The organism is Bradyrhizobium sp. 41S5 (assembly GCF_011516665.3).
Taxonomy (GTDB): Bacteria; Pseudomonadota; Alphaproteobacteria; order Rhizobiales; family Xanthobacteraceae; genus Bradyrhizobium; species Bradyrhizobium quebecense.
Map to the genome: position 1 here is coordinate 732,003 of NZ_CP083721.1, position 57,671 is coordinate 789,673.

The following is a 57,671-nucleotide window of genomic DNA, read 5'->3' on the forward strand; positions in this document are numbered from 1 at the left end:
GTCGATGTTGGTGAACAGGTTCTCGCCGGCGCTGAGATTGCCGAGGCAATTTGGGCCGGTGACCGCAAGTCCGGTCTCCTTGATCGCCTGCTTCAGCTCGGCCGCAAGCCGCTGGCTCTCCTCGTCCTGCAACTCGCTGAAGCCGGAGGTGACGATGGTCGCCGAGCGCGCGCCGGCAGCGGCCGCGTCGCGGATCACCTGCACGGCAAAGCGGGCCGGTACCAGCACCAGCACATGGTCGGGCCTTTCGGGAAGACTGGCGAAATCCTTGTAGCAGGTGACGCCCCAGATGGTTTCGCGCTTGGTGTTGATCGGAAACAGCCCGCCGGCATATTCGTATTTGATCAGGTTGTTCCAGATCCGTTCGGCGTAGTTGCCGGGCTTGTCGGTGGCGCCGACCAGCACGATGTTGCGCGGGTGCAGCATCGCGTGGATGCTCTTGACGATGTCGCTGGCGTCAGCGGGCGGCTCCCATTTGCGGGACGGATGTGACGCGGTGCCTGCGAAAGCTTCCATGGAGCCTGCCCTTATCCTTGTTCTGCTTGTTTCCTCTGGCCCACGGCGGATCACCGCAGAACGCTACTTTTCATTGTTTTTATGGCCGATGGAAGGGGGTAGCAACTCCCGCTGCTGCAAGTCAGGGCATCGCTTGCAATATCCCGGCAGGCGCAAAATCGAAGCGGATCATGAGCCTGATTCGGGTCGGCTCGAATCCGTTTCGAACGGGTTCGAATCCGGGTCGATCATGGTCGCGTGCAGCAGATAGCGCTCGGGGCCGGACGTCAGCGCGTCAAACGGCCAGCAGGTCGACAGCACCAGCTCATACCGCTTGGTGAGCGGATCGATGCCGGACTGGTCGAAGCGGACGACCGCGCTGCGATCGGCCCGGTAGCGAAAAATCCTGCCGTCGCTTCTCGTGACGTCGATCTCGTCACCGATTGTGACATCCTTCAGAAAGCGGAAATGGGTGTCGCGATGCGCGGAATAGACAGCGACGCCCGGCTCGCCGGCATCGACGGTCTCTTCGACATGGCCGGGGCCGAACGCCAGCGCCTGGCCGCTGCTGCCGGCCAGCGCAATTGTGGACGCGTGCAGGCGCTTCACCTCGATCCGGGCGACCGGCCAGGTATCGGCCCAGCGCCACGGCTTCACGGGGTGGCCGGTCGCGATGCTCTGTGCGAAGGCGCGCTCCAGCAGCACCTGCGCAAGCAGTGCCTTGGCGTGGATATAGGCGCCCTCGCCGAACAGGATCAGGCCGATGATGGCGACGGCGAGGGGGAGGATGAAGCGGCGCATATTCTTACTCCCGTCATTGCGAGCGAAAGCGAAGCAATCCATCAGCGGCATGTGCGGAGCCATGGATTGCTTGGTCGCTTCACCCGCCGCAATGACGTTTGAGAGAAGTGGCGCGCGCGGCCCATGGGGGACGGGTGAGAAGGCCGCGCGCGCTCTTGAAAGAGGAGGTCGGGGGGCACCTCCTCCTTTCATCCGACGTCAGTGGGACGACGTCTGACGCCGGTTGAACACCAGAAGCAGAAGGCTGACCGTGAGCAGGATCACACCCACAAGCATCTTCAGTTCGGCATCGGTCGCGGTCTTCGGCAGCTGGATCGTGCCGGGTCCTTGCGTGGCGACCGGTGACCGCTTCAGCGTGGCGAGCTGCACCTTGCCGTCGCCGGCTTCAGCGCGGCGTTCGGTCGGTGCGGCCGGCAGGCGCGGACGCTCACCGAATACTTTGGCGAAATCCCAGCCCGCGGGCAGGTTGAGCGGCAGTTCAGCGAGCTTCAGCGGCTCGCCTTCGGGGCGGCTCGGCGTCTTGTCGACCGCAACGAGGCTGGTCAGCCGCGTCACAAGCTGATGCTCCAGCGCCAGCGCAAGGATGGTCTTGTCGGCGTCCTCGGGGCTCGCCTGCCGGGTGGTGCGCGCGACCTCAGCATCCGCGATCTTGCGGCGCGCCCAGAGCTTCGACAGGCCCTTGCCTTCGGCGGCATTCGCGAGCGGCAGCGTCACGCTCCACGGACGGTCGCCGATGCGACCCTTGATCTCGACCGAGCCGGCAAGCTTGTCGAGCTTTGCAGCCAGCACCAGCGGCTCGTCGCGATAGACGTCGGGGAGTGCGGACGGTGTCAGGTCGGCCGTCGCCTCGGAGAACTTTGCGGACAGGTTGGTCACCGCCGGATTCTCCAACTTGGCGAACAGGTCGCGCATCCGCTCGTCGACCTGCTCGACTGAGCCGATATGGGTGAAGGTCCCGCGGCCGAGCTCGGCGGCGCGCGTCATCAGATAGGTGTTCGGCGCCGAGCCGATGCCGACCATGAAGATGCGTGAGCGGCCGCGCAGCGCGTTGATGGTCTCGAACAATTGCTGCTCGTTGCCGATGGCGCCGTCGGTCAGGAACACGACCTGGCGGACATGGTCGGCATCGTCACGGTTGGTGTCGGAGAGCGCCGTGCGCATTGCCGGCACCATCTCGGTGCCGCCGCGCGCCTGCAACGCGCTGACGAATGACGTCGCGTTACCGATATTGGTGCTGTTGGCGGCCACCGGGGTGGGGAACAGCGTGTCCATGGTGTCGTCGAAGCGGATCACGTTGAAGCGATCGGTCGGTTGCAGGCGGCCGAGCGCGTAAATGAGGCTCGCCTTGGCCTGGATGATCGAGGTGCCGCCCATCGAGCCGGAATTGTCGATCACGAAGATCACCTCGCGCGGCAGGGCCTTCTGTTGCGCCTGCTCGACCGATGGCGGGGTGACGAAGGCCAGCAGATAGTCGGAATTGCCGACTTGCTCGCGGAACAGCCCGACCGACGGCGCCTTCTCGGCGGCTGGCTTCCAGCTCAGCTCGAAATCGCGATCGGCCGGCACCAGGCCTTCGGCGAGCTTGACGACGCGCGTGGTGCTGTCGAGGCTCTCGATCCTGACCTGGTGAAAATGGCTCTTCACCTCGCCGAGCGGGAAGCCGGCGTTGAGGTGGACCGTGATGTTGGTCGGATTGACCGGCGCATTCGTCGCGGGATCGAGTACCTCGGAGGCGATCCGATCGCGGTCCGGCACCGGATCGGTTGACGTCGCGCCCCAGCCGCTGCCGTCGGCGCGGAGGTCGACACTCTGCACCACCGGGCGCGGATTGTAGCGCGGGCCGACCACCATCGGCACCCGCAGCGAGAATTCGTTGCCGTTCTGCTGCACCGGTTCCTGATATTCGATCTGCGCCAGCACGGTTTCGCCGGGGCCGATATTAGCGACCGAGTTGGTGAAGATGTTCGGCCGCTCCTGTTCGGTGAGCGCGGCCTTCTGGCCATTCCGCTTGGCCTGCTCGTAGATGGCGCGGGCCTGCTGCCGCTCCTTGATGTCGCCGACCACGATGCGATCGCCGACCACCATCTTCAGCGTGTCGACCGCGCCGCCGGCCGGCAGCGGATAGACATAGGTCGCTTCGACCCAGTCCTTGGTCGGGTTGCGGAAGATCTGCGTGACGCGGGCGCGGACGGTCGGGCCCGACACCGTGAGATCGACATCGACACCGAGCCGCAGCGCGTCGGCATAGCCGTCGTCGGTCTTGAACAGCAGCGAGCCGGAGCGCGCATCGCTCGGTCGCAGCACCGCCTGTTGCGGCAGCTCGGCCGACCACACCGGATCAAAACTCACGAACAGCGCCGCAAAGCCGATAGCCAGTGCGGCGACGCCTTCCACCAGGAAGAACAGCGCAATGCGCATCCGGCGCGACAGCCGGATCTGCGGGCCGCTCTCACATGCATCGTAAATCGTCATTTTCGTCACTCCCGAGCGAGACTTTCGCTGCCTCGCGATCATGGAGAGCGGCGGTTTTGGCGCGAGCAGAATGATCGGCAATGATTGGCCGCCATCCGGCGCGGCCCGCCGCCGTCCGAGGCGGGTTTGTGCGGTTTTGTGATGGATTGTCCGGTCTGCTAGAGTGCGCGGAATCAAGGGGAACCGGGCAGGAATCACGATGCCGACGCCTGACAAGCAGCTTTCCGCCGAGCTGAGCCAGCAGGTCGCGGAGACCATCCGCGAGGAAATCGCGCGGCGCCGCATCTCGCGCCAGACGCTGGCCGAGCAGGCGAAGCTCAGCCTTTCGACGCTGGAAAAAGTGCTCGGCGGCCGCCGCCCGTTCACGCTGGCGACCACCGTGCGGCTCGAGCAGGCACTCGGCGTGTCCTTGCGCAAGCTGCCGGAGACGATCACGGTTGCCGCGCCTGCCAATGGCGAGATCGCGCCCGACAGCCTCGGATCCTATTCGCGCCGCTCGGTGGCGCGGATCGAAGGGACTTACATCACGGTGCGTCCGTCGTTCGGCGAGCAGGGCGCGGTCTATGCCTATCGGACGGAGATTACATGGGATGATGCGGCATCATCGCTCGGCTTCCGCGAGGGCGAGCGGCAGGATGCCGACTACACCCAGTATGGCGAGGTGGCGGTGCCGAATGAATCGGGCTTCGTCTATCTCGTAACCAACCGGCACGGACAGCACCGCGTGATCACTGTCTCGCGCCCGCGCAATTCCGGTGAGATGTACGGCATCATCACGACACTGCTCGCCGGCCGCGGCTCGCTGCTGACGCCGGTCGCCGCGCCGATCGCATTCCTGCCGGTGAAGAACGTGCCGAAGCCGAGCCTCGGCCGGGTGTCGGCTGACGATGCCAACTACGTCCTCTACCGCGAGCATCTGCGCCGCACGATCGACGAGCCTTTCGCGATCTTCCTGCCGGCATAGTCGCAGGTTGCGCGTGAACAAGGACGTCGTCGGTACACTCCGATGCTAGAGCATTTCATTGCTTAACTGAATCGGAGGGGATTCCGGTTTTTGGCGGTTTGTGATTCAAGATGCTGACTGGATTGGAGGCCAGCATCGCATGACCCGACCTCTTTCCCTGGATCTTCGCGAGCGTGTGGTGGCGTCGGTTTTGGCGGGCGAGAGCTGCCGATCTGTGGCGGAACGGTTTGGTGTTGCGGTCTCGTCGGTTGTGAAGTGGTCACAGCGGCAGCGGGCGACCGGCTCGGTTGCGCCCGGCAAGATGGGCGGTCACCGCAAGCCCTTGCTTGATCCGCATCGTGCCTTCATTGTCGAGCGGATCATTCAGACGCCGCACCTGACGCTGCATGGTCTGAAGGCGGAACTGGCAGCTCGTGGGGTCAAGGTCTCACACAACGCGGTCTGGCTGTTCCTGCGCCGGGAAGGGCTGCGGTTCAAAAAAAACACTGTTCGCCCTCGAACAAGCGCGCGCCGACGTCTCTCGTAGGCGCCAGCGTTGGCGATCCTGGCAGGCCGGACTTGATCCGGGCCGGCTCGTCTTCATCGATGAGACTTGGATCAAGACCAACATGGCCCCTTTGCGGGGCTGGGGCCCCAAGGGCGCACGCCTGCGCGGCTTCGCCCCGCACGGTCACTGGCGTACCCTCACATTCCTCGGCGCGCTCCGCCATGACCAACTCACGGCACCCTGCGTCTTCGACGGCCCGATCAACGGCGAATGCTTCTGCGCTTATGTGAAGCACCTTCTCCTGCCAACCCTGCGCGAAGGCGACATCGTCATTCTCGACAACCTCGGAAGCCACAAGTCGAAAGCTGTCAGGCAAATGATCCAGGCTGCTGGCGCCAGGCTCTGGTACCTGCCGCCATACTCGCCCGACCTCAACCCGATCGAACAGGCCTTCTCCAAGATCAAACACTGGATGCGGCAGGCTCAGAGGCGCACCGTCGAAGACACTTGGCGCCACATCGGTCACCTCGTTCAGGACATCCAGCCTCGCGAATGCGCAAACTACTTCGCAAACGCCGGTTATGCTTCAGTCAAAATGTGAAACGCTCTAGCCCCGTCATCCTGAGGTGCGAGCGGAGCGAGCCTCGAAGGATGCACGGCCACCATCGGGGCCGTCGACCCTTCGAGATGCGCGCAAGAGCGCGCTCCTCAGGGTGACGGTGAGAGAGTGGTGTGCCACCGGCTGGTTCAATCTGGCCTCTCGCTTCAGATAAAACACTCCGCAAGAACAACGAAGCCGCCCGATTGGGCGGCTTCGCAATGGCTGATGTTTGGTCGCGGTGCGCGTAGCCCTAGCCGCCGGTCTCCGCGCTGATGATGTCGCCGAACAGCTCCCACTGTCCGTTCTTGAACTGCATCATCTTGAGCTGCTCGACCGGGGCGAAGTCGGTCGCGCTGGTGTTGATCCGGATGCCGGGGATCAGCGTGTCGGGCGTGAAGTCCTTCAGGCTAGCGGCCTGCTTCATCACGTTCTCACGCGTCAGGTTGTCGCCAGCTTGCTTCAGCACCTGAACCATGGTCTGCGCCGCGGCGTAGCCATAGACCAGATTGGCGTCGGACAAATTGGCGCCCGGCATGTACTTCTCGGCGAAGGCCATGAACTTCTTCATGCCCTCGTCGTTCTTCCACTGCGGATCGGATGCGTCCTTGAGATAACCGGCCGACAGCACGCCTTCCGAAGCCTCGAGTCCGGCGGGCTTCATGACAGCGCCGATCGAGATCGAGACGTCGGTCATCACGTGCATCGGCTTCCAGCCGAGCTCGGCGATCTTCTTGATCGCTTGCGCGGCGAATTTCGGTGTCGAGATGTTGACGAACACATCGGCGCCGGTGTCCTTCAGCTTGACGATGTGGGAATCGATCGACGGCTCGGTGGTCTCGTAGCTTTCCTCAGCAACGATCTTGGCGCTCGACTTGTCGAGCACCTCCTTGAGGCCGACCAGGTAGTCCTTGCCGAAATCGTCATTGGCATAGAAGATCGCGACCTTGGCATCCGGCTTGGCCTTGAGGATGTACTTGCCGAAGATCCGCGCCTCGACGCGATAGCTCGGCTGGAAGCCCATGGTCCACGGGAAATCCTTCGGATCATTCCACTTGCTGGCGCCGGTGGCGAGGAACAGCTGCGGCACCTTCTTGGCGTTGTGATACTTCTGCACCGCGGTCTGGGTCGGCGTGCCCAGCGCGTTGAACACCAGGAACACCTCGTCGCTCTCGATCAGCTTGCGGATCTGCTCCACGGTTTTCGGCGGCGAGTAGCCGTCGTCATAGGAGATCCAGTTGATCTTGCGGCCGTTGATGCCGCCCTTATCGTTGATCATCTTGAAATAGGCTTCTTCGGTCTTGCCGATGACGCCGTAGGCGGAGGCGGGACCGCTATAGGCCTCGACATTGCCGATCTTGATCTCGGTATCGGAGGCGCCGGTGTCATACTTTTTTTGTGCAAAGGCGGCCTGGGTTGAGAGCAGGCAGAGCGCTGTAGCGGCGGCCAGCAGCGACAATTTTGTGGTTTTCATAAAAGCAATTTCCTCGATTGATTTTGGTTGGGACTTACGCAACGAACCCGCAACCAGTCCCGGCAGACGGTTACAGGCAACTTGTGTCGCGGCGAGACTCGGAACGCGCGAGACGCGCTTCCGGATTACGCCGCGGTATCGGTCGGCTTCGGCTGGCTGAATTGCTGCCGGAGCGTCGGCTTATGAATTTTGCCTGTGGCATTCCGCGGCAGGGCATCGATGAATTCGATCAGGCGCGGGCACTTGAACCGCGCCAGATTGGCCTGGCAATGCGCATGGATCTCGGCCGGCGTCAGCGTATGGCCCGGCTTCACGGCGATCACGGCCATCCCGACCTCGCCCCATTGCTCGTTCGGGATGCCGATGACGGCGGCCTCGGCGACGGCTGCCAATTGATGCAGCACGCTTTCGACCTCGGCCGGATAGACGTTCTCGCCGCCGGAGATGTACATGTCCTTCCAGCGGTCGACGATGTAGTAGAAGCCTTCCTCGTCGATCCGCGTGGCGTCGCCGGTATGCAGCCAGCCGTCGGTGAAGGAGGAGGCGTTGGCGTCCGGCCGGTTCCAGTAGCCCGGCGTGATGTTCGGGCCCTTGACCCAGAGCTCGCCGAGTTCGCCGACCGGGGCATCGCTGCCGTCGGGCCGCACGATCCGAACCTCGGTGTGCAGCACCGGCTTGCCGGACGAGCCGGCCTTGCGCGCGGCATCCTCGCGGTCGAGCACCATCACCGCGGGCGAGGTCTCGGTCATGCCGTAGCCCTGTTGCAGCGCCACGCCGCGCGCCTCCCAGGTTTTCAGCAGCGGTACCGGCATCGGTGCGCCGCCGACGCCGCCGATCGTCAGGCGGCTGAAATCCGCTGACGCGAAGGCCGGATGCTGCGCCATGAACTGGTAGATGGCGGGCACGCCGAAGAACACGTTGATGCCCTGCAAGGGATCGCCGATCAGTTTCAGCGCCTCGCCGGGATCGAACGCGCGCATGATCAGCACCGTGCCGCCGGCATGCAGCACCGGGTTGGTGTAGCAATTCAGGCCGCCGGTGTGGAACAGCGGCAGCACGGTCAGCAGCACCGAGGCCGGCGAGATGTAGGCGGGGCCGCCGAGATTGACGCAATTCCAGAACGTCATCCCATGCGTGATGATCGCGCCCTTGGGCTGGCCGGTGGTTCCCGAGGTGTACATGATGGTCGAGATGTCATCGAGCGTGACCTCCTCGAATCGTTCGAGCGGTTTCGCCGCCGCGATGCCGGCCTCATAGGCCCCGTCCGGGCCGAGCCGCACGGTCGAAGCGACATCGCAGAGCTTGGCGACCGCGAGCGCGGTCTCGGCGAGATCGTCGTCATGGATCATCACCTTCGGTGAGGCGTCGCCGGTGATGTAGCGCAGCTCGGGAACGGTGAGGCGGGTGTTGAGCGGCAGGAAGACCGCCCCGATCCGGAAGCAGGCGAACTGCACCTCCAGCGTATCGGTCGTGTTCAGCGCCAGCACCGCGACGCGGTCGCCGCGGGCGACCTTGAGCCCGTCGCGCAGATAGCCCGCGAGCCGCGATACGCGGGCGTCGAGCTCCGCATAGCTGAAGCGACGACCGCTTGCGAGATCGACAAGCGCCGTCTTGTCCGGCGTGCGCCGGCGATGATGCGCAATCCAGTCGTAATAACGAACCGGCAAATTTCCCTCCTCTGGAACGACAGTCTTGCGCCGCCTGTTCCTGGCCCGATTGATGCCATGAATTGGCAGTGGAGGGGGCGTATTAGGATACTGTCTTGCGTTTAGTGGCTGGCGGGGGGCCAGATGGACGGTCGGTCCAGCCGACAGCTACTCGACGCAAGTGAACAGGGAAAAATCCGGACATCGTCGGACGTGGGAATCAACGGAGCACGCGGATGGCAAACCCGTTCTACACCAGCGAGCATGAGGCCTTTCGCGAGGTGATGCGGCGCTTTGTGGCCAAGGAAATCGAGCCTTTTGCCCATCAATGGGACGAAGAGGGCGAGTTTCCCCGCGCGCTCTATGCCAAGGCGTCCGAAATCGGGCTGCTCGGCCTCGGTTTTCCGGAAGAATATGGTGGGGTCGCCGCCGACCAGTTCATGAAGATCGTGGCCTCGCAGGAGTTGGCGCGCGCCGGCGCCGGCGGCGTCTCCGCGAGCCTGATGAGCCACACCATCGGCTCGCCGCCGATCGCCCGCGCCGCCCGCCCCGAGGTCAAGGCACGGGTGCTGCCGGAGGTGCTTGCGGGCAAGAAGATCTCCGCGCTGGCGATCACCGAGCCGAGCGGCGGCTCCGATGTCGCGAACCTCCGCACCAAGGCACGGCGGGACGGCGACCATTACGTCGTCTCTGGCGAGAAGACCTTCATCACCTCGGGCATGCGCGCTGACTATCTGACGGTCGCGGTGCGCACCGGCGGCGAGGGGCCGGGCGGCGTCAGCCTGCTGTTGATCGAGGGCAGCACGCCGGGCCTCTCCCGCACCAAGCTGAAGAAGATGGGCTGGTGGGCGTCGGATACCGCGACCTTGCATTTCGACGAATGCCGCGTGCCGGTCGAGAACCTGATCGGCGAGGAGGGCCAGGGCTTCAAGATCATCATGCAGAACTTCAACAGCGAGCGCATGGGCATGGCGGCGGGCTGTACCGCCTATGCGCGCGTCTGCCTCGACGAGGCAGTGGCCTATGCCAAAGAGCGCAAGACGTTCGGCAAGCCGATCGCCCAGCACCAGGTGATCAGGCACAAGATCGTCGACATGGCGCAGAAGGTCGCGGCCTCGCAGGCGATGCTGGAAATGCTGGCGTGGCGGCTCGGCCAGGGCGAAAGCCCGGTCGCCGAGATCTGCATGATGAAGAACCAGGCGACGCAGACCATGGCGCATTGCGCCTCCGAGGCGGTGCAGATCTTCGGCGGCGCCGGGTTCATGCGCGGCATCAAGGTCGAGCGCATCTATCGCGAGGTCAAGGTCAACGCCATCGGCGGCGGCACCGAAGAGATCATGAAGGATCTCGCGAGCCGGCAGATGGGGTTGTGAACGAGGCAGCAGACGACGCTGTGCGTGAGGAAACACCCTCCTCCTGAAAGGGGGAGGGCAGGCTGGGGGTCAAGCCGCGCGTCCGATTGGCAGTTTGACCCCCACCCGGCCCGCTCGGCGTTGCCGAGCGCGCCGACCTCCCCCTTTCAGGGGAGGTGAAGAGAGAGACGACCAGGGAAAGACGAGACCAACAATGCTCTTCACCGCCGACCACGACGAACCGCGCCGCGCTCTACAAAAGTTCATCGCGGCCGAGATCAATCCCCATGTCGATGAATGGGAGAAGGCCGACATCTTCCCGGCGCCTGAGCTGTTCAAGAAGCTCGGCAATCTCGGATTCCTCGGCCTCAACAAGCCGGTCGAATTCGGCGGCCAGGGGCTGGATTACTCCTACGCGCTGATGATGGCCGAGGAACTCGGCGCCATCACCTGTGGCGGCGTGCCGATGGCGATCGGGGTGCAAACCGACATGGCAACGCCCGCGCTGGCGCGGTTCGGCTCCGACGAGGTGCGGCGCGAATTCCTGGTGCCCGCGATTGCAGGCGACCAGGTCGCCTGCATCGGCGTTTCCGAGGCCGGCGCCGGCTCCGACGTCGCCTCGATCAAGACCAATGCGCGCTCCGACGGCGACGACTACGTCATCAATGGCGGCAAGATGTGGATCACCAACGGCACCCAGGCCGACTGGATCTGCCTGCTCGCCAATACCAGCGACGGCCAGGTCCATCGCAACAAATCGCTGATCTGCGTACCGATGAGGACCAAGGGCGTGCAGGTCGCGCGCAAGCTCGACAAGCTCGGCATGCGCTCCTCCGACACCGCGCAGATCTTCTTCGACAATGTCCGGGTGCCGAAGCGCAACCGGATCGGCGAGGAGGGGCAGGGCTTCACCTATCAGATGATCCAGTTCCAGGAAGAACGGCTGTGGGGCGCGGCCGCCTGCCTGAAGGCGCATGAGTTCATCATCAACGAGACCATCGACTACACCCGCAACCGCAAGGCGTTCGGCGGCTCGATCCTCGACAACCAGGTGGTGCACTTCAAGCTTGCGGAGATGCAGACCGAGGTCGAGCTGCTGCGCTCGCTGATCTATCGTGCCGGCGAGGCGCTGGTTGCCGGCGAGGACGTGACGCGGCTTGCGACCATGGCCAAGCTGAAAGCCGGCCGGCTCGGCCGCGAACTCACCGACGCCTGCCTGCAGTATTGGGGTGGCATGGGTTTTACCAACGAGACGCCGGTCAGCCGGGCCTATCGCGACAGCCGCCTGACCTCGATCGGCGGCGGCGCCGACGAGGTGATGCTGATGGTGTTGTGCAAGATGATGGGCACGCTGCCCGGGATGAAGAAGAATTAGCGCGAAGCCGTCCGGCGGATCGCATGCGCCGCCGGTACGACCGCAGGGATGGAGGCCGATATGCTCTATCAGGAAAGCCAGAAAGTCGTGGAGCTGAAGCATCGCCTTCAGTCGTTCATGGATCGCCATGTCTATCCGAACGAGGCACGGTTCTACCGCGAGGCGGAAGAGCTCGGCCCATGGAAGGTCTTTCCGGTCGTCGAGGAGCTGAAGCCGAAAGCCAGGGAAGAGGGGCTGTGGAATCTGTTCCTGCCCGAGAGCGAGCACGGCGCCGGCCTGACCAATCTCGAATATGCGCCGCTGTGCGAGATCATGGGCCGGTCGCATCTTGCGCCCGAACTCTTCAATTGCTCGGCGCCCGACACCGGCAATATGGAGGTGCTGGCGCGCTACAGCACCAGGGAACATCAGGAGCGGTGGCTGAAGCCGCTGCTCGCGGGCGAGATCCGGTCCTGCTTCGCCATGACCGAGCCGGCCGTTGCCTCCAGCGATGCGACCAATATCGAGAGCTCGATCGTGCGCGACGGCGATGACTACGTCATCAACGGCCGCAAATGGTACACCACCAACGCCACCGATCCGCGCTGCAAGATCTGCATCTTCATGGGCAAGACCGATCCGCACAATCCGGACCGGCATCGCCAGCAGTCGATGATCCTGGTGCCGATGGATGCGCAAGGGATCGAGGTGCTACGCCCGCTGCCGGTGTTCGGCTTCTATGGTGTGCCGGACCGCGCCTCGGAGGTCGTGTTCACGAATGTGCGGGTGCCCGCAAGCAACATGCTGCTCGGCGAGGGCCGCGGTTTCGAGATCGCGCAGGGACGGCTCGGGCCGGGCCGCATTCATCACTGCATGCGGCTGATCGGGCTTGCCGAACGCACGCTGGAGAAGATGTGCGTCAGGACCAGGAGCCGGATCGCGTTCGGCAAGCCGGTCGCGGAGCAGACCGTTACGCAAGAGCGGATCGCGGAATCGCGCATCATGATCGAGCAGGCGCGGCTCTTGACGCTCAACGCAGCCCACATGATGGACACGGTCGGCAACAGGGTGGCCAAGGCCGAGATCGCCATGATCAAGGTCGCGGTCCCCAACATGGCCTGCCAGGTCATCGACTGGGCGATTCAGGCGCATGGCGGCGGTGGCACCAGCAACGATTTTGGGCTCGCCGCAGCCTACGCAACGGCCCGGCTGCTACGTCTCGCCGACGGTCCCGACGAGGTCCATCGCAACCAGATCGCGCGGCTCGAGCTGCGCAAATACGGCAATGCCTGAAGGGGAAGCGTGCGCGATGTATGCACCGCGCACGACAATGTTGCAGTCACCTCGCCGGCGCTCCATGGTGGCGGCGATCAAGAACATGGGAAACGCCTGATGATCACGCTCTATCACTGCGATGCCGCGCGCTCGTTCCGTCCGCTGTGGATGCTGGAGGAGCTCGGGCTGCCCTATGAGCTGAAGATGCTGCCGTTCCCGCCGCGCGTGTTCGCCAAGGAATATCTTGGCATCAATCCGCTCGGCACCGTTCCGTTCATGGTCGACGGCGAGACCAGGATGACGGAGTCCTCCGGCATCTGCCACTATCTCGGCACCAAATACGGCCCGACTCCGCTGATCGTGGGCCCCGACGAGCCGGCCTATGGCGCGTTCCTGAACTGGATGTATTTCTCCGATGCGACGTTGACCTTCCCGCAGACGCTGGTGCTTCGCTACAGCCAGCTCGAGCCGGAGGAGCGGCGCAACCCGCAGGTCTCGGGCGATTATGCAAAATGGTTCCTGGGCCGCCTGCGCGCGGTGGAGGCCGCTACCGCGAATTCTGAATTCCTCTGCGCGGAACGCTTCACCGCCGCCGACATCGCCAACGGTTATGCCCTTCGGCTCGCCACCAATATCGGCCTCGCCAAGGATTTCGGGCCGAATGTCGCCGCCTATTGGGCGCGGCTGCAGCAGCGCGAAGGCTACAGGCGCGCGGTGGCGTCGGAGCAAAAAGCCGGGCAGGAACAGAACGTTGCGCCGCGAGCGCGGCCCTGATGATGCGTTGTTCCAGGGTGATCCGAAGGACCACACCACAGATGCACAATTGTGCATCTGTGAATCTCGAGATCCCACAATGCGCAATTGCGCATTGGGGCTCGATGCGTCGCATCGCCCCGGAATGACGACGTATCGCTTTTGCGAATTTGCGCTATGGTAGCTTCGCCGCAGCGGCCTAAAGAGCCGCGCGAGGAGGAACCGCCATGGACGCCGTCGTGGACGCGAAGTGCCAGAACTCCGGCCAGCCGTCCGGCCACCGGATGCTGATTACGCCGGAACGGGTGTTTTATGCCGGGCTGCTCGGCCGCCCGCGCGAGCGCTGTCCGGGCGCATTCCATGTCTATGTCGCGATCCGCGAGGGCTTGCATCTGTCGACCAGCGAAGGCCGCGAGTCCCATGGCGAACTCGCGGTGACGATGCCGAACCTGCGCCACACCATCACCAGCGAATATCGTTCCGCGATCTGCGTCGCGATCGAGCCGGAAAGCGTGCCTGACGGCACGCTCGAAGCCGTCGCCCGCCGCCTGCAAGGACCCGACTCGCAATTGTTCGCGAACCGGATCCGCAACGCCTATGCGACGCTGGCCGAGATGCAGCATCGCGATGCGATCGCGAATGCCGAGTTCGACACCATGTGCTTCGGCGACGCGCTGCCGCAGCGTGTGCTCGATCCGCGGGTGGTGCGCGCGATCGGCCGCATCGGGCAGTTCTCCGGCGAGCCGGTGACCGCGGCAGGCTGCGCCACCGAGGCCGGGCTGTCGCCCTCGCGCTTCCTGCATCTGTTCAAGGAGGAGACCGGAATCTCGTTCCGCTCCTTCCGCGCCTGGAAGCGCGCGCGGCATCTGCTGCATTTCGCCAACCAGGACATCAATCTCGCGCATCTCGCGCAGGATATCGGCTATCCCGATAGCACGCATTTCAGCCACTCGATCCGCCGCTTCTATGGCTTGAAGCCGCGCGCGATCTTCTCCGGCTCACGGGATCTTGCGATTTATCGCACTGGGCAAGAGCGCGCGTTGACGTAACCATCGGTCGTCCCGGCGAACGCCGGGACCGATAACCACAGCCGGTTATTGTTTCAAAAAAAGGCCTCCGCCATCCCGCATCACGGATAGATCACGCGGTATGGGTCCCGGCGTTCGCCGGGACGACACTTAGGATTCTCCTCCGCTACAGATTCGCGCCCTGGATCACCTCACCGAATCGCAGCCAGCCCGGCCCTTCGATCCGTTGCAGCTGAAGCTGCTGCAGTGGGTGGTGATTGGTCGGGCTGGTGTTGACGCGAATGCCGGGTAACAGCGTCGGGACCTCGACATCTTTCAAATTGTTCGCCTGCGCCATGATGTTGTCGCGGGTGAAATTGCCATTGCACTGCTCGAGCACGATCTTGAGCACCTGCGCAACCGTGTAGGCGTAGAGGCTGTAGCCCTCCTTCGGATTGCCATCGGGGAAGTATTTTCCCATGAAGGCGAGGAAATCCTTCACGCCGGGGTCGTTGGCCCAAGCCGGGTCGGCGACGTCCTTCACATAGGCCGACGAGATCGTGCCCTGCGACTTGTCGAGACCGACAGGCGCAATGGTTGAGGAGATCGAGGCCGCGCCGCTGGCAATGAAATGCATCGGCTTCCAGCCGAGCTCGTAGATCTTGCGGATCGACTGCGCGCAGAATTTCGCCGTCGTGCCAGAGATCAGCACGTCGGGATTGGCGCCGCGCAGCGCGACGATCTGGGAATCGATCGTCGGATCGGTGACCTCGTGCGAGGCCACCACGGCCGACGTCGCGAACCGCTCGCCCAGCACATCCCTGGTGCCGGCGACGAAATCCTTGCCGAGATCGTCGTTCTGGTAGAGCACCGCGAACTTCGCGTTCTTGTTCTGGCTCAGCGCATATTTGACGAACACCTGCGCTTCGGTGCGCGCGCTCGGAGCAAAGCCCATGGTCCAGGGATAGGTCTTGTAGTCGCCCCATTTGTCGCCGTTCACCGACAGGAACAGATGCGGCACCTTGGCGGCGTTGATGTATTTGACGACCGACGAGTTCGGCGCGGTGCCGAGCATGTTGAACAGGAAGGCGACATTGTCGCTCTCGATCAGGCGGCGCACCTGCTCCACCGTCTTCGCCGGATTGAACGCGTCGTCGTAATAGATGTACTTGATCTGCCGGCCGGCGATGCCGCCCTGCTCGTTCAGCATCTTGAAATAGGCTTCCTGGCAGCGCGCCTGCACGCCGAGCGCGGACACCGGGCCGCTCAGTGAGGTGGTGCTGCCGATCTTGATCTCGGTCGCGGTGACGCCGGGCGTATCTTCGGCAAGTGAGGGCTTGAGGCCCGCGACCGCGGCAAGCCCCGCGCCTGCGGCGCCGGTGAGCCATCTGCGCCGGTTGATCGAGACCATGATTTTCTCCCCGTGATGCCGGCTTGTTGCGCCGCTTCTGCTTACAGCAACCCTACGCGCCACGTGGGCGTCGCGTCTTGTGTTAACCGGCTGACCGCGGATTCCGTCGTGAGCGCATCCACTTAGCCAGTCAACGCAAGATGGCGAACGGACAAATTTCTCATCATGGCAAAATCAACCGCGCAGGTGCGCCGCAACCCGGACGAGAGACCCATGAGCGACAAGGCCGTCATCACCTGCGCGCTGAACGGCGTGCTTACCGACCCGAAGCAGCACAATGTTCCGGTGACGCCGGAAGAGATGGCGCGCGAGGCCAGGGCTGCGTTCAACGCCGGCGCCAGTATCATGCACATCCATCTGCGCCAGCAGGCGCCGAACAAGGGGCACCTGCCGTCGTGGGAGGTCGGCGTCAGCAAGGAGATCCAGCAGGCGATCCGCGAGGCCTGCCCCGGCGTGATCATCAACCACACCACCGGCACCTCGGGCCCGAACTACCAGGGCGCGCTCGACTGCGTGCGCGAAACCAGGCCCGAGATCGCGGCCTGCAACGCCGGCTCGCTGAATTATCTGAAGGTCAAGGCCGACAACACCTGGGCCTGGCCGCCGATGATGTTCGATAACGCGGTCGAGAAGGTGCAGGACTATCTCGATGTGATGAAGGCGGCCGGCACGATTCCCGAATTCGAGTGCTTCGACGTCGGCATCGTGCGTTGCGTCGGCATGTACCGGCAGACCGGCATGTATTCCGGCCCGCTCGAGTACAATTTCGTGATGGGCGTCGCCTCGGGGATGCCGGCCGATGCGGAGCTGTTGCCGATCCTCTTGAAGCTGAAAGTGCCGGAAGCGCATTGGCAGGTCACGGCGATCGGCCGCGCCGAGATCTGGCCGCTGCACCAGCGCGCCGCCGACCTCGGCGGTCATCTGCGCAGCGGGCTGGAAGATACGTTCTATCTCGGCGACGGCACCAAGGTGACGTCGAACGGGCAGCTCGTCGAAGGGCTCGCCGCCTGCGCGCGGCGTGCCGGCCGCGAGATCGCAAGTCCCGCGGAAGCGCGGCAGATCTTCGGGGTCAGGCACTGACGTCAACCCGGCCATCATTGCGAGCGAAGCGAAGCAATCCATCTTGCCACTCGAAGATAGAGTGGATTGCTTCGTCGCTTCGCTCCTCGCAATGACGAGGCAGGAGGAAGCACATGGACAATCTCGTAGCAACCGGCGGCGTCGCCGGGCCGGGCCGCATCGGACGGGTCGCGATCGGCGATCTTCTGAAGCGCGCCGTGCGGCGATTTCCGGATCGCGTCGCGCTGACCGATGGCGGCAGGCAGGTCACCTTCACCGAGCTTGACCGCGATGCCAATCGCTTCGCCAATTATCTGGTGCAGCGCGGGCTGAAGCCCGGCGAGAAGATATCGACCATCTGCAACAACTCCGTCGAGTTCGTCAAAGCGCTGTTCGGCATCCACCGCGCTGGCCTGGTCTGGGTGCCGATCAACACCATGCTTGGGCCGTCGGACATGGACTACATCCTCGGCCATGCCGAGGCCTGTTTTGCCATCATCGACGACAATCTCCACGGTCAGGCCGACCGGCGCGCCGCACTGGAAGCTCGCGGCCTTGAGATGATCGCGATCGACCTGACCGGAAATGCCGGCAAGACCGGATTGCAGGAGTTTAACGGTCTCCTCAAGGGGCAATCCGATATCGAGCCTGACATCGAGATCAACGACCGCGATCTCGCGATGATCATCTATACGTCAGGCACGACCTCGCGGCCGAAGGGGGCGATGCATTGCCATCTCGCCGTGGTCATGGCCGTGATGAGCAACTGCATCGAGATGCAGCTTTCGCGCGATGACGGGATCACCGGGCAGTTTCCGTTGTTCCACTGCGCCGGCCACGTGCTGCTGCTGAGCTATCTCTCGGTCGGCGGCCGCATGGCGCTGATGCGTGGCTTCGATCCGGTGGTCTGCATGGAGGCGATCGTCCGCGACCGGTTGACGGTGTTCGTCGGCTTGTCGCTGATGTACCAGGCGATTCTGGATCATCCGCGCCGGCGCGAATACGATTTGTCGGGCCTGCGCTGCTGCATCTACACCATGGCGCCGATGGGCAAGCCGCTGCTCGAACGCGCGATGGCGGACATGTGCCCGAACTTCGTGCTGACCAGCGGCCAGACCGAAATGTACCCGGCGACGACGATGTCGCGGCCGGAGGTGCAACTCGAGCGCTTCGGCAATTACTGGGGCGAGTCGCTGATCGTCAACGAGACCGCGATCATGGACGACAACGGCAACCTGCTGCCGCGCGGCGAGATCGGCGAGCTGGTGCATCGCGGCCCCAACGTGATGATGGGCTATTACAGGGACCCCAAATCGACCGAGGAGGCGCGCAAGTTCGGCTGGCACCATACCGGCGATCTTGCCCTGATCGACGCCAATGGCGAGGTGCTGTTCCTTGATCGCAAGAAGGACACGATCAAGTCGGGCGGCGAGAACGTCGCTTCCGTCAAGATCGAGGAGACGCTGCTGGCGCACCCCGCCGTGCAGAATGCCGCGGTGGTCGGCCTGCCGCATCCGCAATGGGGCGAGGCAGTCTCCGCCTTCGTCAAGCTGAAGCCCGGCGCGGTGGCCGACGAGGCCGGCATCGAGGCGCATTGCAGAAGGCATCTCGGCGGCTTCCAGGTGCCGAAGCTGGTGCGTATCCTCGACGAGATGCCGATGACCGCGACCGGCAAGCTGCGCAAGGTCGAGCTGCGGCAGCAGTACAGTGGGCATTTTGTGGAGCGCGCCTAGTGGCCATCATCGAAAACACCATCGCCGCCGGCAGCGCCGCGTTCCAGGGCAATCGCAACGGCATGCTGGCGCTGATCGCCCGGATGCGCACCCTGGAGGAACGGACGCGCGCGGCATCCGCCGCGGCAAAGGACCGCTTCCACAAGCGCGGCCAGCTGCTGCCGCGCGAGCGCGTCGCGCTGGTGCTCGATCCCGGCTCGCCGTTCCTCGAACTGGCGACGCTCGCCGGCTACATGTTCGACGTGCCGGACGCGGACAAGAGCGTGCCCGGCGGCGGCCTGGTTGCCGGCATCGGCTTCGTTTCCGGCATCCGCTGCATGGTCAGCGCCAATGACGCCGGCATCGACGCCGGCGCGCTGCAACCTTACGGCCTCGACAAGACGCTGCGGGTGCAGGAGCTCGCACTGGAGAACAAACTGCCCTATGTGCAGCTCGTCGAAAGCGCCGGCGCCAATCTGCTGCGCTACCGGGTCGAGGATTTCGTCCGCGGCGGCAACATCTTCCGCAACCTGGCGCGGCTGTCGGCAGCGGGGCTCCCCGTCGTCACCGTCACCCACGGCTCCTCGACCGCGGGCGGCGCCTACCAGACAGGCCTCTCCGATTACATTGTGATGGTGCGCGGCCGTACCCGCGCGTTCCTCGCCGGCCCGCCCCTGCTCAAGGCCGCCACCGGCGAGATCGCGACCGAGGAGGAACTCGGCGGCGCCGAGATGCACACCCAGATCTCCGGGCTTGGCGATTATCTCGCCGAGGACGATCGCGATGCGCTCCGCATCGCGCGCGACATCATGGCCAAGCTGCCGTGGGACCGGCCGGCGCCGGAGCCGGCCGCGTTCAAGCCGCCGCGCTATGACGCCGAGGAACTGCTCGGCATCATGCCGATGGACCACAAGCGTCCCGTCGATATGCGCCAGGCGATCGCGCGCTTCATCGACGATTCCGACTTCATCGAGTTCGGCGCCAATTACGGCCCGGCGACGATCTGCGGCCATGCCCGCATCGAAGGGCAGGCGATCGGCATCATCACAAATAACGGGCCGCTCGATGTGCCCGGCGCCAACAAGGCAACGCATTTCATCCAGGCCTGCTGCCAGTCGCGCACGCCGCTCCTCTACATGAACAACACCACCGGCTACATGGTCGGCCGCGCCTACGAAGAGGCCGGCATGATCAAGCACGGCTCGAAGATGATCCAGGCGGTGACCTCGGCGACGGTGCCGCAGATCACGCTATACTGTGGCGCGTCGTTCGGCGCCGGCAATTACGGCATGTGCGGCCGCGGCTTCCATCCGCGCTTCTGCTTCTCCTGGCCCAACGCCAAGACCGCGGTGATGGGCGGCGAGCAGGCCGCCGAGACCATGGCGATCGTCACCGAAGCCGCCGCCATCAGGCGCGGCAAGCCGATCGAGAAGGAGAAGCTGGAGGCGATGAAGGCGCAGATCACTGGTGTGTTCGATGGTCAGATGGACGTGTTCTCGACCAGCGCCCGCTTGCTCGACGACGGCGTGATCGATCCGCGCGATACGCGGACGGTGCTCGCCGAGGTGCTGGCGATCTGCCGCGAGGCGGAGGCGCGCAGCCCGCAGCGCATGCAGTTTTCGGTGGCGCGGCCATGAGCGGGGCAATCGTGAAGCGGACACCGTTCTTCAAGATCCTGATCGCCAATCGCGGCGAGATCGCGCTGCGCATCATGCGATCGGCGCGGCGGCTCGGCTACGGCGTCGTCGCGGTCTACTCCGACGCCGACCGCGACGCGCTGCACGTGCGCGAAGCCGATCAGGCGGTGCGGATCGGCGAGGCGCTGCCGGCGCAATCCTATCTGAAGATCGACGCGATCGTCGCAGCCGCCAAGGCGAGCGGCGCCGGCGCGGTGCATCCCGGTTACGGCTTCCTTGCCGAGAACGAGGACTTCGCGCAGGCCTGCCGAAATGCGGGGCTCGTGTTCATCGGGCCGTCGCCGGAGGCGATCCTTGCGATGGGCAACAAGGCCGGCGCCAAGGAGATCATGCAAAGGGCCGGGGTGCCCTGCGTGCCCGGCTATCAAGGCGCCGATCAGAGCGACGCTGTGATGCTGGCGGAGGTCAAGGCAATTGGTTTTCCGGTCATGATCAAGGCGGTCGCCGGCGGTGGCGGCCGCGGCATGCGGCTGGTGGCGGATGCCGCCGCGTTTTCGGATGCGTTGCGCAGCGCGCGGTCGGAGGCGCAGGGCGCGTTCGGCGATCCCACTGTCATCCTCGAGCGCGCCATCGTCGATCCCCGCCACATCGAGATCCAGGTGTTCGGCGACCGCCATGGCAACGCCGTCCATCTCGGCGAGCGCGATTGCTCGGTGCAGCGGCGGCACCAGAAGCTGATCGAGGAGGCGCCGTCACCGGCGGTAACGCCGGAGCTCCGCGCGCGGATGGGCACGGTGGCAGTCCAGGCGGTCAAGGCGATCGGCTATGAGGGCGCCGGCACGCTGGAATTCCTGCTCGATCGCGCCGGCAATTTCTACTTCATGGAGATGAACACGCGGCTTCAGGTCGAGCACCCCGTCACCGAGGCGATCACCGGGCTCGATCTGGTCGAGCTGCAGCTCCGCGTCGCAAGCGGCGAGCGGCTCGGCCTGAGGCAGGAGGACATCACCTTCTCCGGTCATGCCATCGAGGTGCGGCTCTGCTCGGAGGATGCCGGGCATGACTTCATGCCGCAATCCGGCACGATGGCGCGGTGGCAGATGCCTGATGGCATCCGCGTCGAGCACGCACTGCTGTCCGGCTCGGAGATTCCGCCGTTCTACGATTCGATGATCGCCAAAGTCATCAGCCACGGCGCGACCCGCGACGAGGCGCGCGGCAGGCTGATCTGTGCGCTGGAGCAGGTCACGGCCTTCGGCGTCACCACCAATCAGGGATTCCTGATCGACTGCCTGCGCCATCCGGTCTTTGCCAAGGGCGAGGCGACCACCGCCTTCATCGGCAATAACCGCGATGCTCTGCTGGCGCCGCGGCCCGATCGCGGCACCGACCTCGCGCTCGCGGCGCTGCTGCTCTATGTCACTAATCCGCACGCGCCGCCATGGCGGCGCGGCCGCTCGCTGTCGGCGACATTTCCGCTCGGCCTGCGGATCGACCTCGGCCACGGCGTGCAGGAGATCGAGATTGTCCGCGAGCGCGACGGCAGCTATCGCGCGGCCCGCAATGGCGATCGCTTCAGCTTCGAGATCGACGAGCTGAGTCAGGACAGCATCCGCTTCCACCATGATGGCCTGATGGAGCAGGCCAGGTTCCTGCGCGACGGCGATCGACTCCACATCCTGCATCGTGGCGTCACGCTATCGGTGCGCGATCTCACGCTCGCGCCGCCGGAGAGCGCTGCGGCCGCCGGTGGCGACGGCAAGGTCCGTGCGGCGATGAACGGCCGGGTCGTCGCGGTGCTGGTGAAGGCCGGCGACAAGGTCGCGGCCGGCCAGCCGGTGATGACGCTGGAGGCAATGAAGATGGAGCACGTCCACACCGCAGGGGTTGCGGGTACGGTGTCGTCGATCGACGTTGCCGAGGGCGAGCAGGTGACCACGGGGAAGATCGTGGTGGAGATTGACGCGGCGGCATAATAGCTGTCGTCCCGGCGAAGGCCGGGACCCATAGCCACCGATCCAGCTTGTTGAAGTGCGCTCGGGCCGCAGCTTGTTGCAGCAATGAACATTTGTGGTGATGGGTCCCGGCCTTCGCCGGGACTACATCGAGTTATTGATCAGCACGCCCCGTCCCGTCATTCAGCCAGCAGGCGACCTGATGCCCGGTGCCTGCCGCCTGCAGCGCGGGGCGTTCGGTCTTGCAGCGATCGATCGCGTGGCGGCAGCGGGTGTGGAAGGCGCAGCCAGGCGGCGGGTTGATCGGGCTCGGCACGTCGCCGTCGATCTGCGGCGTGAGCCGCCTGGCCTTGGGGTCGGCGATCGGCACCGAGGCGAGCAAGGCCTGGGTGTAGGGGTGGCGCGGATTGGCGAACAGCTCGCGCTTGTCGGCGATCTCGACAATGCGGCCGAGATACATCACCGCGACGCGGTGGCTGATATGGGCGACCACCGCGAGGTCGTGCGCGATGAACAGGTAGGAGAAGTTCTGCTTGCGCTGCAGGTCGATCAACAGATTGATCACCTGCGCCTGGATCGAGACGTCGAGCGCGGAAACCGGCTCGTCGCAAACGATCAGCCGCGGGCCGAGCGACAGCGCGCGGGCGATGCAGATGCGTTGGCGCTGCCCGCCGGAGAATTGATGCGGAAAGTTCTTCATCTGGTCGGGCCGGAGGCCGACCTGCCGGAACAGCTCCGCGACGCGCTCCTGCTTCTTCGCGCCGGTCGCGAGCCCATGCACGATCAGGGGCTCACCGACGATGTCACCGGCCGTCATGCGCGGGTTGAGCGAGGCGAACGGGTCCTGGAATACGATCTGCATCGAGCGGCGGTACGGCCGCAGCGCGCTCTTGCTGAGCGGTGCGATGTCCTCGCCGTCCAGCTTGATGGCGCCGCTGGTCGGCTCGACCAGCCGCAGCACGGTGCGCGCGACCGTCGACTTGCCGCAGCCGGATTCGCCGACCAGGCCGAGCGTCTCGCCGGCGCCGAGCGAAAAGCTGACGCCGTCGACAGCGTGAACGGTGCCGACCTGCCGGCGCAGCACGCCACCGCGCACCGCGTAGTGCTTGACGAGATCGATCACCTCGAGGAGCGGGCGTTGTTCGGTCATGACGCCTCCGCCATCTCGTCGGCGCGCCAGCAGGCCGCCCAGTGATTGCTTTTGACCTCGTCGAGCGGCGGATACTCCTTGAGGCAGCGGTCGATCGCGAGCTTGCAGCGTGGCGCGAAGGCGCAGCCGGGCGGCAGATTGGTCAGCGACGGCACCATGCCGGGAATTTCGGTCAGTCGCGCATCGGTCTTCGCGCCGAGCGCGATCACCGCCGGCATCGAGGCCATCAGCCCGCGCGTATAGGGATGCAGCGGCGTCTCGAACAGCGCCTCGACCGTCGCCTCCTCGACCTTCTTGCCAGCATACATCACGATCACACGCTGCGCGGTCTGCGCGACGACGCCGAGGTCATGGGTGATCAAGATCAGTCCGGTGCCGAGACGCTGCTGCAGATCGACGATCAGCGCGAGGATCTGCGCCTGGATGGTGACGTCGAGCGCGGTGGTCGGCTCGTCCGCGATCAGGAGCACCGGCCGGCAGGCCAGCGCCATCGCGATCATGGCACGCTGGCGCATGCCGCCGGAGAGCTGATGTGGATATTCCTGCGCGCGGCGCTCCGGCTCCGGGATGCGCACCAGCCGCAGCATGTCGACCGCCTGCGCCCACGCCTCCTTGCTGCTCATCTTCCGATGCAGACGCACGGCCTCGGTGATCTGGTCGCCGATCCGCATCACCGGATTGAGCGAGGTCATCGGCTCCTGGAAGATCATTGAGATGCGGTTGCCCCGGATGGCGCGCATCGCGGCATCGTCGAGCTTCAGGAGGTCGGTGCCCTCGAGCGTCACCGACCCGCCGACAATGCGGCCGGGCGGATCGGGCACGAGGCGCATGATCGAGAGCGCGCTGACGCTCTTGCCGCAGCCGGATTCGCCCACAATAGCCAGCGTCTCGCCGCGGCGGACCGAGAACGAGACGTCGTCGACCGCGCGGAACAGGCCGGAGTTGGTGAAGAACACCGTCTGCAGGTTCTTCACCTCGAGAACCGTCTCTGCCGGAAGTGCGTCGCTCATCAGCCGCGCTGCCTCGGATCGAGGATGTCGCGCAGCGCGTCGCCGAACAGATTGGTGCCGAACACCGCGAGACTGATCGCGATGCCGGGGAAGATCACCAGCCACGGCGCGGTGCGGACATATTCAGCGGCGGATTCCGACAGCATGCGGCCCCAGGACGGATAAGGCTCGGGAATGCCGAGGCCGAGGAACGACAGCGACGCCTCTGTCAGGATGGTCGAGCCGAGCTGCGCGGTGGCCAGCACGATCAGCGGGGCGATCGTGTTCGGCAGCACGTGGCGCAGCGCGATGCGCGTCTCGCTCATGCCGATCGACTTTGCGGCCTCCACGAACGGCTGCTCGCGCAGCGCCAGCGTGTTGGCGCGGATCACGCGGGCAACCGTCGGGATCAGGGGAATGGCGATGGCAAGGATCACGTTCGGCAGCGAGGGGCCGAGCGCCGCGGTCATCACCAGCGCAAGCACCAGGAGTGGCAGCGATTGCAGGATGTCGGTAACCCGCTGGAACACGAGGTCGACCCAGCCTGAGAGATAGCCGGAGGTGAGACCCACGATCACACCGAGCGTGGCGCCCAAGGTCGTGGAGCCGATGCCGACCGCAAGCGAGATCCGCGCGCCATGGACGATGCGGCTCCAGACGTCGCGGCCGAAGGAATCGGTACCGAACCAGTGCAGCGTGGAGGGGGCGGCCAGCCGGTGCGCGGAATCGACGGTGAGCGGATCGTAGCGGCTGATCAGATCGGCTGATATCGCGGTCAGCACGAACGACAGCATGATGATCAGGCCGATCGTGCCGAGCGCATGGCGCTGCGCGAGGAATGCAAGCCGTCCCCAGCCGGTCGTGGCGTTGGCTCCGGCGCGTCGCAGTTCGCTGTCGAAATTGATCGTTGCCACGCGTTCAGTCTCCGAACCGGATGCGCGGGTCGATCGCCGCGTAGAGCATGTCGACGATGAAGTTCACGACCACGACGACGACCGCGATGAACATCACGAGGTTCTGCACGATCGGATAATCACGCCAGCGCAGCGCCTCGACCAGGAAGCGGGCGATGCCCGGGATGTTGAACACGGTTTCCGTGACGATCAGCCCGCCGATCAGGAACGCGGCCTCGATGCCGATCACCGTGATGACCGGCAGCACCGCGTTCTTGAGCGCGTGGTGATAGTTCACGGAAGCCTCGGAGGCGCCCTTGGCGCGTGCGGTGCGGATGTAGTCCTGGCGCAGGATCTCCAGCATCGAGGAGCGAGTGATGCGCATGGTCAGCGCCGCGCTGCGGAAGCCGACCGCCATCGCCGGCACCGCATAGATGGTCAGCGCCTCGAGCCAGGTCTTCGGGTTCGGATTGAAGATCGGCATGGTGCCGAACAGCGAGACCGAGGCCATCAGGATCAAGAGGCCGAGCCAGAATGACGGCAGCGACAGGCCGCTGAGGCTGACGACGCGCAGCGCATAGTCAAGCTTCGAGCCCTGGTGCACGGCGCTGATAACGCCGAGCGGAATGCCGATCGAGGCGGAGAACAGCAGCGCCAGCCCCGCCAGCCGCGCGGTGATCGGAATCCGCGGCAGGATTTCCTCCAGCGCCGGCTTTTCCGAGACATAGGAATAGCCGAGGTCGCCGTGCAGCAGGCCGCCGATCCAGTGCAGATACTGGATCACGATCGGCTGGCTCAGGCCGAGCTCGCGCTCGAGATTGGCCTTGTCGGCGGGATCGACGAAGCCTGCGGCGTCGAACAGGATATCGACGATGTTGCCGGGGACGACGCGCAGCAGCACGAAGATGATGACCGAGATCCCGAACAGGGTCACGAGCATCAGGAACAGCCGCCGCACGATATAGGCAAACACCCTGGCTCTCTCCCTGATCTCGCCTGTGGCTTTCTCTCGAAGCGTTTTCTTGACGCGAACCGGTATCCACTTCGCTCGAAAACGCTTCGCGCTACTTGTCCAGCCAGACGTCTTCGTAGCGATAGCCGTTATAGGAGCTGTTGGACATGATCGTGACATTCTTTACGTACGGCTTCCAGCAGGTGCCGGTCCGGGCATGGAAGATGATCGGACGCGCGACGTCTTCCTGCAGCTTCTTGTCGATCTCCCAGACCAGCTTCTTGCGCTTGTCGAGGTCGGTCTCCTCGGATTGCTGATCGAACAGCTTCTCGATGTCCTTGTTGCAATAGTTGGTGTAGTTGCGCTCCGAGCCGCAGGCATAGTTCTCGTAGAAGGACTGGTCCGGCTCGTCGACGGCGTTGCCGGTGAGATTGAGGCCGAGCGAATAATCCTTGCGGGCGATCTTCGGGAACCATTGCGCGGTGTCGACGACGTCGAGCTCGGCGTCGATGTAGATGCTCTTGATCTGGTCGATCAGGATGATCGCGGGATCGCGGTAGACGGCGATGTTGCGGGTCGACACCTTGATCTGCAGGTGCTTGTCCGGGCCATAGCCCGCCTTCTGCATCAGCTTGCGCGCTTCCTCGCGGTTTTTCTCGATGTCGGGACCGTAGCCGGGAATCGATTCCAGCATCTCCTTCGGCATCGCCCACAGGCCGTCGGGTGCCGGCTCCATGGTGCCACCGATGTCGCCCTGGCCTTCGAACATGATCTGGATGAACGCCTTGCGGTCGAGCGCCAGCGCCAGCGCGCGGCGGATGTCGAGATTATCGAACGGCGGTCCGCTCGAATTGATGATGATGTTGGTGGAGACATTGTTCGGTTCCACCACACAGACCGCCTTGGGGTCCAGCGACTTGACGTCCTTGAGCAGCGGGATCGAGACCTCGGTCGGGAACGTCATGTCGAACTTGCCCGACACGAAGCCCAGGATCGCCGTCGAGCGGTTGGTGATAATGGTGAACTCGATGCCGTCGAGATAGGGCAGACCCTTCTTGAAGTAGTCGGGGTTTTTGGTGAGCTTGATCGACTCGTTGGCCTTGAACTCGACGAACTTGAACGGGCCTGTACCGACAGGCTTGGTGCGCATTTCTGCCGGCGACACATGGCAGGGATAGACCGGCGAATAGCCTGAGGCGAGCAGCGACAAGAGCGCAGGCTGCGGCCGCTTCAGCTTGAACGATGCTTCATAGTCGCCGTTGGTGGTGACCTCGTCGACCTGATCGTACCAGGACTTGCGCGGGTTCTGCCGAAACTTCTGCTGGGACTTGCCCATCAGCATGTCGAAGGTGCATTTGACGTCAGCCGCGGTGAACGGCTTGCCGTCATGCCATTTCACGTCCTTGCGCAGCTTGAAGGTCAGAGTCTTGTTGTCGCCGCTCCAGGCCCAACTCTCCGCAAGCTCGGGCCGGATCGTGCTGGCGCTGTTCTGGGCGATGTGCTGATCGAAAATGACGAGGTTGTTGAAGATCGGCATGAACGGAATGTTCACCGAATAGGTCGCGCCCTCGTGGATCGAGGCGCTGCCGGGGCTGTCGCGGTGATAGATTCTGAAGATGCCGCCGGATTTCGGCTCGGCTGCGCGCGAAACGTCGCTGATGGTCAGCACAGACAACACCGCGACGGCCAGCGCTTGCACGCTCCGCATGGTCTCCTCCACGAATTTCGGTCTCAATGGCCGATTGGCATCGACGATACCACGGTGAGGCTGTCGGGCAACCGGCGAGGGCGGTGCGGGGATTGGCAATTCGGATGACGTGGCAGCATTAAAGTTTTCACGGACCGGGAATAATGGCTGTGATTGTGCGGAACTCAGTCTGTTTCGCTATGAAGCTACGAATCTCAGTTCGAATTCGATTGCTGACGCGCGCGACTTGAAGCAGTCCGCAATCAGCGACAGTTTGTCGCCGATTGCGAACGTCGCCGCATACTTGTTCTCCGTCATCCCGAGGAGCGCGGAACGCGCGTCTCGAAGGATGAACGGCCACTAGCCGGGCCGTCGATCCTTCGAGACGCCGCTTCGCGGCTCCTCAGGATGAAGGTGTGAGAGCTTCGACAAAAAAACACTCCGCCGCCTGCGTTGAGGGCGGCTGCATGTTCGCGACACCGTCGGCATCAGTCGCCGAGATCGTGGTGCGGATCATCAGGCGCCCCTCATGGGCCGGCCAGGGGCGGCCACGATGCATGGTGGCGCGGTTGTCCCACATCACGACGTCGCCCTGCTTCCATTGATGCAGATAGCTGACGCCGGGCGCGGTGGCGGCTTCGGTCAATCGTTCGATCAGCGCCTTGCCGGCATCGGCATCCATGCCTTCGACGCCATAGGCATGGGAGGCCAGATACAGCGCGCCGCGGCCGTTGACGGGATTGCGCCAGACCATGCGCCAGCACACCGGCGGTAGCGCGTCGACTTCCTCCGATGTCGCGAGCCCGGTTGCCACCTTGCTGCGCGAATGCGCGTAGGAGTGCCAGGCGAAGGAATTCTCCAGCCGCTTGGCCACATCCTTGTCGAGCCGCTCGAAGGCCAGCCGCATCGAGACGAACTCGGTCTCGCCGCCATGTTCGGGGATGATGCGCGCCGAAAGGATCGAGGTCAGCGCCGGCACGCGCTTGAAGGAGGAATCGGTGTGCCAGAGCTGGTTGGCCCTGGCGCGCAGCTGCTGCCGATGATCAGAGGGGACCACCTTGCCGTCAGGTCCGAAGGTCGAGAGGATCACGAAATGCGAGCCGGTGCCCATCGAACCGACCTTGGTCGTTTCAGGCGGACCGAAACGGCGCGAGAAGGCGAGCTGGATGTCGTCGCTGACCTCCTGGCCGCGGAACACCAGCACCGAATGTTCCTCGAACGCGGCGCGGACCGCGGCATAGGCGGCATCGCTGGCGGCAACATCCGAAAGCGTGACGCCGCGCAGTTCGGCCCCGAATCCCTCGCGCAGTGGGATCACTTCCATCGGCAAATCCTCCCTGACGTTTCTTGTTGAGGCGAGGTTAGGGGAAAAGCCGGCCAGCGGCAACGCGGCTCGCACTGCCTCACCCCATCGCGATCAGTTTGTGCCGCGTCCGCCGGTCGGCTACCTCCATGCGATGCGTGACGAAGGCGAACAGCGCCCAGCTGGAATGGAAGGCGACGCCAGCCAGAACCACGATGGCTCCGGGAATCGGGCCGATCGAGGCGCGTTCCCAGATATCGCTCACCGTGGTCAGCGGCAGGGGGTGGATCGCCAGCTTGCCGTAATAGGCGATGGCCTGGATCGCGAAGATCCAGCCATATGTCCGGCGCAGCCGTCGGCCGATCGCCCGGGCAAGGCTGATGTGATAGCTCGGGCGGCGGTAGTCGTTGGCGAGCAGCTCGGTCCAGGCCGAGTTCGGCGTGGGACCTTCGCCGCGGATCATCGGCGCGTAGAAATCGGTTTCGAGCAGCCGCGCGCGGGCGCGCCAGACGTTGAAGTAGCGATAGCGCCGCGCCTCGAACAACAGAAACACCGTGACCAGCAACCCGACCAGCACCATCGGCAAAGGCGAAGCCTCCGCGCTGCTGTAGGTCGCCGACAGCGCGATGCCGGTCGTGACCACCGCCCAGTTGGTCGAGCTGTCGAGGCGGGTGCGCCAGACCGTGCTGCGGTAGACCTCGCCACGATAGAGATGGGCGAGCGCACCGATCTCGGCGGCGGTGAATTCGAGCCTTCCAGCCTGTACCGGCTCGGGCTCGCGCGGTTGGGGCGACGGCATGGCGGCCTCCGGCGAAGCTGGCTTGCGATCCCGGAGCATAGCGCGAAATCCGTGCGAGGGGCGAGTCCGTTACGCCGCCCGGCGTCCCCGGCTGCGACGGTCCGGCTGGCCGCATCACGTGTTCACACGATTCGCGAGGTCTTGTTGCCCCAGTAGCGATCGCGCAGCAGTCGCTTGTAGAGTTTTCCGGTCGGCAGCCGCGGCAGCTCGGCTTCGAAATCGACCGAGCGCGGCACCTTCTGGCGCGACAGCGAGCTTGCGCAGAAGGCGATCAGCTCCTCGGCGAGTTCCGGACCCGGCGCGATGCCGTCGACCGGCTGCACCACCGCCTTCACCTCCTCGCCGAGATCGACATTGGGCACGCCGAACACGGCGGCGTCGGCGACCTTGGGATGGGTGATCAGGAGGTTCTCGCATTCCTGCGGGTAGATGTTCACGCCGCCGGAGATGATCATGAAGGTGGCGCGGTCGGTCAGATAGAGGAAGTTGTCGTCGTCGACATAACCGACGTCGCCGACCGTGCTCATGCTGCCGTCCGCCGAGCGCGCCTCGCTGGTCTTGGCCGGATCGTTGAAATATTCGAACGGCGTGGCGGTCTTGAACCACACGGTACCCGGCGTGCCCTTCGGGCAGGGCTGCATGTTCTCGTCGAGGATATGCAGGTCGCCGAGCAGCACCTTGCCGACGGTGCCGCGATGGGCGAGCCACTCCTCGCTGTTGCAGGCGGTGAAGCCGAGGCCTTCGGTCGCGCCGTAATATTCGTGGATGATCGGGCCCCACCATTTGATCATATCGTCCTTGACCAGCGCCGGGCAGGGCGCTGCGGCATGGATCGCGATCTCGAGCGTCGACAGATCGTAGCGGGTGCGAATCTCCTCGGGCAGCTTCAGCAGGCGCGAGAACATCGTCGGCACCAGCTGGCTGTGGGTGATGCCCCATTTTTCGACCAGCTGGAGATAGCGCTCGGGATCGAAGCTCTCCATGATGACGACGGTGCCGCCCATCCGGATAGTGAGATTGACTGCGGCCTGCGGCGCCGAGTGATAGAGCGGCGCCGGCGACAGATAAACCATGCCCTCGCGGTAGTGCCAGAGCTTGGTCAGGAAATCGAACAGCGGAAGGTTTTGCGACGGCGGCTGCTCGGGCAGCGGCCGCACGATGCCCTTCGGCCGGCCGGTCGTGCCGGACGAATAGAGCATCGCGGTGCCCGCATATTCGTCCGCGATCGGCGTCGCCGGCAGGCCAGCGGTCGCCTGTTGCAGTCCGACGATGCGATCGCTCTCACTGTCGCCGTCGACCACGATGCAGAGCTCGACCTGCGGGCACTCCTTCAGCGCCTCGCGCGCGATGTCGAGCTTCAGCTTCGAGGTGATCAGGATCCGTGACTGGCTGTTGGTCAGGATGTAGGCGAGCTCGCCGGCCGTGAGGTAGGAATTGACGCAGGTGAAGTAGAGGCCAGAACGTTCCCCGGCGCCGCAGGCCTCGAGGTAGCGGTTGTTATTCTCCATGAAGATCGAATAGTGGTCGAGCCGCTTCATGCCGCGGTTGCGGAACAGATGCGCGAGACGGTTGTTGCGTGCCTCGAGCTCACGATAGGTGACGATCTCGCCGGTCCCGGCCATGATGAAGGCCGGTTGCAGCGGGCGCAGGTAAGCATGCTTGCCGGTGTACATCGAAGCTCAGATCTCCCCTCAGTGTTACTTTGCTTCTTGTTTAGGCATGATCTTGTCAGAAAACCGCTTCGCACTTTTCCCCATCATGCCTTAAGCGGCCATCACCAGAATCTCGCGAACCTGGGACGGACCATCGATCTTGCGCGGATTGCGCGGCACCCAGGGCGTGCGCATCGCACCCGCCGCGATGCGGTCGAAGTGCTCAGGGCCGACGTTGACCTCCCTCAGGCTGCGCGGCATGCCGAGGTCGCGGATGAAGCGGTCGAGCACGTCGCCGGCGTCCTCGCCCGGATGCCCCATCGCGGTCGCGACCAGCGCCTGCCGGTCGGCATTGTCGCGCTTGTTCCAGCGCATCACCGCCGGCAGCATCACGCATGAGGTGTAGCCGTGCGGCACGTCGAACTCGGCGCCGAGCACGTAGCCGATGCCGTGGCTCGCGCCCATCGGCACGCCGGAGGCAAGCGGGCCGGTCGAGAGCCAGGTGCCGATCTGGCAATCCATCCGCGCCGGGATGTCCTTCGGGTTGGCCTTCACCCGCGGCAGGCCCTGCGCCAGCATCTCGAGCCCCTTCAGCGCCTGCGCATCGCCGTAAGGATGCGCCTCGCGCGAGCAGATGCCTTCGACGCAATGGTCGACGGCGCGGATGCCGGTCGACAGGAACAGCCAGTCCGGCGTGTGCACCGAGATATCCGGATCGAGGATCGTGGCGCGCGGCATCACCAGGGGATGGCGCAGCATCTCCTTCTGCCGCTTGGCCTCGTTGGTGACGCCTGCGATCGACGAGAACTCTCCGCCGGCGATCGTGGTCGGCACGCTGATCTGGCGCACGGCCGGAGGATTCATCTCGGGCGAGACGCCGCCGCGGGTGCGGATCGTGTCGATGCCGTCCGATGTCGTGACGTTGTTGGCAAGGCAAAGCTGCACCGCCTTGGCGCCGTCGGTGATCGAACCGCCGCCGATGGTGACGATCAGATCGGCCTTGGCATCACGCGCCTGTTCCGTCGCCGCGATCACCGCGGCGCGCGGCGTGTGTGCCGGCATCTGGTCGAACGTGCCGACACAGCGGGAGCCGAGCGCCTCGCGGACTTTTTCGATCTCGTCGGTTTCGCGGTTCAGCGTACCCGACACCATCAGGAAGGCACGCTGGGCGCCAAGCCGGTCCAGTTGCTCGACGACGACCTCACGGGCGGGCCGCCCGAACACGACCTCCTCCATGGCGCCGAATACCACACGGCCTCGATGCACGCGGCTGTCCTCCCTCAAGATGGCCCGCCGTTCCGGCGGCCATTTGCCGAGAGGTTAGCGGAGGAAATCGGAGCCGTCATCAGGGCTCTGGGTTGTAGGTCGGAGGCTCCGCGTTCACCGCAGTCGTCCCGGCGAAGGCCGGGACCCATACGCCGCAGCAGATGTAATGAACGGCACTCGTGATTCCGGCATCGCGCAACGACTTGCATTTGGGGTTATGGGTCCCGGCCTCCGCCGGGACGACACCGAGTATGTTGCGCGGCTTGTGAGTCATGCATCCCCATCCTCGCGGCGCGCTGCACCCGAGTCTTGCGTTTACCTGCCCTCCACTTGAGCAGAGAGCGCAGGGAACGCCGGTACGGCAGGAGGGGCACGGCTCCATCCACCCGTCATTCCCGGCGCCCCGGAATGACGAAGAGCTTTGGTTCAGACCGCGGATGGCCGGCAGAAATCTTGACGGCAACATCGCAGCGTGTGTTACACCTCGAAGGCAACAGAGGCGTGCGCATGACATCCACCGTCGATCTCGCGAAACTGCATATCGATGACTTCCGGTCGCATCAGGGCGCGGAGTTCGAGATGCAGACGGCGGAAGGCGTCGTGGCGCTGAGGCTCACCAAGGTCGAGGCCGCGGGCAACAGCGGCCGGCCGGGCGGTGCTTTCTCGCTGCTGTTCACGACGCCGAAGGGAGCGTGGCTGCCGCAGGCGATCTATCCGGTGCGGCATCCGGCGCTCGGCGTGATCGACATCTTCCTGGTGCCGATCGGCCCGCTTGGAGATGACAACGGCTATCAGGCGGTCTTCACCTGATGGCCGGAAGCTGCGGTCCCGCGCCAGCGCATCAGGTCGTAGACGCCCTTGTCTTCCTCGGTGACGAAACCGAGCCGGCGGTAGAGCCGCATCGCCGGATTGAACTTCTCGACATGGATTGACATCGCCTTCCCCGCGCCGGCGGCCTCGTCGAGCAGGTCGCGCATCAGCGCGCCGCCGAGACCCGATCCGCGATGTTCGGGCAGGAAGGCGATATCGATGACGCAATGCTCGCTCGGCCAGCGGTCGACATAGAGGCGGCCGATATCCTCTCCACCGCGCATCGTCACCAGCCAGTCGGCCGTCGGATAGTGCTGCTGGTAATGCGCATGCTGCGCCTGCCACTGCATCGCCAGGAAGGCGGCCTTCTGCTCCGCGCTCCACGGTGTCACTGCCAGTTCAGCGGTGCGCGTCGAAGCATAGAGCCGCGACAGGAAGGGCAAATCGGCATCAGCGATACGACGGAAGCTCAGGCCGGCATCCGCGGCGCGCGTCCATCCGAACACCGCGGCAGTCGCATCGGTGCTCAAACCATCCGTCATGGCAGGTCTAGAGCCTTTTCCGTTCCGATCGAATCGGAATGGAGCTCTAGATTCTTGTTTTGACGCGTTTTCTTCACGCGAACCGGTGTCCACTTCGCTCGAGAATGCTCTAGCTGCGCGGCGGGTAGATGCCCTGCAACGCGATGCAGAAATTCAAGGTGAGATAGGGCATCAGGTTGTTGTGGGGCTGGCTGCCGCCGATCGGCAGGATCGAACTGGTTGCCGAGAACGGCGAAACGTTGGTCAGCGTCGCCGTGTAGGCTTGCCCCGGGTTTGCGCGTGCAAGGGATCGTGTCGGGCTGGGCGTGGCAAGCTCTGACTGATTGATATTGCCCAGGACCCCGTGATTGTGCATGGGCATTTCGCTTTGCAGCAGGGTCACGGTCGTCGTGCCGGCGGACTGTCCGATGTCGTAGATGGTGCCGGTGGAGCTCTGCCCCTGCTGCATCGGCGCGCTGCCTTGCAGGTTGGGCAACGCGAAGGTGCTCTTGCCGTCGCCGCCATAGTAAGTGCCGAGCAGCGAGAAAAGTGCGGTGTTCTGCGAGATCGGCATGAGTTGCCCGTTGCAGACGGCCCACCCCAACGGCGCGAAGTCGAACGGGAAAATGCGGATCTCGGCAAGGAATTGATCAGACATGGTCCCGTCCTAGTTTTGGCTCGGGTAAACGCCGAACAGTGAAATGATGAAGTTGTAGCAGAGGTAGGGTTGCATGTTGTCGTGCGGCTGGCTGCCGCCGACGAACGAGCACGCCTGGCTCGCCATCGGCGAGGCGGCCGCGACCTCGCGGTAGATCTGGGTCGCTCCCACCGCGCCCACGACATTGCCGGTCACCGTGTTGCCGGTCGCATTGTTCAGGGACGCCGCCATCGGGTGGTTGTGAACGGGCAGTTGCTGGGTAGTCAGCGTCACCTGTTCGGAGCCGCCGGTCTGACCGATGACGAAGCCGCTGGTCTGGTGCAGCGGCAGCCGACCTTGCAGGTTCGGCAGCGCGAATGTCTGCTGGCCGTCACCGCCATAGGTGGTCCCGATCAGATTGAACAACGTGTCGTATTGGGAGATCGGCAGGATCTGTCCCTGGCAGAGCATCCAGCCGGCCGGTGCAAAATTGCCGGCGAACATGCGGATCTCGCCAACGTAAGGCTGGCCCATGGCGCGCGTCCTTCAGGTCCGGGAGGGAAAGATGCCCTGCAATGCGATGCAGAAGCTCAGCGTGAGATAGGGCTGCATGTTCTCGTGCGGCTGTGAGCCGCCGGCATTGCCGACGGTGTTCGGAGCCAGCGTCGTCAAATTGCTGGCAGCGGTATAGAGATTGGCCGACGTCGCCATCAGATTGTTGGTGACCGCGGCATTGTCGGCGCCGTTGGTGGTGCCCTGAAAAATATGCGGATGCTGGGGCATCTCGGGGATCGACAGCGTGTGAGACGTTTCACCGCCGGTTTGCCCGATCGTGAACCCCGAGCCCGCATGCAGCGGCACTTTTCCCTGCAGGTTGGGCAGCGCGAAGGTCGTCTGGCCGTTGCCGCCATAGACCGTGCCGAGCAACGAGAACAGCGCCTGGTTCTGATTGATCGGCAGCAACTGTCCATTGCAAAAAGCCCAGCCTTTCGGCGGGAAGTTGAACGACATCATCCTGATCTCAGAGAGAAACGGTTGGGACATCGATCCTCCGTCAGACGATCCGTCTCGTCAGTGACTCAATTAATGAAAATGCAAAGCAAGTGCGGTCGAGCGACAACGAGCGCACGATAGCGTGTTTTGAGCCAAGTGCAACCTCAACGATTGTCGGAGTTTTGTGATTTTCGTTCGAGCGCATGACGCGCGGATGTCGTTGCGATGACGTGGCGCCTCGCGACGACGATTGCCGTGAATGCGGCGCGACCGAATCGAAACGCCTGCCGGATCGTTCCGGCAGGCGTTGCTCAGGCTGTTGCGACGTTCGATCAAACCACCAGATCGTGATGGGTCTGGAGATGATCGGTCGGGTTGCCGCCCATGGCGGCGTAGGTCATCTCGTGGCCGACCCACCATGGCGTCGCGGCACTGGACTGTCCGCTGAACAGATCGGACAAGGTCTGGGTGTTCGCGGTCAGGTCCGTATGGCTTGTGTTGATCTGTGACAGCGTCTGCGTGAACGACGAGAAGTCGAAGTTGTGGCGGATGGGCAGGTCGACCGACGATGTATTAGTCGTCTGCGTATTGGCGGTCTGCTGAATCGAAGTCGTTGCGGTGCCTTGCGTCGGCATCGCCTTCTGCAGGGCCGCGTTGGATTGGGCGACGTCCGCGACAGTGGGAAGCCGGCGCTCGCCGTCGGCGAGGCCGATATACATCAGGCTGTTGGCATCCGACGGCGAAATCGAGTCGGGAAGGCCGAGCACGTGACCCAGTTCGTGAAGCACGGTGGTCAGCAGATCGAGATGACCTGCCGCGGCCGTCGACGGATCGGTCAGGAGATCGCTACCGGCGGCGTTGACGGCGTGGGCGAACTCGAAATTGTCCGACGGGGTCGGGTCGATGAACCAGCCGTGGCCGGCGGCATCGGTGTCGATCGTGATGTGCAGGCCGCCTTCCTGGCCGACAATCTGGCCGGCGAGGTCGGTAACGCTGAAGGCTGCGGCATGCAGGAGGGCGAGCTGCGTCGCGTTGGCGCCCGCGCTCGCCCATTCGGCGATCGCGGGCGCCAACACGGAACTGAGCTCGGCCTGCGTCAGGTGCATCTCGCCCGTGCTCGGGGTCGACGCCTGAACGCCGCCCGCTTCCGCGAGCAACGGTGCGACCACCGCTGGAAGCGTCGGCAGGGTGCTGACCAGCGTCGTTGTGCCGTTGCCGCCCGTGGTGTCGACGGTGATGGCGCCCGTGCCGCTGGTATTGTCGTCGGTGATTACGCCTGAAGCGCTGCCCGACGTCGAACCGTTCTTCGAGAGGTTCAGATGGGTGCTGCCGTTGAAGTTGCTCAGCTCGACGTCGGTGGCGTAGAGCGAGCTATGGTTCAGCGCATTCTTGCTGCCCGTGCCGCCGGCGCCCGTGCCGATGACGACATTCGTCGTGCTGGTATCGGTGGCCGTCGCGCCGTTCTCGACATCGAGCGCCGCGAACGGACTATTGGAGGTCGGAGACGACACCGAGTTGCCGTATAGCGTGGCGTTCAGGGTCGAGCCGCCGTCGTTGTTCTGCAGCGCGATGCCGGCGTCGCCGACGCCGGTGATGGTGTTGTTCTGGATCAGCGTCGTCAGGCTGCCGGCGCCCGCGTCGCGGACGAAGATGCCGTCGGAGTTGGATCCCACCTTCGCTGGGCCGATATCGTTGCTGGCGATAGTGCCGGACATGGTGCCGTTGTCCTGGCCCTTCGCCACGAAAATGCCGACCGTGTCGAAGGCGTTGGCGCCGCCATCGGTCAGGATGTTGTGCGAGATGTCGAACGTGGTAGTCGCGGCGGAGACATTGCCGCCGGATCCGCTCCTGATGTCGACCGCCGTGCCGCCGCCGGAAACGATCGCTTGGCCGTTGTGGAAGGTGTTGCTCCGCACCACGGCGTCCATCGACGAATTGTTGTTGGCGACGAACGCGATGAAGTCGGACCGCGTGCCGAAAAACGTGCTGTTGGTCGCCGTGTAGTTGGCGGTCGCGGAGTTGTAGGCTTGGCCGAGCACGTTGTCGTTGCCGCTCGAGCCGATCAGGCCGAACGTGTCGCTATCCATGGTCAGGCGGTTCAGCGTGCCGCTGGTGTTGTAGAGATCGACATTCTGGGTGAAGCCGCCCGAAATGCTCGATCCCGTGACCGACGCGGTGCCGAGCAGATTGTCGAACCGGATGCTGCTTTCCTCGCGGTCGCCGGCATTGGTGGTGCCGTTGGTGCCGCTGATCGCGCTGTTGGCGAGCGTGAAATTGGTGACGCCATTGCCGTAGATCGCGAAGTTGCTGAAGTCGTGCAGCGTCATGTCAGTCAGCGACACGTTGGCGGTGTTGTGCAGGAAAATGCCGGTACCGCCGTCGCCCGATGTGGTTTGCCCGCCGGCGTCGGTGCCGCTCAGGATATCGCCGCCGGTCTTGTTGTTGATCGTGCCACCGGATCCCGCGGAGCCGGTCCCGGTGACCGTGAGCCCGCCGGCCGTTCCTGTCGTGTCGAGAATGATGCCGGCGCTGCCCGACGAGCCGGTCGCCGAGATGCTCTTGAAGGTCAGATTGCCGGCGCCGATGTTGGTGTGCTCGACATCGAGGGCGGTGCCGGTCGTGGAGGTGATGGTGTTGTTGCTGCCGGTGACGGTGATGGTGCCGCCATGGGTGAAGCTCAAGCCGGCGCCACCGGCGGTCTTGACCGTGATGTCGGACATCGTGACGGTGCCGACATTGTTGCCGTCGTCGCTGATGCCGATGCCGGTCGAGGCCGAGGTGTCGATGCTGACGCCGGTGATGGTGTGACCCGTGGTGCCGAGCAGGTCGATGCCGTTATCGGCACCGGTGACATGGATGACCGGATCGGTGCCGGAGCCGACATTCGCAGTGACCACCTGATGGGTCACCGGATTGGTGAACTGCAGGGTATGGCTGCCGCCGATCAGGTTGACGCCGTCTGCGAGGTTGATGCCGTTGGCTTCGCTGTAGGTGCCGGTGCCGTGCTCGAGCACGACATAGTCGCCGGAGCCGGCCGGATTCGCCGCGTTGAAGGCGGCGATCGAGGTGTAGGGATCGGCCTGGGTGCCGAGGTTGTGGCTGGTGCCTGTCGTCGAGTTGTCGATGTAGAACACCTGCGGAACGACGCCGACATGGAAGCTCTGGGCGCCCGATGATAGCGGCCCGCCGGTGCCGGTATGGCTGTTGTCGTTGATGTTCAGGGAAATCGTGTCGCTGCCGGTGAAGCCGTCGTCGCTGTTGTAGGTCAGCGTCGCCAGCGCGGTGTTGAGCTGCGCGATCGTCCCTGTCAGCGTGACGGTATGGGTGCCGTTGTTGGTGAAACTGGCAAGTCCGGTAGGGTCGAAAGACAGCGCGCCGTGGTTCGAAGTGATCGTTGCGGTTTCGTTACCGCCTGCGGAATCGATGTCGGCGACTGAAAGCCCCGATATCGCGAGGTTGGTGTGCGAAAAGGCCGTCCCGACCGATGAATCCGTCGGCACCGTCGCGGTCGGCGGATCGTCGATCGCGGTGACGGTCTGGGTTGCGGTTGCCGATCCCGTGTCGTTGCCGCCGTTCGCGGTGCCGCCGTCGTCGACGGCGGTCACGATATAGGAGCGCGCCGTGGTGTCGGGAGGCTCACCGGTGTTATTGAACTGGACGGCATCGAGCACCGCGTTGTAATGCGCGATCGTGTCGGTCCCGGTCAGGGTGACAGTTTCGGTGGTGGCCGTGCTGGAGATCGCGAAGTGGATATTGCCGATGTCACCGCTGGTGCCGGCGTGACCCGCGATCGACAGCGCGTCCGACGGCTTGAGGTCGCTCAGCTCGAAAGTCGCGCTGATCAGGTTGGCGCTGTCGACGTCGGTGATCGTGAGGTGCGGGGCGATCGTGACCGGGATCGAATTCGCCGGCGGTGTGCCGACCGGCGGCTCGCTGAAGTCGGTGATGGTGCCGATTGTCACCACCGGCGGGTTGTTGACCGGCGTGACGTCGATGGTGTCGGTCGCAGGCGTGCCGTCGAGCGTGCCGTCATTGGCGGTGATGGTCACCGTGCGGGCCAGACCGGACGGATTGTTGCTGGTATTGAGGTAAGTGATCGAATCCAGCGCGGTCTGGAAGTCGGCGACGGTGGAGGCGGCGGTGCCGGTCAGGGTCAACTCACCGTGCAAGGCGTCCCATGCGCCGATGATGTTCGCGGTATTGACGAAACCGAGGACATCCTGGCCGTTGAAATAGTTGCCGGTGATCTGCACCGTCACGTGATCGAGCGTTGCGTTGTCGGCGTCGGTGACCGTCAGCGCCGGGTCGAAGGCGGTGGCGGCCTGTCCCTCAATGTAGTTCAGGGTATGGCCGCCGGTCACGACGGGCGGTGCGTCCGGAGGAGCCACGGTCTCGGCGTTTGACGTGCCGGTGACGCCGGCGCTGGCCGTGTCGGTCGCCGTGATGGTCTGGCTTCCGGCGGTCTCGAATTTCTCGGTGAAGGTGCCGATGCCGCCGGTCAGCGTCGTGTCAGAGGGCAGCACGGCGCTGGGGTCGCTCGATGTGAAGTGCACGGTGCCGGTGTAGCCGGTGGCGATGTTGCCATGGGCGTCGAGGGCCGTGACCGTGACCGGTCCCGCGATGTCCGCCCGGCCGTTGGCCGGGATGCTCACCACGAAATGCGTGGCGGGGCCGGGCGCTACGTTTTCGGCATTCGACGTGCCGGTGATGGCGCTGACCGTGTCGGTCGCGGTAATGGTCTGGCTGCCGGAGGTATCGAAGGTCTCGTTGAAGGTTCCGGTGCCATTGGTCAGCGTCATGTCGGCCGGCAGCACGGCGCTGCCGTCGGTCGATGTGAAGTGCACGGTTCCGGTGTAGCCGGTGACGACGTTGCCGAAGGCATCGAGCGCGCTCACAGTGCCTGAGCCTGCGGTGCCGGCAGAGCCGGTGCCCGGGATGCTGACCGCAAAGTGCGTGGCGGCGGCCGCCGTCACGGTTTCGACATTCGAGGTGCCGGTGATCGCGCTCGTCACCGTGTCGGTCGCGGTGATGGTCTGGTTTCCGGCGGAGTCGAGCGTCTCGCTGAACGTGGCGGTGCCGTTGGTCAACGTCATGTTGGCCGGCAGAACGGCATGGCTGTCGGTCGACGTGAAGTGCACGGTTCCTGTGTAGCCGGTGACGACGTTGCCGAAGGCGTCGAGCGCGGTCACGGTGCCTGAACCTGCGGCTCCCGCGGTGCTGCTGCCCGGAATGCTGATCGCGAAGTGTGTGACGGGACCCGCCGTCACGGTCTCGGCATTCGAGGTGCCGGTGATGCCGGGGCTGACCGTGTCGGTCGCGATGATGGTCTGGCTTCCGACCGACTCGAATGTCTCGCTGAAGCTGCCGGTGCCGTTGGTCAGCGTCACGTCGGCGGGCAGTACGGCGTGGCCATCGCTCGATGTGAAGTGCACGGTACCCGAATAGCCGGTGGCGACGTTGCCGAAGGCATCGAGCGCGGTAACGATGACCGAACCTGGTGTCCCCGCGGCTCCGCTCGCCGGAATGCTGACCACAAGATGCGTGGCGGCGCCGCCCGTCACTGTCTCGGTGTTCGACGTGCCGGTGATGGCGCTGACCGTGTCGGTCGCGGTGACGGTCTGGCCGCCGGCGGTCTTGAATGTCTCGTTGAAGCTGCCGGTGCCGTTGGTCAACGTCATGTCGGCCGGCAGCACGGCGCCGCCGTCGCTCGACGTGAAGTGGACGATCCCCGAATAACTGGTCGCGACATTGTTGAAGGCATCAAGCGCCGTGACGATGACCGAGCCCGGTGTCCCCGCCGTGCCGTTGGCGGGGAGACTGACCGAAAAATGCGTGGCGAGGCCCGGTGTCACGATCTCGGAATTCGATGTGCCCTTGACGGCGCTGTTGACCGTGTCGGTCGCGGTGATGGTCTGGCTGCCGGCGGTGTCGAGGGTCTCGCTGAAGCCGCCGGTGCCGTTGGTCAACGTCACGTCGGCCGGCAGCGCGGCGTGGCCGTCGGTTGACGTGAAGTGAACCGTGCCCGTGTAGTTGGTGACGACGTGGTTCAAGGCATCGAGCGCGGTGACGGTAACCGTGCCTGGCGTTCCCGCTGCGCCGTTGGCCGGAATGCTCACGGCGAAGTGAGTTGCCGCACCCAATGTCACATCGATCGTGAAGGTCTGCGAGCTGCTCAGGGTGCCGTCGCTCGCGGTCGCTGTGACAGTATAGGCGTGGCCAGGCGCGGTGACATAGTTGATCTTGCCGGGATCGGCGACGGTGATGACACCTGTCGTGGCATTGATGGTGAAGCCTCCGCCCGAACTATCGCCAGTCAGGCTGTAGGTCACGGGATTCATATCGGTCGATGTTGCGGTGATGCCCACAGCCGTGCCGGCCGCGGAGCCTTCCGCAACCTTGTTGGCTGCCACATTGCTGTCGGCCGGTGTGGACGGCGCAACGTCGGTGATTGCGATGGTGAAGCTCTGCGCGCTCGTCGCAAGGCCGTCGCTCGCCTGAACGGTGATGGTGTAGGCATGACCGGGGCTGGTCACGTAGTTGATCTTGGTGGGGTCCGCGACCGACACCACGCCGGTGTTCGGATCGATCTTGAACCCGCCGCTGGAGGTGTCGCCGGTCAACGAATAGGTGACGGCATAGCCGCTGCTGCTGGCGGCCTGCGCGGTGATGTTGACGAGTGTGTTGGCCGCGGCGCCCTCGATGACCGCGTTGTTTCCCGAATTGGCGTCCACCGGCGCCGACAGCGAGTCGGTGACCGGCGGCCAAAGCGTGCCGGGAGGGCAGCCGAGGTAGAGATATTGCAGACCATACGTGTCAGCGAACGCCTGGGCGGCCGCGTCGAGGACGATGTGACCGGTCGAATCGAGCTGAAGTTCGGGGCGCGTTAAACCACCGATTGTATAAGCAGGTATGGTCGTCATGCACACTCCTGCAACCGGCGTGGAAGCCGATCAATATTTACAATTGTTGGGGACGATGACGTGTGAAGCCGTTCACACGTTGAAGTTGACAACCCGTAAACTGCGATCGTGCCGAGTCGCCTGCAATTCGAGAAAGCCGCGATGTCCGCGGAGCCGTGGCATCAGCGAGTTCAAATGCGCGTGCCATTTACGTAGTCGCCTTCACATACTCGCGCCGCGACAAAACACAATGAATGTTCGAGAAAAGCGCGGCCGGCCAAGAATATTCGTGCTTCGGCAACCATGACCGTATTGGCGATACTACCGGGTGTCAATGTGTGCCGGGATGACAACCGCGCCGTTAGCTATGATTCCGCCCGTGCAGCGGGAGGTAGAGTCTGGGAACTTGACTGGTCCTGCCGTCAGCGGGCCGGAGGTTTCTGTGCCAAAGGTGGAATCGGGGCCGGTGTGACGAATCTATGAAGCGAACTCGCGCTCTGATTGATTCGGGCGACCTGTCTGTGACCTCGCAGCTCCGATAGGCCAGCTAAACTGCCCCTTCTCGTCGTCACGGTTTCGCGAGCGTGTCGTAAGGCTTTCAGATTGCGCAACTATTCGCTTGATCCGGCGACCATCTTGAACAGACTGGGGTGCGGCTACATCTGTGACGTCCGCTGCCGCGACATTGCGGTGGTCCAGCCGTTGAATCACCGCAAGTTCAATTGCGACTTTCGTAGCCCTGATTTGGTCGGCGTGCTTCGTAGTCTTTGGGGGAGAGCGAATTGAGTTCGATTGACAGAACGGAGCGTCCGGCTCCGGTAACCGGCGTCGAGCGTCATTCGCTTCGCCGCCAGGGATTTGTCAGGGCGTGCCGGCGCGGCCTCGCGCCGATCGGGCTGTTGGCCGCGCTGACGCTCGGCGGCTGCGGCGACAAGAGCGCGCAATCGCAGGCTGCGCCTCCGGCGCCGCCCGTGACCGTCGCGCAGCCGGTCAAGCGCACCGTTACCGACTGGGATGAATTCACCGGCCGCTTCGAGGCGATCGAGGAGGTTCAGGTCCGCGCCCGCGTCGGCGGCTTCGTCAACAGTGTCGAGTTCAAGGACGGTGCGATCGTCCACACCGGCGATCTGCTTTACATCATCGATCCGCGGCCGTTCGAGGCGGTCGTGCTGCAGGCCGAAGGTCAGCTCGCCGACGCGCGCGCCAAGGGGGAGCTTGCCAAGCGCGATCTCGAGCGCGGGCTCAATCTGGTGCAGACCAGCGCGGTCTCGGAGCAGGTCGTCGACCAGCGCCGCCAGGCGTTGCAGGCCGCGCGCGCCGCCGAAACGCAGGCCGAGGGCACGCTGAAGGCCGCGCAGCTCAACGTCGAATTCACCCATGTGCTGGCGCCGATCACCGGCCGCGTCAGCCGGCATCTGGTGACGCCGGGCAATCTGGTGCAGGGCAGCGAGAGCGGAGCGACGCTGCTCACCTCGATCGTGTCGCTCGATCCGATCTACATCTATTTCGACGTCGACGAGGCGACCTATCAGCGCAACAGCAAGCTGTGGTTCGAAGGCCGGCGGCCGAGCTCGCGCGATACGGCGAACCCGGTGCAGGTGACCCTGACCGGCGAGACCAAGCCCTCGCATGAGGGCAAGATGGACTTCCTCGACAACCGCCTCGACGTCTCGACCGCGACGCTGCGCAGCCGCGCGGTGATCCCGAACAAGGACCTCTCGATCCTGCCCGGCCAGTTCGGCCGCGTCCGCCTGATCGGCTCCTCGCCCTATGAGGCGCTGCTGATCCCGGATACCGCCATCGCCACCGACCAGTCGCGCAAGATCGTGTTCGTGGTCAAGGACGACAACACGGTCGAAGCACGAGCGGTCACGCTCGGACCGCTGGATGAGGGCTTGCGCGTGATCCGCGAAGGCCTCAAGCCGGAGGACCATGTGATCGTCGACGGGCTGCAACGCGCCCGCGTCGGCGCCAAGGTGACGCCGAAGATGGCCCAGGCTCCGGCCGACGCCAAGCTCCCGGCTGGCGACAAGCCCGCGGAAGCTGCCAAGCCCTCGACAGGAGACAAGCCGGCGGCAGGTGCCAAGCCATGAATCTCGGCAGGCTCTCCATCAACCAGCCCATCCTCGCGATGGTGCTGTCGATCGTGCTGCTGATCGTCGGCGCGATCGCCTATCCGACGCTGCCGGTCTCGGAATATCCGCAGGTCGTGCCGCCGACCGTCACGGTGACCACGCAGTATCCGGGTGCCTCGGCGCAGACCGTGTCCGACACCGTCGCCGCTCCGATCGAACAGGAGATCAACGGCGTAGAGGATATGCTGTATCTCTACAGCCAGGCGACCTCGAACGGCCAGCTCACGATCACCGCGACCTTCAAGCTCGGCACCGACCTCGACAAGGCCCAGGTGCTGGTGCAGAACCGCGTCGCGATCGCGCAACCGCGGCTGCCTGAAGAGGTGCAGCGCAACGGCGTCGTCACCCGCAAGAACTCGCCCGACATCCTGATGGTCGTGTTCATGCTGTCGCCCGACGACACGTTCGACCAGCTCTACATCTCCAACTACGCGCTGCTGCAGGTCCGTGACCAGCTGTTGCGGCTCGACGGCGTCGGCGACATCCAGATGTTCGGCGCGCGCGATTACTCGATGCGGCTGTGGCTCGATCCCGACCGGATCGCCAATCTCGGCCTGACCTCGGGCGAGGTGCTGGCGGCGATCCGGGCGCAGAACCTGCAGATCGCGGGCGGCCAGATCGCCGAACCGCCGATCGCCGATCGAGCCTTCCAGCCGAACCTCGTCTTCACTGGCCGCCTCAAGGACATCAGGCAGTTCGAGGACATCGTGGTGAAGGCCGGCTCCGACGGCCGTACCGTGCGCCTGCGCGACGTCGCCCGCGTCGAGCTCGGTGCGCTGTCCTATGCCACCAACAGCTTCCTGCTGCGCAAATCGGCGGTCGCCCTGCTGGTGACGCAGCGGCCCGGATCGAACGCGCTCGCCACCGCCAAGAGCATCTCCGACACGATGGAGCGGATGAAGGCGGGCTTCCCGAAGGGGCTCGACTACAACATCGGCTACAATCCGACCGAGTTCATCGCCCAATCGGTTCATGAGCTGATCAAGACGATCTACGAGGCGATGGCGCTCGTCGTCATCGTGGTGCTGGTGTTCCTGCAGGGATGGCGGCCTGCGATCATCCCGATCATCGCGATCCCGGTGTCGCTGGTCGGCACCTTCGCGGTGATGGCCGCGCTCGGCTTCTCGATCAACAATCTGACCTTGTTCGGCCTGGTTCTCGCGGTCGGCATCGTGGTCGACGACGCCATCGTGGTGGTCGAGAATGTCGAACGGCATCTCGAGCACGGCATGAGCCGGCGCGAGGCTGCGCTCAGGACCATGGAGGAGGTCGGCGGCGCGCTGGTCTCGATCGCGCTGGTGCTGTGCGCGGTGTTCGTGCCGACCGCCTTCCTCGGTGGCATCTCGGGACAGTTCTTCCAGCAATTCGCCGTGACGATCGCGGTCGCGACCGCGATCTCCTGCTTCTGCTCGCTGACGCTGTCGCCGGCGCTGGCCTCTCAGATCCTGGTCCCGCACGAGGAGAAACGCCCGCCGGCACGCTGGAACATCATCGCGCGCGGCTGGGACAGCTTCACCGCGCTGTTCAACCGCGTATTCGATCGGCTGGCGCATGGCTACGCGGCGGTCGCCGACTTCGTGATCCGGCACACCGTGGTGATGGTCGCGATCTACCTCGTGTTGATCGGCAGCGCCGGCTGGCTGCTGGCGACCACCTCGCAGGGCTTCATCCCGGCGCAGGACCGCGGCTACGTCATCATCTCGGCGCAACTGCCAGGTGCCGCATCGCTGGCGCGGACCACGGCGGTCGTGCGCGAGATCGAGCGGATCGCGCTGGATACGCCCGGCATCGTTCGCGTCGCGGCCTTCGCCGGCTTCTCCGGCGCGACGCGCACGCAGGCGGGTAATGCCGCGGCGCTGTTCCCGGTGTTCGACGAGCCGGAGGCGCGCCTGAAGAAGGGACTGACGGCGACCGCGATCACCGCCGACCTGCGCAAACGCCTGTCGGTGATCCAGGGCGCCTTTATCATCGTCATTCCGCCGCCGGCCGTGCCCGGTATCGGCACCGGCGGTGGTTTCACCATCCGCGTCCAGGATCGACAGGGGCGCGGGCCCGAATTGCTGGCGTCCGCGACCGACGAACTGGTGTTGGCCGCGCGCAAGTCGCCGAGCCTCACATCGGTGTTCTCGCCGTACTCCGCGAACACCCCGCAGCTGTTCGTCGATATCGATCGCGTCAAGGCGCAGAAGCTCGGCGTTCCCATCGCCAACATCACCGACACGATCGAGACTTATTTCGGCTCGACCTATGTCAACGACTTCAACCTGTTCGGGCGCACCTACCACGTTACGGCGCAGGCTGATCTGCCGTTCCGCAAGGAGACCACCGATCTTTCGCGGCTGCGCACCCGCAACGCCGCCGGCGACATGGTGATGCTCGGCAGCGTCGTGGACTTCAAGGACATCTCGGGCCCCGACCGTGTGGCACGTTACAATCTCTACTCGGCATCCGAACTGCAGGGTGAGCCGGCGCCGGGTGTCAGCTCGACGACGGCGCTCAACGCCATCAAGAAGCTCGCCGACGAAACCCTGCCGAGCGGCTTCTCGTTCGAATGGACCGATCTGTCCTACCAGCAGGTCAACGGCGCCAATGCCGGCCTCTACGTGTTCCCGATCTGCGTGCTGTTCGTCTATCTGGTGCTGGCCGCGCAATATGGCAGCTGGACACTGCCGTTCGCGGTGATCCTGATCGTGCCGATGTGCCTGTTCGCGGCCACGATCGGCGTGCGCATCATGGGCCAGGACGTCAACATCCTGACCCAGATCGGCTTCGTGGTGCTGGTGGGCCTCGCCGCCAAGAACGCGATCCTGATCGTCGAGTTCGCGCGCGATATCGAGCTCGAGGGCAGGCCACGGCTGGAGGCGGTCATCGAGGCCTGCCGGCTTCGCCTGCGGCCGATCCTGATGACGTCGTTCGCCTTCATCCTCGGCGTGCTGCCGCTGGTGCTGTCGACCGGCTCGGGCTCGGAGATGCGCCAGGCGGTCGGTGTCGCCGTGTTCTTCGGCATGCTCGGCGTCACCCTGTTCGGCCTGGTCTTCACGCCGATCTTCTACATGGTGGTGCGCAACCTCGCGGAAGGAAAGAACGAGGGCAAGCCGAAGGAACCCGCAGCGAACGTGGCGGGGTAGGCATCGCCCCTCCTCCGTCGTTCCCCGGTGCGCAATTGCGCACCGGGGAACGACGAGGCCCATACTAACGGCTGAGCGGAAAGAGATGGGCAGGCGCGGGGTTATAAAATAATGTCGCGCCGATTTTTCCTGATGAGAAACTGCTGGGAGAGCATAACAATGAAGTCGGGATTTTTGGCTGCGGTTGCGGCATGCAGCCTGATGCTGGCGGCGCCGTCGATGGCCCAGGGCGTCAAGATCGGCATCCTGAACGACCAGTCCGGCGTCTACGCGGATTACGGCGGAAAGTACTCGGTCGAAGCCGCGAAAATGGCGATCGAGGATTTCGGCGGCGAGGTGCTCGGCCAGAAGGTCGAGATGGTCACCGCCGATCACCAGAACAAGCCCGATCTCGCGACCTCGATCGCGCGGCGCTGGTATGACGCCGATGGCGTCGACATGATCACCGAGCTGACGACCTCGTCGGTGGCGCTCGCGGTGCAGGAGCTCTCGAAGGAAAAGAAGAAGATCGACATCGTGGTCGGCGCCGCGACGTCGGCGATCACGGGCGCGGCCTGTACGCCCTACGGCTTCCACTGGGCGTTCGACACCCATGCGCTCGCGGTCGGCACCGGTGGTGCGCTGGTGAAGGCCGGTGGTGACAGCTGGTTCTTCCTCACCGCCGACTATGCGTTCGGCTACGCGCTGGAGAAGGACACCAGCGAGATCGTCACCGCGGCGGGCGGCAAGGTGCTGGGCTCGGTGCGCGTGCCGCTGAACTCGTCGGACTTCTCCTCGTTCCTGCTGCAGGCGCAGAGCTCGAAGGCGAAGGTCATCGGCCTCGCCAATGCCGGCCAGGACACCACCAACTCGATCAAGCAGGCCGCCGAGTTCGGCATCGTGAGGGGCGGCCAGAAGCTCGCCGGCCTCCTGATGACGCTCGCCGAGGTCAACGGTCTCGGCCTCGAGGCTGCGCAGGGCCTGGTGCTGACCGAAGGCTTTTACTGGGATCATGATGACAAGACCCGCGCCTTCTCCGAGCGCTTTTTCAAGCGGACGGGGCGGATGCCGAGCATGATCCATGCCGGCACCTATTCGGCGACGCTGAGCTATCTGAAGGCGGTGAAGGCCGCCGGCACCAAAGATTCCGACGCAGTCGCCAAGAAGCTGAAGGAACTGCCGGTCGACGACGCCTTCGCCCAGGGCAAGGTGCAGGAGAACGGCCGCATGGTCCACGACATGTATCTGTTCGAGGTCAAGAAGCCCTCGGAATCGAAGAAGCCATGGGACTACTACAAGCAGCTCGCCGTGGTGCCCGGCGACGAGGCCTTCCCGAGGGCCAAGGACAGCGGCTGCCCGCTGACGAAGTGACGCGTAGCTGGGGCAACAAATATCGGTGTCGTCCCGGCGAAAGCCGGGACCCATAACCACCGATGTTAGCTACTCTGCCGCGCTGTGGCCCCAGCCATCGCAGAACTAGACCCTGTGGTTATGGGTCCCGGGTCAACCCCGGGACGACAGCGGAGTGGTTGCGGCGTGATCGCGCTCTCAATGCACCAGCCGCCACACCGCGCCGCCGAGTGCGCCGATCCACAGGATGATGCACGCTGCGGCCTGAATCGCAAAACCCCGGCTACGCTTTGCCACCGCCTCGCGATAGCCGATGAAGTAGACGATGCGGCCGACCACCCAGAGCGCGCCGATCGCAGCCGCGGCGGCATCGCCGTTATAGATCGCGAACAGCCAGAGCGACGGCAGGAAGATCGGCATCCATTCCAGCGTGTTCATCTGGATGCGGAACACCCGCTCGAAATCCGGATGACCGGAGATCGCCGGCAGCTTGACGCCATAGGCGACGCGGGCGCGCGCGACCTGTGTCGAAGTGAAGAAATAGAACGCGACCGCAAGGCAGGTGACGATGGCCGTGTAATGGTACATGTCAGGCGTGTCCTCTTGTTTCATTGGCCCCGATGTCATGACGGGGCGGCAGCGACCGGTGTGACTGGCTGGACGATTTTGGGCGCGCCGATCTTCTGTCGGCGTTTCAGTACCCGGTCATCTCAAGATAGCCGATTCCCGCATGGCTGCCCGAAAAGCGGATCGGGCCTTCCCAATACGGGAAGCTGGTTCCCATCCAGGCCTTCGGATTGAGCGGCGCGGTTTCGATCGATAGCCCGCGTGCCGGAAGGGCGACGCGCCATGACGTCGGCAGCTTGCGGCCGTCGATCTCGGTGGTCGCAACCGGCGTGATGCTGTTGCCGGGGCCAGCGATCTCGGCCGAGCGGCCGTCCGGCGTGAACCAGTTGCCGAACAGGTTCTCGCGACCGTCCTTCTGGCGCAGCCGGTACAGCATCAGCTTCTCGTCGCCGGGCAGATGCAGCGAGAACCAGTCCCAGCCGGTCTGGTCCGCCGCCAATGGCTGGCTGCTCCATTCGCGATCCATCCAGGCCATGCCCGTGACGTCGACCGGTCTGTCGTCGATCACGATGCGGCCGGACGCCCGGTAGAACGGCTGGCTGTAATAATAGGAGGCCTGTCCGCGATCCGACTTGCGGCTGTAGCCGTGATCGCCTTGCAGCACCAGCGGGCGATTGGCGTCGAGGCGGAGCGCGGTGCTGAAGTCGGCAGCCGAGGCCGTCAGCTCGAGCGGTGCGACGCGCTGCGCATCGAACGGGTCGAGCCCGTGCATCTCCCAGGCGTCGATCCAGGCACGGAACGGCGTGGCCTCGACGCCGGCCTGACCGACGCCGCCGCGCGCAAAGGTTTCGCTGAAGCGATGCGTGGTGGCGCTGGTCACGGCAGCGTGGCCCATCCAGACCTGCTGGTTGGCCCAGCCCTCGCTGGGGCCGCCCGGCTTCATCGCCTGGCGGAACAACGTCCATTGCGCGCCATAGGCCGCGCCATTCGTGTCGGAGAGATTCGCCGTCACGTACCACCATTCGATCCGGAACTCCGGATGTGGGCCGTGATCGATTGGGAATACGAATGGCTTGCCCGGCGTGACGGCGGCAAAACCTTCGGCATTCTCGCCGAGCCCGGCAAAGCCCTGCGCAAGGCTTTTGCCGCCAAGCGCGAGCGCCAGCGCGCCGCCGGCAAAGGCGCGGCGGGTGATCGTGCCGCTAACGCTCATTGACGAAGATCCTGATCAGGCTGGCTGGTTGCATGCGGGCCAGCCGCGCGACCGGCAGCGCGGCCGCACAGAACGCGGCGGCGAGCGCCACGGCGAGCAGCTCGATCAGCTGCAACGGGAAGACGTGGAACGGCAGCCGCCAGCCGAATGCCTTCACATTGACGATCGCAAGCAGGCACCAGGCAACCAGAAGGCCGAGCGGCAGCGCGAACAGCGCGGTGATCAATGCGACCGCCATTGTCTTCAACAGTTCGAGCGCCGCGAGCCGCCGTCGCGTCAGGCCGATCGCCCACAGCGGCGCAAGCTGCGGCAGCCGCGAATTGGCCAGCGTCAGCAGGCTGGTCAAAAGCGCGATGCCGGCGACGCCGAGCGTGAAGGCGTTGAGCGCCGCGGTTACCGAGAAGGTGCGATTGAACACCCGTTTGGATTCCCGCTTCATCGTCGCCTGATCGGCGACGTTGCGGTCGTCGAGGCCGAACTTCGCCTGCAACGCCACAATCAGCGGTGCGATGTGATCGGGCGCGACCCGGAGCCCGATCCGGGTCTGCGGCGTCTGCGGGAAGCGCCGGGTCAGCGCGGCGAAGTTGACCGCGATCTGGCCCTTGGGGTTGCCGTAATCGGCATAGATGCCGACGATCTCGAGCGGCCAGTTGCCGCCCGGGGCAGGCACCTCGATATGATCGCCAATCGCAAGCTTCATCCGCCGCGACAGCTGCTCGCTGACCAGACAAGTGTCGCCGGGACGCAGCCTGACCCACGCATTGGACGTGCTCTCCAGCAACGGCCAGTTGTCGCGATAGGTGACGTGGTCGGGCAGCCCGAGCACCTCGATCGGCGCGCCGCCGAATTGAGTGTCGGCGCGGCCGCCGGGCAGGATGGCCTGAACCTCCGGCCGATCGCGCAGCCACGTCTTGATCTCTTTTGCCTGCTGATCGCTGGCCGCGCTGATGTAGACGTCGGCGGCGAGCCGGCCGTCGAGCCAGACCAGGAAGGTGCGGCTAAAACTTTCCACCATGGTGCCGACCCCGACATTGACCGCGAGCGCGAGCAAGAGCGCCATCAGGGCCAGCGACAAGCCCGAGAGCTGCTGGCGGCTGTCGGCCCAGAACCAGATGCCGACCGGCTGCCGCGCGCTGCGCTGGCCGAATGCGAGCGCGATCTGCAGCACCATCGGCAGGATCAACGCCGCGCCGAGCATCAGCGCGGCCAGCACCGCAAAGCCCGCGATCAGGGAATCGCCGAACTGAATGAGAGCCGCTGCGACCGCAAACACCGCGAGCGCCGCGGCACTCTGGAACATCAGCCAGCGCCGTTGCGCCTGCTGCCAGGCCTGCGGCTGCGCCGTCGCCAGCACCGGCATCCGGATCGCCTTGGCAAGGCTCGCGGCGGCGGCTGCGAGCGCGCCCAGGATGCTGATGGCGATGCCGGCGAACCACCAGACGGGCTTGAGCGAAAGCTGTCCCGGGATCTGCGCGCCATAGAGTCCGCGCAGGGAGGCCGCGACATCGGGCAGTAAGGCCGCCGCAATGAAATAGCCGCAGACGAGGCCGATCAGGCCGGCTACCAGCGCCAGCGACACCAGCTCGATCACCAGCACGGTGTTGAGCATTCGCGCCGAGACGCCGCAGGCGCGCAAGGTGCGCAGCATCGGCAACCGCTGCTCGAAGGCGAGGCCGATCGCGGAATTGACGATGAACAGGCCGACGAAGAATGACAGCAGGCCGAATGCGGTGAGGTTGAGATGGAAACTGTCGGTCAGCCGTTCGAGGTCGCTCTCGGCGCTCGGCTCGACCAGACGAAGTTTTTCGCCTGCCACGCTTTCCAGCGATGCATGCGGAGCATGGGACTTGCCGACGAGCAGGCGCGACACCTGGCCGGGCATCTTCAGGATGTCCTGCGCGATGCCGATATCGACGACCAGTGCGCCGGGTGCGAGCTCCGCCTGCACGCGCAGCGGCGGCAAGCTGATGCCGTTGGCCTGCGGCCGTTCGCCTTCCTTGAGGCCGAGATCGCGCAGCGTCTCGCCCGCCACCAGCATTTCACCGGGCGGCGTGACGAAGGATAGCAGGCTGCCGCGTCCGACCGTCGGCGCGTTGCCGACCTCGGACGGCAGCGTCACGGGCTCGACACCGAGCAGGCGGAAGCTGCGCCCGTCGATCTGGACGCGGCCTTCCAGCATCGGTGATACCGGCCAGCCGGCGCGGCGCAGATCGACGAACAGTTTTTGCGGGAAGGTCGCGCTGTCGCGGCTCACCAGCATGGCGGTGCGCGAGCCGCCGAAGGTCGCGGCGGCGCGGTCATAGGCGATGCGCGCCTGCTGGTTCAGCGCCTGCACGCCGCTCCACAGCGCGGTGGCCGAGATCAGCCCGATCAGCAGCGTTGCGAGCTGCATCGGATGCCGCCGCCAATGGCTCAGCAGCACCGCAAGAATCCACAGCGGCCGCCTCATGCAATGACCCCGGCATGCAGGGTGACCTGGCGGTCGAGCGTCGCGGCGAGCCGCGCGCTGTGGGTGACCATCAGGAAGCCGCAGCCGGTGCGAGCAACCAGATCGCGCGCCAGAAGCAGCACCTCGTCGGCGGTATCCTCGTCGAGATTGCCGGTCGGCTCGTCGGCGAGCAGCAGTAGCGGCTTGGGCGCCAGCGCGCGGCCGATCGCGACGCGCTGCTGCTGGCCGCCGGACAATTGCTCGGGATAGCGTTTCAGGAGCTTCTTGAGCCCGAGGCGTTCGACCAGCTCGTCATGCCAGGCGGCATCGTGGCGGCCGGCGATGCGCGACTGGAACACGAGATTGTCCGCAACCGTGAGACTCGGGATCAGGTTGAATTGCTGGAACACGAGGCCGAGCCGGTCCCGGCGCAGCTCGGCGCGGCCGGCGTCGTTGAGCCCGCAGACCGTGATATCGGCAAGCCTGATCTCGCCGCTGTCGGCGGCATCGAGCCCCGCGATCAGATGCAGCAGCGTGCTCTTGCCGCTGCCGGATTCGCCTGATAGCGCCACGCTCTCGCCGGTCGCAACGGCCAGATCGACGCCGCGCAACACCGCGACGTCTTCACCGGCAGAGCGGTAACTCTTGGTCAGGCCGGTGACGCGAAGCACCGCGGCGGTCTGGTCAGGTGAAGCGATGGCCGTGCCTCATTCAAGGCTTCTGGTATTTCAGGACGAACTCGTCGATCGGCACCGGCGCCTTGAAGACGGGAATGTCCTTCGGGTCCTCCGCATGATGCAGGAAATCGGCCTCGGCCACCAGCTTGAAGCCGGCCGCCTCGATCTCCTGCTTCAGGGTGCTCTCCTCGATCCGGTGCAGCGTCTTGGCGACGCTTGTGCCTTCGCCCGCCTTGGCCGAGTGGTCCGCGATGACCAGGAAGCCGCCCGGCTTCAGCGCGGCGAACATCTTCTTGTTCATCGCGGCGCGATCGACCGGCAGATAGCTGATGTCGTGATAGAAAAAGAAGAAGGTGATCATGTCGAGGTCCTTGACCTCGGGCGGGATCGGATCGTCGTAGTCGCGCACGACATGGACGACGTTCTTCATCGCGGGCGCCTTGGCGCGGGTATCGAACTTGTCCTTGACGAAGCGCTCGAGCACGGCAGCCGAATCCTGCGCGTAGACCTTGCCCGACGGAGCGACGGTGCGTGCCAGCAGTTCGGTGCTGTAGCCGGCGCTCGCTGCCATGTCGAGAATGGTCATGCCGGGCTTGACGCCGGCAAAGGCCAGCATCTTGGCCGGCTGGCGGCGCTGGTCGACCTGGCGATCCGCTTCGCTCCGATCGGGCGCGGCGACGATCGCCGCGTAGTCCGGGCTTGCCGCGTCCTGGGCGCGGACGGCAGGCACAGCGAGCAGCGTGGCGGACACAAGCGCAGCGCAGGCGGCCGCGCGAAGGATCGATCTGTTCATGAAATAACCCAAACCTTCATTAACCTCGGCTTTTCGTTTCCCCAAGCATAGCAGCCGGCCCATGACAGATCACCGCTTCACTGGCCGCGACGACGCGATCGTGATCGGGGCGCGCTTGCCCGGCCATCGTGTCTCGCCGGCCACAGAACCCGAGGAAATGCGGGTTGCGTTGCGCGGCGAGGCGTGGCTAGCATCGCCGATTGGGGCCGATCTTACGAAGCCAAAAAACGAAACGACGGGGAGCCAGACATGACGACGCAACCGACGCCCAAGGGGATGTCAACGGGGACGCCCAAGGGGACTCCAAGGGGGACTCCAAAGGGCGCCTGGCAAATCACCTTCCTTCTGTTCCTGTTCATGGTGGTGAACTTTGCGGACAAGATCGTGGTCGGGCTCGCCGGCGTGCCGATCCGGAAGGAGATGGGTCTCACCCCGGAGCAGTTCGGCGATCTGGGTTCGGCCTTCTTCGTCCTGTTCTCGATCTCGGCGATCGTGGTCGGCTTCATCGTCAACCGCGTCGATACGCGCTGGGTGCTGCTGATCCTGGCGGTGATCTGGTCGCTGGCGCAATTCCCGATGATCGGCACCGTCAGCTACACGACGCTGGTGATCTGCCGCATCATCCTCGGCGCCGGCGAGGGACCGGCCTTCTCGGTTGCCGCGCACGCCATCTACAAATGGTTTCCGGACGAGAAGCGCACGCTGCCGACCGCGATCCTGTCGCAGGGCTCCGCGTTCGGCGTGATCCTCGCAGTGCCCGCGCTGAACTGGATCATCGTCAATCACAGCTGGCATCACGCCTTCGGCGCGCTCGGCATCGTCGGCCTGATCTGGACCGTCGCCTGGTTCGCGCTCGGCAAGGAGGGGCCGCTGGTCTCGACCGCGGCCGTGATGGCCGAGGAGCCGCGGATTCCCTACTGGAAGCTCCTGACCTCGCGCACCTTCGTCGGCTGCGTGGTCGCGACCTTCGGCGCCTATTGGGCGCTGTCGCTCGGGCTGACATGGTTCACTTCCTTCATCATCGAGGGGCTCGGCTTCTCGCAGCAGCAGGCCGGCTTCGTCTCGATCCTGCCCTGGATATTCGGTGCGACGATCGTGATCCTGACCGGCTGGATCTCGCAGCTGATGCTGGCGCGCGGCTTCACCACCCGCGGCGCGCGCGGCGTGCTCGGTTCGGTGCCCTTGATCGTCGGCGGCTGCATCCTCGCAACGCTGCCCTATGCGCCGCCGGGCGCGCTGATGATCGCACTGCTGGTGATCGGTTCCGGCTTGTGCGGCTCGATCTATGTGGTGTGCCCGCCGATGCTCGGCGAGTTCACGCCGGTTTCGCAGCGCGGCGCGATCATCGCGATCTACGGTGCGCTGTATACCATCTCGGGCATCCTGGCGCCGATGGTGATGGGCAATGTGATCCAGCACGCCGCCACGCCGATGGCCGGCTACATGACGGGCTTCACCATCAACGCCGCGATCATGGCCGGCTCCGGTCTGCTGGGATTGCTGCTGCTGTGGCCCAACACCGAGCGCGCGCGGCTGACCGGCACGGCGCAGCCTGCCGGCACGATCAAGGGCGCGATGTCGCCGACGTAAGGGGCGGCGGCGCTCACCCTCCCCGAAAGGGGAGGGTCGGCTCGCATGAAGCAACGCGGAATGCGGGCCGGGGAGGGGTCATCTCTCCATTCGGGCAGCGTTTCCGCTAAGAGACCTGACCCCTCCCCGCCGCTCATTTCATTCGCGTTGACCCTCCCCTTTCAGGGGAGGGTCAGGCTGTTGTTGCTGAGTCTCCGCGCTAATATCAATTCAATCCCCGTGCACCACGCACGAGCCTGCCTGGCCGTGCGCCGGTAGCCTTGCCCTCGCGCTGGGTGACGACGCCTGACACGATGGTGGCGTCGTAGCCGTCGACCTGTTGCAAGAGGCGGCGGCCGCCGACCGGCAGGTCGTAGTGCACCTTCGGCGGATGCAGATGCAGCCGGTCGTAATCGATCACGTTGACGTCAGCCTTGAAGCCTGGCGCGATCACGCCGCGATCAGTGAGCCCAACCGACAGCGCGGTCTTGCGCGACTGCGCCGCGATCACGAACGGGATCGAGAGTTTTTCGCCGCGGCTGCGGTCGCGCGTCCAGTGCGTCAAGAGATAAGTCGGGAAGCTGGCATCGCAGATGATGCCGCAATGTGCGCCGCCGTCGGACAGGCCGGGCACGGCGCTGGGTTCGCGCAGCATCTCATGCACGGCATCGAGATTGCCGTCGGCATAATTCAGGAACGGCACATAGAGCATGCCGCGGCCCTCGTCGGTCAGCATCGCGTCATAGGCGAGCTCTTCCGGCTGCCGGCCCTGGCGGCGCGCCTGCGGGCCGAGCGCGTTCTCCGGCGGCTGCTCATAGTCCGGCGGATT

The 57,671-nt window shown here is 64.8% G+C and carries 42 protein-coding genes (2 of these 42 cut by a window edge); 16 read left to right on the plus strand and 26 right to left on the minus strand.

Annotated features, from left to right (window positions below; genetic code table 11):
- From HAP47_RS03560 to HAP47_RS03570, 3 genes are all read right to left on the minus strand, one after another.
- On the minus strand, window positions 1-516 hold the start of the coding sequence (locus tag HAP47_RS03560) for an acetate--CoA ligase family protein (protein ID WP_173639417.1). 1,707 nt of this gene lie to the left of the window's left edge; only the first 516 of its 2,223 coding nucleotides appear in the window; it begins with the start codon at window positions 514-516; its stop codon lies off the left edge, out of view.
- Window positions 517-684: 168 nt separating this feature from the next.
- On the minus strand, window positions 685-1,296 hold the full coding sequence (locus HAP47_RS03565; RefSeq protein WP_173639416.1) for a class GN sortase: 612 nt from the start codon (window positions 1,294-1,296) through the stop codon (window positions 685-687).
- 198 nt (window positions 1,297-1,494) lie between these two features.
- Window positions 1,495-3,714 carry a marine proteobacterial sortase target protein gene (locus HAP47_RS03570; RefSeq protein WP_371821852.1) on the minus strand — a complete coding sequence of 740 codons (2,220 nt, stop codon included), beginning with the start codon at window positions 3,712-3,714 and terminating at the stop codon, window positions 1,495-1,497.
- A gap of 253 nt (window positions 3,715-3,967) precedes the next feature.
- Here HAP47_RS03570 and HAP47_RS03575 point away from each other — a divergent pair, with 253 nt between their 5' ends.
- The gene (locus HAP47_RS03575) at window positions 3,968-4,732 is read left to right on the plus strand and encodes a helix-turn-helix domain-containing protein (protein WP_173639414.1); all 765 of its coding nucleotides are present in this window, start codon (window positions 3,968-3,970) and stop codon (window positions 4,730-4,732) included.
- Between the two features lie 139 nt (window positions 4,733-4,871).
- Window positions 4,872-5,820, plus strand: a protein-coding gene (locus tag HAP47_RS03580) for an IS630 family transposase (protein ID WP_173637148.1) whose coding sequence is annotated in 2 segments (ribosomal slippage) — window positions 4,872-5,207 and window positions 5,209-5,820 — 948 coding nt in all. Because the reading frame shifts where the segments join, the coding sequence is not laid out codon by codon here.
- Window positions 5,821-6,070: 250 nt separating this feature from the next.
- Here the strand turns inward: HAP47_RS03580 and HAP47_RS03585 are convergent.
- Together HAP47_RS03585 and HAP47_RS03590 are read right to left on the minus strand one after the other, a co-directional pair.
- Window positions 6,071-7,291 (minus strand): ABC transporter substrate-binding protein, encoded by a 1,221-nt coding sequence (locus tag HAP47_RS03585; RefSeq protein WP_173639413.1) that lies wholly within the window; start codon window positions 7,289-7,291, stop codon window positions 6,071-6,073.
- Window positions 7,292-7,416: 125 nt separating this feature from the next.
- Window positions 7,417-8,958: an acyl-CoA synthetase gene (locus HAP47_RS03590; protein ID WP_173639412.1), complete on the minus strand. Its 1,542-nt coding sequence runs from the start codon at window positions 8,956-8,958 to the stop codon at window positions 7,417-7,419.
- A 215-nt stretch (window positions 8,959-9,173) separates the two neighbouring features.
- On the opposite strand from HAP47_RS03590, the gene HAP47_RS03595 reads away from it, so the two are divergent.
- The 5 genes from HAP47_RS03595 (at window position 9,174) to HAP47_RS03615 (ending at window position 14,720) form a co-directional block, all read left to right on the plus strand.
- Entirely contained in the window at window positions 9,174-10,310 is a 1,137-nt protein-coding gene (locus HAP47_RS03595; protein ID WP_173639411.1) for an acyl-CoA dehydrogenase family protein, read from the plus strand.
- A gap of 193 nt (window positions 10,311-10,503) precedes the next feature.
- On the plus strand, window positions 10,504-11,664 hold the full coding sequence (locus tag HAP47_RS03600) for an acyl-CoA dehydrogenase family protein (RefSeq protein ID WP_173639410.1): 1,161 nt from the start codon (window positions 10,504-10,506) through the stop codon (window positions 11,662-11,664).
- Window positions 11,665-11,724: 60 nt separating this feature from the next.
- On the plus strand, window positions 11,725-12,936 hold the full coding sequence (locus HAP47_RS03605; RefSeq protein ID WP_173639409.1) for an acyl-CoA dehydrogenase family protein: 1,212 nt from the start codon (window positions 11,725-11,727) through the stop codon (window positions 12,934-12,936).
- Window positions 12,937-13,035: 99 nt separating this feature from the next.
- Window positions 13,036-13,692, plus strand: a complete 657-nt coding sequence (locus HAP47_RS03610) for a glutathione S-transferase family protein (RefSeq protein ID WP_173639408.1) — start codon at window positions 13,036-13,038, stop codon at window positions 13,690-13,692.
- Between the two features lie 206 nt (window positions 13,693-13,898).
- The gene (locus tag HAP47_RS03615; protein ID WP_173639407.1) at window positions 13,899-14,720 is read left to right on the plus strand and encodes a helix-turn-helix domain-containing protein; all 822 of its coding nucleotides are present in this window, start codon (window positions 13,899-13,901) and stop codon (window positions 14,718-14,720) included.
- Between the two features lie 145 nt (window positions 14,721-14,865).
- Here the strand turns inward: HAP47_RS03615 and HAP47_RS03620 are convergent, their stop codons facing one another.
- The gene (locus HAP47_RS03620; RefSeq protein ID WP_173639406.1) at window positions 14,866-16,089 is read right to left on the minus strand and encodes an ABC transporter substrate-binding protein; all 1,224 of its coding nucleotides are present in this window, start codon (window positions 16,087-16,089) and stop codon (window positions 14,866-14,868) included.
- 213 nt (window positions 16,090-16,302) lie between these two features.
- On the opposite strand from HAP47_RS03620, the gene HAP47_RS03625 reads away from it, so the two are divergent.
- The 4 genes from HAP47_RS03625 (at window position 16,303) to HAP47_RS03640 (ending at window position 22,473) form a co-directional block, all read left to right on the plus strand.
- Window positions 16,303-17,169 carry a 3-keto-5-aminohexanoate cleavage protein gene (locus HAP47_RS03625; RefSeq protein WP_173639405.1) on the plus strand — a complete coding sequence of 289 codons (867 nt, stop codon included), beginning with the start codon at window positions 16,303-16,305 and terminating at the stop codon, window positions 17,167-17,169.
- 113 nt (window positions 17,170-17,282) lie between these two features.
- Window positions 17,283-18,881 (plus strand): AMP-binding protein, encoded by a 1,599-nt coding sequence (locus HAP47_RS03630; protein ID WP_173639404.1) that lies wholly within the window; start codon window positions 17,283-17,285, stop codon window positions 18,879-18,881.
- Window positions 18,881-20,497, plus strand: a complete 1,617-nt coding sequence (locus tag HAP47_RS03635; protein ID WP_173639403.1) for an acyl-CoA carboxylase subunit beta — start codon at window positions 18,881-18,883, stop codon at window positions 20,495-20,497. Before HAP47_RS03630 ends, HAP47_RS03635 begins: the two co-directional genes overlap by 1 nt.
- Window positions 20,494-22,473 (plus strand): acetyl/propionyl/methylcrotonyl-CoA carboxylase subunit alpha, encoded by a 1,980-nt coding sequence (locus tag HAP47_RS03640; protein ID WP_173639402.1) that lies wholly within the window; start codon window positions 20,494-20,496, stop codon window positions 22,471-22,473. Before HAP47_RS03635 ends, HAP47_RS03640 begins: the two co-directional genes overlap by 4 nt.
- 133 nt (window positions 22,474-22,606) lie before the next feature.
- Here HAP47_RS03640 and HAP47_RS03645 read toward each other — a convergent pair whose 3' ends face one another.
- The 9 genes from HAP47_RS03645 to HAP47_RS03685 all read right to left on the minus strand — a co-directional run bounded on the left by HAP47_RS03645 (window position 22,607) and on the right by HAP47_RS03685 (window position 33,143).
- Window positions 22,607-23,602 carry an ABC transporter ATP-binding protein gene (locus HAP47_RS03645; protein ID WP_173639401.1) on the minus strand — a complete coding sequence of 332 codons (996 nt, stop codon included), beginning with the start codon at window positions 23,600-23,602 and terminating at the stop codon, window positions 22,607-22,609.
- Complete coding sequence (locus HAP47_RS03650) at window positions 23,599-24,612, minus strand: ABC transporter ATP-binding protein (protein ID WP_173639400.1); 1,014 nt, start codon at window positions 24,610-24,612, stop codon at window positions 23,599-23,601. Before HAP47_RS03650 ends, HAP47_RS03645 begins: the two co-directional genes overlap by 4 nt.
- Window positions 24,612-25,505 (minus strand): ABC transporter permease, encoded by an 894-nt coding sequence (locus HAP47_RS03655; protein WP_173639399.1) that lies wholly within the window; start codon window positions 25,503-25,505, stop codon window positions 24,612-24,614. Before HAP47_RS03655 ends, HAP47_RS03650 begins: the two co-directional genes overlap by 1 nt.
- 4 nt (window positions 25,506-25,509) lie before the next feature.
- Entirely contained in the window at window positions 25,510-26,457 is a 948-nt protein-coding gene (locus tag HAP47_RS03660) for an ABC transporter permease (RefSeq protein ID WP_074129975.1), read from the minus strand.
- Window positions 26,458-26,548: 91 nt separating this feature from the next.
- Window positions 26,549-28,144, minus strand: coding sequence for an ABC transporter substrate-binding protein (locus HAP47_RS03665; RefSeq protein ID WP_173639398.1), 1,596 nt, complete (start codon window positions 28,142-28,144; stop codon window positions 26,549-26,551).
- Window positions 28,145-28,526: 382 nt separating this feature from the next.
- Window positions 28,527-29,447: a TauD/TfdA dioxygenase family protein gene (locus tag HAP47_RS03670; protein ID WP_173639397.1), complete on the minus strand. Its 921-nt coding sequence runs from the start codon at window positions 29,445-29,447 to the stop codon at window positions 28,527-28,529.
- 79 nt (window positions 29,448-29,526) lie between these two features.
- The gene (locus tag HAP47_RS03675) at window positions 29,527-30,225 is read right to left on the minus strand and encodes a DUF2270 domain-containing protein (protein ID WP_371821737.1); all 699 of its coding nucleotides are present in this window, start codon (window positions 30,223-30,225) and stop codon (window positions 29,527-29,529) included.
- A gap of 122 nt (window positions 30,226-30,347) precedes the next feature.
- On the minus strand, window positions 30,348-31,898 hold the full coding sequence (locus tag HAP47_RS03680; protein WP_173639395.1) for an AMP-binding protein: 1,551 nt from the start codon (window positions 31,896-31,898) through the stop codon (window positions 30,348-30,350).
- 90 nt (window positions 31,899-31,988) lie between these two features.
- Window positions 31,989-33,143 carry an iron-containing alcohol dehydrogenase gene (locus HAP47_RS03685; protein ID WP_173639394.1) on the minus strand — a complete coding sequence of 385 codons (1,155 nt, stop codon included), beginning with the start codon at window positions 33,141-33,143 and terminating at the stop codon, window positions 31,989-31,991.
- Window positions 33,144-33,650: 507 nt separating this feature from the next.
- Between HAP47_RS03685 and HAP47_RS03690 the strand changes: the two genes are divergently transcribed.
- Window positions 33,651-33,953, plus strand: a complete 303-nt coding sequence (locus tag HAP47_RS03690) for a DUF6916 family protein (protein WP_210285270.1) — start codon at window positions 33,651-33,653, stop codon at window positions 33,951-33,953.
- Here HAP47_RS03690 and HAP47_RS03695 read toward each other — a convergent pair.
- From HAP47_RS03695 to HAP47_RS03715, 5 genes are all read right to left on the minus strand, one after another.
- A complete protein-coding gene (locus HAP47_RS03695) occupies window positions 33,935-34,495 on the minus strand; it encodes a GNAT family N-acetyltransferase (RefSeq protein WP_173639392.1) in 561 nt (186 codons plus the stop codon). The two genes, HAP47_RS03690 and HAP47_RS03695, sit on opposite strands and share 19 nt — an antisense overlap.
- A gap of 109 nt (window positions 34,496-34,604) precedes the next feature.
- A complete protein-coding gene (locus tag HAP47_RS03700; RefSeq protein WP_173639391.1) occupies window positions 34,605-35,132 on the minus strand; it encodes a phage tail protein in 528 nt (175 codons plus the stop codon).
- 9 nt (window positions 35,133-35,141) lie between these two features.
- Entirely contained in the window at window positions 35,142-35,645 is a 504-nt protein-coding gene (locus tag HAP47_RS03705; protein WP_173639390.1) for a phage tail protein, read from the minus strand.
- A gap of 12 nt (window positions 35,646-35,657) precedes the next feature.
- Window positions 35,658-36,155, minus strand: coding sequence for a phage tail protein (locus HAP47_RS03710; RefSeq protein WP_173639389.1), 498 nt, complete (start codon window positions 36,153-36,155; stop codon window positions 35,658-35,660).
- Window positions 36,156-36,436: 281 nt separating this feature from the next.
- The gene (locus tag HAP47_RS03715; protein ID WP_173639388.1) at window positions 36,437-43,024 is read right to left on the minus strand and encodes a cadherin repeat domain-containing protein; all 6,588 of its coding nucleotides are present in this window, start codon (window positions 43,022-43,024) and stop codon (window positions 36,437-36,439) included.
- Window positions 43,025-43,893: 869 nt separating this feature from the next.
- On the opposite strand from HAP47_RS03715, the gene HAP47_RS03720 reads away from it, so the two are divergent.
- The 3 genes from HAP47_RS03720 to HAP47_RS03730 all read left to right on the plus strand — a co-directional run bounded on the left by HAP47_RS03720 (window position 43,894) and on the right by HAP47_RS03730 (window position 49,616).
- On the plus strand, window positions 43,894-45,096 hold the full coding sequence (locus tag HAP47_RS03720) for an efflux RND transporter periplasmic adaptor subunit (RefSeq protein WP_231169058.1): 1,203 nt from the start codon (window positions 43,894-43,896) through the stop codon (window positions 45,094-45,096).
- Complete coding sequence (locus tag HAP47_RS03725; protein WP_173639387.1) at window positions 45,093-48,266, plus strand: efflux RND transporter permease subunit; 3,174 nt, start codon at window positions 45,093-45,095, stop codon at window positions 48,264-48,266. Before HAP47_RS03720 ends, HAP47_RS03725 begins: the two co-directional genes overlap by 4 nt.
- A 159-nt stretch (window positions 48,267-48,425) precedes the next feature.
- A complete protein-coding gene (locus tag HAP47_RS03730) occupies window positions 48,426-49,616 on the plus strand; it encodes an ABC transporter substrate-binding protein (RefSeq protein ID WP_173639386.1) in 1,191 nt (396 codons plus the stop codon).
- Between the two features lie 177 nt (window positions 49,617-49,793).
- On the opposite strand, the gene HAP47_RS03735 is transcribed toward HAP47_RS03730, so the two are convergent.
- From HAP47_RS03735 to HAP47_RS03755, 5 genes are all read right to left on the minus strand, one after another.
- Complete coding sequence (locus HAP47_RS03735; protein WP_173639385.1) at window positions 49,794-50,183, minus strand: MAPEG family protein; 390 nt, start codon at window positions 50,181-50,183, stop codon at window positions 49,794-49,796.
- Window positions 50,184-50,289: 106 nt separating this feature from the next.
- Window positions 50,290-51,375 (minus strand): lipocalin-like domain-containing protein, encoded by a 1,086-nt coding sequence (locus tag HAP47_RS03740; RefSeq protein WP_173639384.1) that lies wholly within the window; start codon window positions 51,373-51,375, stop codon window positions 50,290-50,292.
- Complete coding sequence (locus tag HAP47_RS03745; RefSeq protein ID WP_173639383.1) at window positions 51,365-53,824, minus strand: ABC transporter permease; 2,460 nt, start codon at window positions 53,822-53,824, stop codon at window positions 51,365-51,367. The genes HAP47_RS03740 and HAP47_RS03745 overlap by 11 nt, the downstream gene beginning before the upstream one ends.
- On the minus strand, window positions 53,821-54,474 hold the full coding sequence (locus tag HAP47_RS03750; protein ID WP_173639382.1) for an ABC transporter ATP-binding protein: 654 nt from the start codon (window positions 54,472-54,474) through the stop codon (window positions 53,821-53,823). The genes HAP47_RS03745 and HAP47_RS03750 overlap by 4 nt, the downstream gene beginning before the upstream one ends.
- A gap of 40 nt (window positions 54,475-54,514) precedes the next feature.
- A complete protein-coding gene (locus HAP47_RS03755) occupies window positions 54,515-55,273 on the minus strand; it encodes a class I SAM-dependent methyltransferase (RefSeq protein ID WP_173639381.1) in 759 nt (252 codons plus the stop codon).
- Between the two features lie 249 nt (window positions 55,274-55,522).
- Between HAP47_RS03755 and HAP47_RS03760 the strand changes: the two genes are divergently transcribed.
- Entirely contained in the window at window positions 55,523-56,863 is a 1,341-nt protein-coding gene (locus HAP47_RS03760) for an MFS transporter (RefSeq protein ID WP_231168737.1), read from the plus strand.
- Between the two features lie 205 nt (window positions 56,864-57,068).
- Here HAP47_RS03760 and HAP47_RS03765 read toward each other — a convergent pair whose 3' ends face one another.
- Window positions 57,069-57,671, minus strand: partial view of an N-acyl-D-amino-acid deacylase family protein gene (locus HAP47_RS03765; RefSeq protein ID WP_173639380.1) — the final stretch only. 1,116 nt of this gene lie beyond the right edge of the window; the window shows 603 of its 1,719 coding nt (coding positions 1,117-1,719); its start codon lies off the right edge, out of view; it ends in the stop codon at window positions 57,069-57,071.

Bases quoted from the DNA above. Each gene is read 5' to 3' on its own strand.
- HAP47_RS03675 (WP_371821737.1), bottom strand. From the start codon at position 30,225: ATGCCGTCGCCCCAACCGCGCGAGCCCGAGCCGGTACAGGCTGGAAGG.
- HAP47_RS03690 (WP_210285270.1), top strand. From the start codon at position 33,651: ATGACATCCACCGTCGATCTCGCGAAACTGCATATCGATGACTTCCGG.
- HAP47_RS03575 (WP_173639414.1), top strand. From the start codon at position 3,968: ATGCCGACGCCTGACAAGCAGCTTTCCGCCGAGCTGAGCCAGCAGGTC.
- HAP47_RS03715 (WP_173639388.1), bottom strand. From the start codon at position 43,024: ATGACGACCATACCTGCTTATACAATCGGTGGTTTAACGCGCCCCGAA.
- HAP47_RS03625 (WP_173639405.1), top strand. From the start codon at position 16,303: ATGAGCGACAAGGCCGTCATCACCTGCGCGCTGAACGGCGTGCTTACC.
- HAP47_RS03740 (WP_173639384.1), bottom strand. From the start codon at position 51,375: ATGAGCGTTAGCGGCACGATCACCCGCCGCGCCTTTGCCGGCGGCGCG.
- HAP47_RS03570 (WP_371821852.1), bottom strand. From the start codon at position 3,714: ATGCGCATTGCGCTGTTCTTCCTGGTGGAAGGCGTCGCCGCACTGGCT.
- HAP47_RS03605 (WP_173639409.1), top strand. From the start codon at position 11,725: ATGCTCTATCAGGAAAGCCAGAAAGTCGTGGAGCTGAAGCATCGCCTT.
- HAP47_RS03630 (WP_173639404.1), top strand. From the start codon at position 17,283: ATGGACAATCTCGTAGCAACCGGCGGCGTCGCCGGGCCGGGCCGCATC.
- HAP47_RS03725 (WP_173639387.1), top strand. From the start codon at position 45,093: ATGAATCTCGGCAGGCTCTCCATCAACCAGCCCATCCTCGCGATGGTG.
- HAP47_RS03760 (WP_231168737.1), top strand. From the start codon at position 55,523: ATGACGACGCAACCGACGCCCAAGGGGATGTCAACGGGGACGCCCAAG.
- HAP47_RS03680 (WP_173639395.1), bottom strand. From the start codon at position 31,898: ATGTACACCGGCAAGCATGCTTACCTGCGCCCGCTGCAACCGGCCTTC.
- HAP47_RS03595 (WP_173639411.1), top strand. From the start codon at position 9,174: ATGGCAAACCCGTTCTACACCAGCGAGCATGAGGCCTTTCGCGAGGTG.
- HAP47_RS03700 (WP_173639391.1), bottom strand. From the start codon at position 35,132: ATGTCTGATCAATTCCTTGCCGAGATCCGCATTTTCCCGTTCGACTTC.
- HAP47_RS03670 (WP_173639397.1), bottom strand. From the start codon at position 29,447: ATGGAAGTGATCCCACTGCGCGAGGGATTCGGGGCCGAACTGCGCGGC.
- HAP47_RS03745 (WP_173639383.1), bottom strand. From the start codon at position 53,824: ATGAGGCGGCCGCTGTGGATTCTTGCGGTGCTGCTGAGCCATTGGCGG.
- HAP47_RS03600 (WP_173639410.1), top strand. From the start codon at position 10,504: ATGCTCTTCACCGCCGACCACGACGAACCGCGCCGCGCTCTACAAAAG.
- HAP47_RS03640 (WP_173639402.1), top strand. From the start codon at position 20,494: ATGAGCGGGGCAATCGTGAAGCGGACACCGTTCTTCAAGATCCTGATC.
- HAP47_RS03710 (WP_173639389.1), bottom strand. From the start codon at position 36,155: ATGTCCCAACCGTTTCTCTCTGAGATCAGGATGATGTCGTTCAACTTC.
- HAP47_RS03730 (WP_173639386.1), top strand. From the start codon at position 48,426: ATGAAGTCGGGATTTTTGGCTGCGGTTGCGGCATGCAGCCTGATGCTG.
- HAP47_RS03735 (WP_173639385.1), bottom strand. From the start codon at position 50,183: ATGTACCATTACACGGCCATCGTCACCTGCCTTGCGGTCGCGTTCTAT.
- HAP47_RS03650 (WP_173639400.1), bottom strand. From the start codon at position 24,612: ATGAGCGACGCACTTCCGGCAGAGACGGTTCTCGAGGTGAAGAACCTG.
- HAP47_RS03645 (WP_173639401.1), bottom strand. From the start codon at position 23,602: ATGACCGAACAACGCCCGCTCCTCGAGGTGATCGATCTCGTCAAGCAC.
- HAP47_RS03615 (WP_173639407.1), top strand. From the start codon at position 13,899: ATGGACGCCGTCGTGGACGCGAAGTGCCAGAACTCCGGCCAGCCGTCC.
- HAP47_RS03665 (WP_173639398.1), bottom strand. From the start codon at position 28,144: ATGCGGAGCGTGCAAGCGCTGGCCGTCGCGGTGTTGTCTGTGCTGACC.
- HAP47_RS03620 (WP_173639406.1), bottom strand. From the start codon at position 16,089: ATGGTCTCGATCAACCGGCGCAGATGGCTCACCGGCGCCGCAGGCGCG.
- HAP47_RS03565 (WP_173639416.1), bottom strand. From the start codon at position 1,296: ATGCGCCGCTTCATCCTCCCCCTCGCCGTCGCCATCATCGGCCTGATC.
- HAP47_RS03585 (WP_173639413.1), bottom strand. From the start codon at position 7,291: ATGAAAACCACAAAATTGTCGCTGCTGGCCGCCGCTACAGCGCTCTGC.
- HAP47_RS03755 (WP_173639381.1), bottom strand. From the start codon at position 55,273: ATGAACAGATCGATCCTTCGCGCGGCCGCCTGCGCTGCGCTTGTGTCC.
- HAP47_RS03705 (WP_173639390.1), bottom strand. From the start codon at position 35,645: ATGGGCCAGCCTTACGTTGGCGAGATCCGCATGTTCGCCGGCAATTTT.
- HAP47_RS03695 (WP_173639392.1), bottom strand. From the start codon at position 34,495: ATGACGGATGGTTTGAGCACCGATGCGACTGCCGCGGTGTTCGGATGG.
- HAP47_RS03610 (WP_173639408.1), top strand. From the start codon at position 13,036: ATGATCACGCTCTATCACTGCGATGCCGCGCGCTCGTTCCGTCCGCTG.